Annotated in this window: 52 protein-coding genes (2 of these 52 cut by a window edge); 28 read left to right on the top strand and 24 right to left on the bottom strand. The window is 57.0% G+C overall.

Annotation, left to right across the window (positions count from 1 at the left end; genetic code table 11):
* Positions 1-772, bottom strand: partial view of an MFS transporter gene (locus K5E19_RS08445; protein ID WP_221550795.1) — the 5' portion only. It extends 461 nt beyond the left edge of the window; the window shows 772 of its 1,233 coding nt (coding positions 1-772); the start codon lies at positions 770-772; its stop codon lies off the left edge, out of view.
* A 167-nt stretch (positions 773-939) separates the two neighbouring features.
* Between K5E19_RS08445 and K5E19_RS08440 the strand changes: the two genes are divergently transcribed.
* The 3 genes from K5E19_RS08440 (at position 940) to deoR (ending at position 3,110) form a co-directional block, all read left to right on the top strand.
* Positions 940-1,668 (top strand): phosphatase PAP2 family protein, encoded by a 729-nt coding sequence (locus K5E19_RS08440; protein ID WP_221550794.1) that lies wholly within the window; start codon positions 940-942, stop codon positions 1,666-1,668.
* A 7-nt stretch (positions 1,669-1,675) separates the two neighbouring features.
* On the top strand, positions 1,676-2,284 hold the full coding sequence (gene ybjG / locus K5E19_RS08435) for an undecaprenyl-diphosphate phosphatase (RefSeq protein ID WP_221550793.1): 609 nt from the start codon (positions 1,676-1,678) through the stop codon (positions 2,282-2,284).
* 67 nt (positions 2,285-2,351) lie between these two features.
* The gene (gene deoR / locus K5E19_RS08430) at positions 2,352-3,110 is read left to right on the top strand and encodes a DNA-binding transcriptional repressor DeoR (RefSeq protein ID WP_221550792.1); all 759 of its coding nucleotides are present in this window, start codon (positions 2,352-2,354) and stop codon (positions 3,108-3,110) included.
* A 67-nt stretch (positions 3,111-3,177) separates the two neighbouring features.
* On the opposite strand, the gene dacC is transcribed toward deoR, so the two are convergent.
* Complete coding sequence (gene dacC / locus K5E19_RS08425) at positions 3,178-4,383, bottom strand: serine-type D-Ala-D-Ala carboxypeptidase (RefSeq protein ID WP_221550791.1); 1,206 nt, start codon at positions 4,381-4,383, stop codon at positions 3,178-3,180.
* A 242-nt stretch (positions 4,384-4,625) separates the two neighbouring features.
* On the opposite strand from dacC, the gene K5E19_RS08420 reads away from it, so the two are divergent.
* The gene (locus K5E19_RS08420; protein WP_221550790.1) at positions 4,626-5,252 is read left to right on the top strand and encodes a glutathione S-transferase family protein; all 627 of its coding nucleotides are present in this window, start codon (positions 4,626-4,628) and stop codon (positions 5,250-5,252) included.
* On the opposite strand, the gene K5E19_RS08415 is transcribed toward K5E19_RS08420, so the two are convergent.
* Positions 5,253-6,371, bottom strand: a complete 1,119-nt coding sequence (locus K5E19_RS08415) for a PQQ-dependent sugar dehydrogenase (protein WP_221550789.1) — start codon at positions 6,369-6,371, stop codon at positions 5,253-5,255.
* A gap of 106 nt (positions 6,372-6,477) precedes the next feature.
* Positions 6,478-6,861, bottom strand: coding sequence for a biofilm formation regulator BssR (gene bssR, locus K5E19_RS08410; RefSeq protein WP_108415945.1), 384 nt, complete (start codon positions 6,859-6,861; stop codon positions 6,478-6,480).
* A gap of 216 nt (positions 6,862-7,077) precedes the next feature.
* On the opposite strand from bssR, the gene rimO reads away from it, so the two are divergent.
* The gene (gene rimO, locus K5E19_RS08405) at positions 7,078-8,403 is read left to right on the top strand and encodes a 30S ribosomal protein S12 methylthiotransferase RimO (protein ID WP_042715541.1); all 1,326 of its coding nucleotides are present in this window, start codon (positions 7,078-7,080) and stop codon (positions 8,401-8,403) included.
* A gap of 60 nt (positions 8,404-8,463) precedes the next feature.
* Here the strand turns inward: rimO and gsiD are convergent, their stop codons facing one another.
* Genes gsiD through iaaA form a run of 5 tightly spaced genes read right to left on the bottom strand, consistent with a single transcriptional unit; the run spans position 8,464 to position 14,686 of the window.
* Positions 8,464-9,375 carry a glutathione ABC transporter permease GsiD gene (gene gsiD / locus K5E19_RS08400; protein ID WP_010429000.1) on the bottom strand — a complete coding sequence of 304 codons (912 nt, stop codon included), beginning with the start codon at positions 9,373-9,375 and terminating at the stop codon, positions 8,464-8,466.
* 1 nt (position 9,376) lies between these two features.
* A complete protein-coding gene (gsiC, locus tag K5E19_RS08395; protein WP_221550788.1) occupies positions 9,377-10,297 on the bottom strand; it encodes a glutathione ABC transporter permease GsiC in 921 nt (306 codons plus the stop codon).
* Between the two features lie 5 nt (positions 10,298-10,302).
* Positions 10,303-11,841 carry a glutathione ABC transporter substrate-binding protein GsiB gene (gene gsiB, locus K5E19_RS08390; protein ID WP_221550786.1) on the bottom strand — a complete coding sequence of 513 codons (1,539 nt, stop codon included), beginning with the start codon at positions 11,839-11,841 and terminating at the stop codon, positions 10,303-10,305.
* 23 nt (positions 11,842-11,864) lie between these two features.
* Entirely contained in the window at positions 11,865-13,736 is a 1,872-nt protein-coding gene (gene gsiA, locus K5E19_RS08385) for a glutathione ABC transporter ATP-binding protein GsiA (protein WP_221550785.1), read from the bottom strand.
* An 11-nt stretch (positions 13,737-13,747) separates the two neighbouring features.
* A complete protein-coding gene (iaaA, locus tag K5E19_RS08380; protein ID WP_221550784.1) occupies positions 13,748-14,686 on the bottom strand; it encodes a beta-aspartyl-peptidase in 939 nt (312 codons plus the stop codon).
* A gap of 189 nt (positions 14,687-14,875) precedes the next feature.
* On the opposite strand from iaaA, the gene moeA reads away from it, so the two are divergent.
* Positions 14,876-16,108: a molybdopterin molybdotransferase MoeA gene (moeA, locus tag K5E19_RS08375; RefSeq protein WP_221550783.1), complete on the top strand. Its 1,233-nt coding sequence runs from the start codon at positions 14,876-14,878 to the stop codon at positions 16,106-16,108.
* A 1-nt stretch (position 16,109) separates the two neighbouring features.
* Positions 16,110-16,862 carry a molybdopterin-synthase adenylyltransferase MoeB gene (gene moeB / locus K5E19_RS08370; protein ID WP_221550782.1) on the top strand — a complete coding sequence of 251 codons (753 nt, stop codon included), beginning with the start codon at positions 16,110-16,112 and terminating at the stop codon, positions 16,860-16,862.
* A gap of 86 nt (positions 16,863-16,948) precedes the next feature.
* Here moeB and fsa read toward each other — a convergent pair whose 3' ends face one another.
* A complete protein-coding gene (gene fsa / locus K5E19_RS08365) occupies positions 16,949-17,611 on the bottom strand; it encodes a fructose-6-phosphate aldolase (protein ID WP_010428983.1) in 663 nt (220 codons plus the stop codon).
* Positions 17,612-17,739: 128 nt separating this feature from the next.
* Between fsa and K5E19_RS08360 the strand changes: the two genes are divergently transcribed.
* The 4 genes from K5E19_RS08360 to K5E19_RS08345 all read left to right on the top strand — a co-directional run bounded on the left by K5E19_RS08360 (position 17,740) and on the right by K5E19_RS08345 (position 23,465).
* Entirely contained in the window at positions 17,740-18,639 is a 900-nt protein-coding gene (locus K5E19_RS08360) for a glycyl-radical enzyme activating protein (protein WP_202762049.1), read from the top strand.
* Between the two features lie 4 nt (positions 18,640-18,643).
* Positions 18,644-21,076: a formate C-acetyltransferase/glycerol dehydratase family glycyl radical enzyme gene (locus K5E19_RS08355; RefSeq protein WP_221550781.1), complete on the top strand. Its 2,433-nt coding sequence runs from the start codon at positions 18,644-18,646 to the stop codon at positions 21,074-21,076.
* Between the two features lie 167 nt (positions 21,077-21,243).
* The gene (locus tag K5E19_RS08350; protein ID WP_221550780.1) at positions 21,244-22,059 is read left to right on the top strand and encodes a Cof-type HAD-IIB family hydrolase; all 816 of its coding nucleotides are present in this window, start codon (positions 21,244-21,246) and stop codon (positions 22,057-22,059) included.
* Between the two features lie 149 nt (positions 22,060-22,208).
* A complete protein-coding gene (locus K5E19_RS08345) occupies positions 22,209-23,465 on the top strand; it encodes a DUF1479 domain-containing protein (RefSeq protein WP_221550779.1) in 1,257 nt (418 codons plus the stop codon).
* On the opposite strand, the gene K5E19_RS08340 is transcribed toward K5E19_RS08345, so the two are convergent.
* Positions 23,462-24,535 (bottom strand): LacI family DNA-binding transcriptional regulator, encoded by a 1,074-nt coding sequence (locus K5E19_RS08340; RefSeq protein ID WP_221550777.1) that lies wholly within the window; start codon positions 24,533-24,535, stop codon positions 23,462-23,464. The two genes, K5E19_RS08345 and K5E19_RS08340, sit on opposite strands and share 4 nt — an antisense overlap.
* A 288-nt stretch (positions 24,536-24,823) precedes the next feature.
* Between K5E19_RS08340 and K5E19_RS08335 the strand changes: the two genes are divergently transcribed.
* The gene (locus K5E19_RS08335) at positions 24,824-26,125 is read left to right on the top strand and encodes an MFS transporter (protein WP_023335029.1); all 1,302 of its coding nucleotides are present in this window, start codon (positions 24,824-24,826) and stop codon (positions 26,123-26,125) included.
* Between the two features lie 17 nt (positions 26,126-26,142).
* A complete protein-coding gene (locus K5E19_RS08330) occupies positions 26,143-28,506 on the top strand; it encodes a glycoside hydrolase family 31 protein (RefSeq protein WP_221550776.1) in 2,364 nt (787 codons plus the stop codon).
* A gap of 187 nt (positions 28,507-28,693) precedes the next feature.
* Here the strand turns inward: K5E19_RS08330 and K5E19_RS08325 are convergent, their stop codons facing one another.
* Entirely contained in the window at positions 28,694-30,289 is a 1,596-nt protein-coding gene (locus tag K5E19_RS08325; protein ID WP_010428967.1) for an ABC-F family ATPase, read from the bottom strand.
* 222 nt (positions 30,290-30,511) lie between these two features.
* On the opposite strand from K5E19_RS08325, the gene ldtB reads away from it, so the two are divergent.
* Positions 30,512-31,432 (top strand): L,D-transpeptidase, encoded by a 921-nt coding sequence (gene ldtB / locus K5E19_RS08320; protein ID WP_010428965.1) that lies wholly within the window; start codon positions 30,512-30,514, stop codon positions 31,430-31,432.
* Between the two features lie 43 nt (positions 31,433-31,475).
* On the opposite strand, the gene K5E19_RS08315 is transcribed toward ldtB, so the two are convergent.
* The 9 genes from K5E19_RS08315 to mntR form a co-directional block, all read right to left on the bottom strand.
* Positions 31,476-32,192, bottom strand: a complete 717-nt coding sequence (locus tag K5E19_RS08315) for a GntR family transcriptional regulator (protein WP_010428962.1) — start codon at positions 32,190-32,192, stop codon at positions 31,476-31,478.
* Positions 32,193-32,207: 15 nt separating this feature from the next.
* Positions 32,208-33,530 (bottom strand): PTS sugar transporter subunit IIC, encoded by a 1,323-nt coding sequence (locus K5E19_RS08310; RefSeq protein WP_221550775.1) that lies wholly within the window; start codon positions 33,528-33,530, stop codon positions 32,208-32,210.
* Positions 33,531-33,581: 51 nt separating this feature from the next.
* Positions 33,582-34,958, bottom strand: coding sequence for a glycoside hydrolase family 1 protein (locus tag K5E19_RS08305; protein ID WP_221550774.1), 1,377 nt, complete (start codon positions 34,956-34,958; stop codon positions 33,582-33,584).
* 150 nt (positions 34,959-35,108) lie between these two features.
* Positions 35,109-36,149: an aldo/keto reductase gene (locus tag K5E19_RS08300; RefSeq protein WP_221550773.1), complete on the bottom strand. Its 1,041-nt coding sequence runs from the start codon at positions 36,147-36,149 to the stop codon at positions 35,109-35,111.
* Positions 36,150-36,251: 102 nt separating this feature from the next.
* On the bottom strand, positions 36,252-37,775 hold the full coding sequence (locus tag K5E19_RS08295; RefSeq protein WP_221550772.1) for an efflux transporter outer membrane subunit: 1,524 nt from the start codon (positions 37,773-37,775) through the stop codon (positions 36,252-36,254).
* Positions 37,775-39,346, bottom strand: a complete 1,572-nt coding sequence (locus K5E19_RS08290) for a DHA2 family efflux MFS transporter permease subunit (RefSeq protein ID WP_221550771.1) — start codon at positions 39,344-39,346, stop codon at positions 37,775-37,777. Before K5E19_RS08290 ends, K5E19_RS08295 begins: the two co-directional genes overlap by 1 nt.
* The gene (locus K5E19_RS08285; RefSeq protein ID WP_221550770.1) at positions 39,343-40,437 is read right to left on the bottom strand and encodes an HlyD family secretion protein; all 1,095 of its coding nucleotides are present in this window, start codon (positions 40,435-40,437) and stop codon (positions 39,343-39,345) included. Before K5E19_RS08285 ends, K5E19_RS08290 begins: the two co-directional genes overlap by 4 nt.
* Positions 40,438-40,538: 101 nt before the next feature.
* Positions 40,539-41,648, bottom strand: coding sequence for an anion transporter (locus K5E19_RS08280; RefSeq protein ID WP_221550769.1), 1,110 nt, complete (start codon positions 41,646-41,648; stop codon positions 40,539-40,541).
* Entirely contained in the window at positions 41,645-42,118 is a 474-nt protein-coding gene (mntR, locus tag K5E19_RS08275) for a manganese-binding transcriptional regulator MntR (protein WP_010428939.1), read from the bottom strand. Before mntR ends, K5E19_RS08280 begins: the two co-directional genes overlap by 4 nt.
* 183 nt (positions 42,119-42,301) lie before the next feature.
* Between mntR and mntS the strand changes: the two genes are divergently transcribed.
* On the top strand, positions 42,302-42,430 hold the full coding sequence (gene mntS / locus K5E19_RS08270; protein WP_042718971.1) for a manganase accumulation protein MntS: 129 nt from the start codon (positions 42,302-42,304) through the stop codon (positions 42,428-42,430).
* A gap of 279 nt (positions 42,431-42,709) precedes the next feature.
* Positions 42,710-44,293 carry a phosphoethanolamine transferase gene (locus K5E19_RS08265; protein ID WP_221550768.1) on the top strand — a complete coding sequence of 528 codons (1,584 nt, stop codon included), beginning with the start codon at positions 42,710-42,712 and terminating at the stop codon, positions 44,291-44,293.
* 520 nt (positions 44,294-44,813) lie between these two features.
* Here the strand turns inward: K5E19_RS08265 and ompX are convergent.
* Positions 44,814-45,332: an outer membrane protein OmpX gene (gene ompX, locus K5E19_RS08260; RefSeq protein WP_221550766.1), complete on the bottom strand. Its 519-nt coding sequence runs from the start codon at positions 45,330-45,332 to the stop codon at positions 44,814-44,816.
* Positions 45,333-45,685: 353 nt separating this feature from the next.
* Between ompX and rhtA the strand changes: the two genes are divergently transcribed.
* The 6 genes from rhtA (at position 45,686) to ybiO (ending at position 52,292) form a co-directional block, all read left to right on the top strand.
* Positions 45,686-46,573: a threonine/homoserine exporter RhtA gene (rhtA, locus tag K5E19_RS08255; RefSeq protein WP_221550764.1), complete on the top strand. Its 888-nt coding sequence runs from the start codon at positions 45,686-45,688 to the stop codon at positions 46,571-46,573.
* A gap of 300 nt (positions 46,574-46,873) precedes the next feature.
* On the top strand, positions 46,874-47,377 hold the full coding sequence (gene dps / locus K5E19_RS08250; RefSeq protein WP_010428924.1) for a DNA starvation/stationary phase protection protein Dps: 504 nt from the start codon (positions 46,874-46,876) through the stop codon (positions 47,375-47,377).
* 361 nt (positions 47,378-47,738) lie between these two features.
* Positions 47,739-48,482, top strand: a complete 744-nt coding sequence (gene glnH / locus K5E19_RS08245; protein WP_010428921.1) for a glutamine ABC transporter substrate-binding protein GlnH — start codon at positions 47,739-47,741, stop codon at positions 48,480-48,482.
* Between the two features lie 92 nt (positions 48,483-48,574).
* Entirely contained in the window at positions 48,575-49,234 is a 660-nt protein-coding gene (gene glnP / locus K5E19_RS08240; protein WP_010428919.1) for a glutamine ABC transporter permease GlnP, read from the top strand.
* Positions 49,231-49,953, top strand: coding sequence for a glutamine ABC transporter ATP-binding protein GlnQ (gene glnQ, locus K5E19_RS08235; protein WP_089598967.1), 723 nt, complete (start codon positions 49,231-49,233; stop codon positions 49,951-49,953). The genes glnP and glnQ overlap by 4 nt, the downstream gene beginning before the upstream one ends.
* A 125-nt stretch (positions 49,954-50,078) precedes the next feature.
* Entirely contained in the window at positions 50,079-52,292 is a 2,214-nt protein-coding gene (gene ybiO / locus K5E19_RS08230; RefSeq protein ID WP_221550762.1) for a mechanosensitive channel protein, read from the top strand.
* Between the two features lie 48 nt (positions 52,293-52,340).
* Here ybiO and rlmF read toward each other — a convergent pair whose 3' ends face one another.
* Positions 52,341-53,252, bottom strand: a complete 912-nt coding sequence (rlmF, locus tag K5E19_RS08225) for a 23S rRNA (adenine(1618)-N(6))-methyltransferase RlmF (RefSeq protein ID WP_221550760.1) — start codon at positions 53,250-53,252, stop codon at positions 52,341-52,343.
* Positions 53,253-53,495: 243 nt separating this feature from the next.
* Between rlmF and mcbA the strand changes: the two genes are divergently transcribed.
* From mcbA to ybiJ, 3 genes are all read left to right on the top strand, one after another.
* The gene (gene mcbA, locus K5E19_RS08220; protein WP_010428903.1) at positions 53,496-53,759 is read left to right on the top strand and encodes a DUF1471 family periplasmic protein McbA; all 264 of its coding nucleotides are present in this window, start codon (positions 53,496-53,498) and stop codon (positions 53,757-53,759) included.
* 125 nt (positions 53,760-53,884) lie between these two features.
* Complete coding sequence (locus K5E19_RS08215) at positions 53,885-54,151, top strand: DksA/TraR family C4-type zinc finger protein (protein WP_010428900.1); 267 nt, start codon at positions 53,885-53,887, stop codon at positions 54,149-54,151.
* A gap of 285 nt (positions 54,152-54,436) precedes the next feature.
* On the top strand, positions 54,437-54,697 hold the full coding sequence (gene ybiJ, locus K5E19_RS08210; RefSeq protein WP_029485014.1) for a DUF1471 family protein YbiJ: 261 nt from the start codon (positions 54,437-54,439) through the stop codon (positions 54,695-54,697).
* 114 nt (positions 54,698-54,811) lie between these two features.
* On the opposite strand, the gene ybiB is transcribed toward ybiJ, so the two are convergent.
* Positions 54,812-55,774 (bottom strand): DNA-binding protein YbiB, encoded by a 963-nt coding sequence (gene ybiB / locus K5E19_RS08205; protein WP_221550758.1) that lies wholly within the window; start codon positions 55,772-55,774, stop codon positions 54,812-54,814.
* 257 nt (positions 55,775-56,031) lie between these two features.
* On the opposite strand from ybiB, the gene K5E19_RS08200 reads away from it, so the two are divergent.
* From K5E19_RS08200 to K5E19_RS08190, 3 genes are all read left to right on the top strand, one after another.
* Positions 56,032-56,568, top strand: a complete 537-nt coding sequence (locus K5E19_RS08200) for a fimbrial protein (RefSeq protein ID WP_221550757.1) — start codon at positions 56,032-56,034, stop codon at positions 56,566-56,568.
* Between the two features lie 69 nt (positions 56,569-56,637).
* On the top strand, positions 56,638-57,312 hold the full coding sequence (locus tag K5E19_RS08195) for a molecular chaperone (RefSeq protein WP_221550756.1): 675 nt from the start codon (positions 56,638-56,640) through the stop codon (positions 57,310-57,312).
* Positions 57,313-57,339: 27 nt separating this feature from the next.
* Positions 57,340-57,671: the 5' portion of a fimbria/pilus outer membrane usher protein gene (locus K5E19_RS08190; protein ID WP_221550755.1), read on the top strand. It continues 2,212 nt past the right edge of the window; 332 of the gene's 2,544 nt are visible here — the first part of the coding sequence; the start codon lies at positions 57,340-57,342; the stop codon falls past the right edge of the window.

Genomic DNA, 57,671 nt, shown 5'->3' with positions numbered 1-57,671 from the left:
CGTACTCGTAGCTGCTGAGCTTCTCACCGCTGATGATAATGACCGGCGACTGCGCAATCCACGCCAGCAGCGGCAGGCTGACAAAGCCCGTCGCCAGCGCGCCCGCGACAAAGCGGCCATTTTTCAGTACGTCTTTGTAGTCGCGTCCCAGCTCTTTCAGTGAGAGCTTTTCACCCAGACGCGTAGCCGTTTCCGGCATCGCGCGGTGCAGACCAAAGAAGGAGATGGCAGCAAGGGCGGCGAAGAGGACGAACATCCCCTCCCACGGCGCAACGTGCACCCAGGCGGCGCCCACCAGCGGTCCCAGCAGCGGCGCAATCAGCGCCACGTTCGCCATCAGCGCGGTAATTTTGATACACACCGCCTCTTCAAACGACTCCTGAATAGCGGCATACCCCACGGCACCGATGAAGCACAGGCTCACCCCCTGCAGGAAGCGCAGCAGGGTAAATTGCTCAATGTTTTGCGCCAGCAGCGTGGCAAGACAGGTGACGATAAACCACACCACGCCGGTGAGCATCACCGGACGGCGGCCAATACGGTCCGACAGCGGCCCTAACAGCCACTGTAAAAACATGCCGCCCGCCAGATAGGCGGTCATGGAGGTCGGCACCCACTCGATACCCGCGTTGTACTGTTCTACCACGGCCAGCATGCCGGGCTGGATCATATCGTTGCCGATATAGGTAGAGAATTCGTAGAGCACCAGACACAGAGGGAAAAGTAACGCCTGACGTCCCAGACGATTACCGGAAGAAGAACGGTTTAACATGCAATCTCTTTATGATGAAAAAATCGCGATGAGTGTAATGAATTGCCGCAGCCTGAGATAGCAAATTATCGATAATAAACAGAAATAAAGCACTTATCGTCGTTGTTTAAGGTTTCCTTAAGTTGACAGATTTATGATAGCCCTATTTCACGTCACTGACCCAAATTATGCCATACACCTCCAGCGCTTCAGAATTGTCTAAGTTACCGACAAATAAGACAAAACAACTTTACCGTTTACCCGCACGCTTTTATGGTTATCAGCTTTTCGTGCTGATTGTCCTCGCCGTCCTGTTTACCTGGCTTTCACGCGACGAAACGCTCGACAGATGGATCACCGGTTTCTGGTACGACGCAGCGACGCGCCATTTTCCGTTGCAGCAGAACCCGATGCTGGACCTGCTCAACCATCGGCTGGCGAAGTACGTCTCTGTCGCCCTGGCTGCGGTTGCGCTGATTTACGGTGTGGTCAAGCGCAATGCCCGACTGGTCACGGCCGCGCTGCTGATGGGATTGGGAGCACTGGTTGTCGGCGTGCTGAAAAGCATGAGCCACCATAGCTGTCCGTGGGATCTGGTGGAGTATGGCGGAAAGGCGGTTTCTTACCCCCTGTTTAGCGCGGTACCGGCAGACAGCGGACCGGGTCGTTGCTTCCCGGGCGGCCACTCCTCAAGCGGCTTTATGGTGATGGGACTGTTTTTTGCCTTCTGGCGCGAACGTCCACGTTTGGCCTGGAGTTTTGTTGCGCTGGGCGCGGTATTGGGTCTGGTGATGGGCTACGGCCAGGTCATGCGCGGAGCGCATTTTTTCTCTCACAACCTGTGGGCTGGGTGGTGGGTCTGGTTTTCCCAGGTGGTGGTTTATGGCCTTGTTTCCGCCTGGTTTGCGAAAGAGTGACGACATTATGTTAGAGAATCTGAACTACGGACTGTTTTATTTCATCAACGCCACGCCAGCCTCGCCGGAATGGATGATTGATTTCGCCACCTTTATTGCCAGAGATCTGATCTCGATTGTCCCTGTACTGGCCGTTGTTCTCTGGCTGTGGGGTCCGCGTAAAGAGGTCACTGCACAGCGTCAGCTGGTGATCAAAGTGGCGATGGCCATCGGCGTCAGCGTAGTGACCAGCTATCTGCTGGGACATGCCTTCCCCCACGACCGTCCGTTCGTCGATCACGTTGGCTATAATTTCCTGCACCACGCGCCTGACGACTCTTTCCCAAGCGATCATGGCACCGTGATTTTCACCTTCGCCCTGGCGTTCCTGTTCTGGCATCGCCTGTGGTCTGGCGCAGTGCTGATGGGTATCGCGCTGGCCATCGCCTGGTCCCGCGTTTATCTTGGCGTTCACTGGCCGCTGGATATGGTGGGCGGGTTCCTGGTGGGGCTGATCGGATGCGTGAGCGCGGCGATCCTGTGGAGCCTCTTTGGCCCGGCACTTTACCGCGGGCTGTCTCAGCTGTATCGCGTGCTGTTTGCCCTCCCGATCCGCAAAGGCTGGATACGTGACTAATCCCGTTCCGACAGGTTACACTTGAGCCCCCGCCCTGCGGGGGTTCACTTTTTTATCCTGAGGATCTATGGAAACACGACGCGATGACCGCATTGCTCAGCTGCTCCAGGCGCTGAAGCGCAGCGATAAGCTGCATCTTAAGGAAGCCGCCAACCTCCTCGGCGTCTCTGAGATGACCATTCGTCGGGATCTGAACAGCGACAGCGCCCCCGTTGTGCTGCTGGGCGGATACATCGTCCTCGAGCCGCGTAGCGCCAGCCACTATCTGATCAGCGATCAAAAAACACGTCTGGTGGAAGAGAAGCGCAAAGCGGCACGGCTCGCCGCCTCCCTGGTGCAGCCGCATCAAACACTGTTTTTTGACTGCGGGACCACCACGCCGTGGATCATCGAAGCCATCGACAGCAGCCTCCCGTTTACCGCCGTCTGTTACTCATTGAACACCTTTCTGGCGCTGCAGGAGAAACCCGAGTGCCGGGTGATCCTCTGCGGAGGAGAGTTCCACGCCAGCAACGCCATCTTTAAGCCGCTGAACCTGCAGGATACGCTGAGTAACTTATGCCCGGATATCGCGTTTTATTCTGCGGCGGGCGTGAACGTGCGTCAGGGCGCGACCTGCTTTAACCTGGAAGAGTTACCGGTGAAGCACTGGGCGTTAAATGCCGCGCAGTACCATGTGCTGGTGGTTGACCACAGCAAGTTTGGTAAGGTGCGTCCGGCGAGAATGGGCGAGCTGGCGCAGTTTGATGCCATCGTCAGTGACTGCCGCCCGGACGACGAGATCGTGGCCCATGCAAAGGCGCAGCAGGTGAAGTTGATGTATTGAGAGGGGTGCGGTCTGGTGCCCTCACCCCGGCCCTCTCCCACAGGGAGAGGGAGAAAACCCATAAGGTTTAGCTAAACCAGCTACCAAACCACCCGTGGAACTTCATCAGTACGAAATCCCACATCCGGCTGAAGAACCCACCCTCTTCTACCGCTTCCATCACAATCAGCGGACGCTGTTCAATCGACTTGCCGTTAAGCTGGAAATCAATCGTCCCGACGACCTGGCCTTTTTTCAGCGGAGCCGTAAGCTGCGGGTCGGTCAGGGTGAAACTGGCTTTCAGGTTTTTCAGCTGACCGCGCGGAATGGTCACTGAACCGGCCTCACCCGCGCCCAGATTCACCTCGCTCTTATCGCCAAACCAGACGCGCTGGGTGACGAACGTGGCGTCAGGTTTAATCGGCGTCACGGTTTCAAAGAAGCGGAAGCCCCAGGTCAGCAGTTTTTCTGATTCATTAAAGCGAATTCGATCGGTTTTGGTGCCCAGTACCACCGAAATCAGGCGCATATCGCCCTGGGTGGCGGAAGCAACCAGATTGTATCCCGCGCCCGCCGTGGTGCCGGTCTTCATTCCGTCCACGTTGACGTTGCTGCTCCACAACAGACGGTTGCGGTTCTGCTGACGGATCTTATTGAAGGTAAACTCTTTCTCTTTGTGGATCGCGTATTCGTCCGGCACGTCGTGGATCAGCGCTTTGCCCAACAGCGCCATGTCGCGCGCGGTACTGAACTGACCCGGTGCATCCAGACCGTGGACCGTTTTAAAGGTGGTGTTGGTCAGACCCAATTTTTGCGCATAGCCATTCATCAAACCAATGAACGAATCCTGGCTGCCCGCGACGTAATCGGCCAGCGCGATACATGCATCATTTCCCGACTGAATGATCACACCTTTATTCAGGTCGGAAACGGAGACCTGATCCCCGGGCTTCAGGAACATCACCGACGAGCCACGCAGCGCCGGGTTACCGGTTGCCCAGGCGTCTTTCCCGACGGTGACCATATCATCAAGCTTAATTTTGCCTGCTTTCAGTGCCTGACCCACCACGTAGCTGGTCATGATTTTGGTCAGGCTGGCCGGATCGAGTTTTTCGTCCGCATTCCCTTCCGCCAGCACTTTACCGCTGGCATAGTCCATTAAGATCCAGGCGCGGGCATCCACCGGGGGCGCTTCGGGCGCCGCCTGTTCCGCCGCGTAGAGCGTTGGGGCAAAAAGGAAGAGGAGCGCAGAGCCTGCCGCCAGGCTGCGCAGAGAAGTCATTTTTCGCGTCATAAATGCCACCCGAGTGTCCATTCAAAAAATTACGTCACATCACCGTGTCGCAAGAAGCGATGAGTAATAGCGCACTAAAACGGTTAAAGAAACCCAACCAGGGTAAAGTTATTAAAGTTTATGCAATAACATTCATTTACGCTTTGATTCAGGCGATTTTTTTGTCTTCTGTTGCGTAATTGTTAGGTTTATCTCACCATGGCGAAAAGCTGACTCGGATTCACATCTCATCGGGAGTAAATATGATTACGCTGTGGGGCAGGAACAACTCAACCAACGTGAAGAAAGTGCTCTGGACGCTGGAGGAACTGGATTTACCCTTTAATCAAATCATGGCGGGCATGTCGTTCGGCGTGAACAAAGAGGCCGACTATCTGGCGATGAACCCGAACGGGCTGGTGCCGCTGCTGCGCGACGATGAGACCGATGCCACGCTGTGGGAGTCCAACACCATTGTCCGTTACCTTGCCGCGCAGTACGGTCAGGGCCGTCTGTGGGTGGAGAGCCCGGCCAAGCGTGCTCAGGGTGAAAAGTGGATGGACTGGGCTAACCAGACGCTCTCTCCCACTCACCGCGTGATCCTGATGGGGCTCATCCGCACGCCGGAAGCCGAACGCGACTATCCTGCCATTCATGCCGCTCAGGACGCCTGCGAATCCCTGTTTGCGATGATGGACGACGAGCTGGCGAAGCACAAATGGTTCTCAGGTGACTCGTTCGGCGTGGGCGATATTGCGGTTGCGCCATTCGTCTGGAATCTGACCAATATGGGTCTGAAATGGACGCCGCGCCCTCACCTCGACCGCTGGCTTCAGCAGCTCAGCGAGCGCCCGGCGTACCGTAACGCGGTGATGATCCCGGTAACCTGATTACGTGCCGGACGGGCTGACTTTCAACAGTTGCCCGTCCGTCTCGTCGGTCAGGACATATAAATAGCCGTCAGGCCCAACCCGCACATCGCGAATACGCCGATCTTTATCACCCAGAATACGCCCGTCTTCCGTCACCTTATTGCAGTCGACGCTCAGCATGATGACGTCTTTCTCCTTCAGCGCACCGATAAACAGTTTGTTTTTCCACTGCGGGAAGACGTCGCTGTTATAAAACGCCATGCCGCTCACCGCGGGGGAAACCTTCCAGACAAACAGCGGTTTTTCCGTTCCCTCCGCGTGCTCGCCTTTGGCTTCCGGGATTTTCAGGCCGCTGTAGTTGATGCCGTGGGTCGCCAGCGGCCAACCGTAATTCTTCCCTTTTTCCGGAATGTTGATTTCATCCCCGCCGCGCGGGCCGTGCTCGTTAAGCCACAGCGTGTCGCTCCACGGGTTCATCGCCATCCCCTGTGGGTTACGAATGCCGTAAGACCAGATTTCAGGCCGCGCGCCGGAGGTGTTCACAAACGGGTTATCCGGCGGCACCTTCCCGTCCTCCGTCAGGCGCACCACTTTGCCCTGAAGCTTGTCCAGATCCTGCGCCGTCGGGCGCTGGTTATTCTCGCCAAGGGCAATAAACAGATAGCCTTTGCCGTCGAACGCCAGCCGACCGCCAAAATGGTTCCCGGTGGAGAGTTTCGGCATCTGGCGGAACACCACCTGGAAGGCTTCAATGCGCGACAGATCGTCGCTCAGCCGACCGTAGCCCACCGCCGTTCCCGCTTTCCCGTCATTACCCACTTCGGCATAGCTCAGCCAGATGCGTCGCGATTGTTCAAAATCGGGTGCCAGCACCACGTCCAGCAAACCGCCCTGGCCGTTCGCCCACACTTTGGGCACGCCGACAATCGGGTCAGACAACCCCTTCCCGGCCTGCCAGCGTTTCAGCTGGCCGCCTCTGAGCGTGATGAGCACACCTTTATTGTCCGGCAAAAAGGCCAGTGACCAGGGGTGATCGAGTCGGTTTTGCAACACCTCGACCTTTACCGCGTCAGGGGCAGCGAGAAGAGAAAAAGGGAAAAATAACGCAGGCAGTAAAATCAGCGAGGATCGATGCATAACACGCTCCTTTATCGGCATATGGCATAAAGATTAGCCACAACGTTCGGGCGCGTTACCACTTTTACAAAAGCTTAATCAGAAGGGGGAGTCGCCTCCCCCTGGCTCAGTGCTGGGCAAGCTTCGCATGCTCGTTCAGACACATGATGCAAAGAGAGAGCGTTGTCAGGCAGTTTTCAAGCTTCTCCGCGTTAACAGCGATAAAATTCGGGCAGTCGTGGCGTCCGTTCATCAAACATACCCCTGCAATGGAGAGCACCTCAGCGGCGCGGCGCAGCGCCATCAGCTCGCTTTCGTCGTATTCCGCTTTCAGGGTCGGTGCTTTTTCACGCATGAAATTGCAAAGTTCAAACAGATTATCACGCAGATGTTCGCTTTCGCTGACTGACATATAGCCTTTTGCCTTCCTGAGCTGCAGATAGGCGGCCAGGTCGATTCGGGCGTTGATCAGCTTGTTAAGCAGATCGCGTTTCAGTCTGTCAACGGACATGCTATTTCCTCCTCTGTCAGTCATGTTGCACATTCAGAATAAGGTCATTTTTTGTACAATTTAATGCCTGAGATCAATAATTCTTAACTGATTAACATTCTTTACAATGTTACAACCTCTCCTCACCGCATCCGCCATGCAAAGAGTGTATAAATCCCCCGCGATACGCTGTAAAATCCCGCCCTGATAACTCCATAATTGATGAATTTTTAACCTATGAGCAATGTTACGCACCAGCCGAAAATCGGCTTCGTCTCCCTCGGCTGCCCGAAAAACCTGGTGGATTCCGAACGCATCCTGACCGAACTTCGTACCGAAGGCTATGACGTGGTGCCAAGCTACGATAATGCCGACATGGTGATCGTCAACACCTGCGGCTTTATCGACAGTGCGGTTCAGGAGTCTCTGGAAGCCATCGGGGAAGCCCTGACCGAAAACGGCAAAGTGATTGTCACCGGCTGTCTGGGCGCGAAAGTGGATCAGATCCGCGAAGTGCACCCGAAGGTGCTGGAGATCACCGGTCCGCACAGCTACGAGCAGGTGCTGGAACATGTTCATCACTACGTGCCAAAACCAAAGCACAACCCGTTCCTGAGCCTAGTGCCGGAACAGGGCGTGAAGCTAACGCCGCGCCACTATGCGTACCTGAAAATTTCCGAAGGCTGCAACCATCGCTGCACCTTCTGCATCATCCCGTCCATGCGTGGCGATCTGGTGAGCCGTCCGATCGGTGAAGTGCTGGCGGAAGCCAAACGTCTGGCCGACGCGGGCGTGAAGGAGCTGCTGGTGATTTCCCAGGACACCTCGGCCTACGGCGTGGATGTGAAACACCGCTCCGGTTTCCACAACGGCGAGCCGGTGAAAACCAGCATGGTCGGCCTGTGCGAGCAGCTTGCTAAGCTCGGTATCTGGACGCGTCTGCACTACGTCTACCCGTACCCGCACGTTGACGATGTGATCCCGCTGATGGCGGAAGGCAAAATTCTGCCGTACCTGGATATCCCGCTGCAGCACGCCAGCCCGCGCATCCTGAAGCTGATGAAACGTCCTGGCTCCGTTGACCGCCAGCTGGCGCGCATCAAGCAGTGGCGTGAAATCTGTCCGGATCTAACCCTGCGCTCGACCTTTATCGTCGGCTTCCCGGGTGAAACCGAAGAAGATTTCCAGATGCTGCTCGACTTCCTGAAAGAAGCACGTCTGGACCGCGTAGGCTGCTTCAAATACAGCCCGGTTGAAGGCGCAACCGCCAACGAGCTGGCGGACCAGGTACCGGAAGAAGTGAAAGAAGAGCGCTGGAACCGCTTCATGCAGCTGCAGCAGCAGATCTCTGCCGAGCGTCTGCAGGAGAAAGTGGGCCGCGAGATCATGGTGATCGTTGACGAAGTGGACGAAGAGGGCGCGATTGGCCGTAGCATGGCGGATGCCCCTGAAATCGACGGCGCGGTGTACCTGAACGGCGAAACCAGCGTTAAGCCGGGTGATATTATTCGCGTGAAGGTTGAAAACGCGGATGAATATGACCTGTGGGGTAGCCGGGTTTAATCTCACCCCTCTGTTGTAGGCCGGGTAAGGCGTAGCCGCCACCCGGCACATTTCACTGCACTACCCCTTAATCCTCGGATCCAGCGCGTCGCGCAGCCCGTCCCCCAGCAGGTTAAACGCCAGCACGGTCAGGAAAATCGCCAGACTCGGGAAGATCGCCACGTGCGGCGCAATCACCATATCCGCCCTCGCCTCGTTCAGCATCGCGCCCCACTCCGGCGTTGGAGGCTGCGCCCCTAACCCCAGAAACGACAGGCTGGCCGCCGAGATAATCGACACGCCGATGCGCATGGTGAAATAGACCACGATGGACGACACCGTACCCGGCAGAATATGGCTGAACAGGATCGTGGCGTCACTGGCCCCCATGCTGCGGGCGGATTCGATAAAGGTCTGCTGCTTCAGCACCAGCGTGTTGCCGCGCACCAGACGGGCAAAGGCCGGAATCGAAAAGACCGCGACCGCAATGATGACGTTCGCCATGCCGCTGCCCATGATCGCCACCACGGCAATCGCCAGCAGAATGCCGGGGAAGGCAAACAGCACATCGCAGATACGCATGATGATGCGGTCCCACCAGCCTTCGTAATACCCGGCGACGAGACCCAGCACCGTGCCTATCGCCGCGCCGATCAGCACCGCAAAGACCCCGGCGGCGAGCGAGATCTGCGCCCCCACCAGCACGCGGCTGAAGATATCGCGCCCGAGCGAATCCACGCCAAACCAGTGCATCATCGACGGCCCGTCGTTCAGACGGTCATAGTCAAAATAGTTTTCCGCATCAAACGGCGCGACCCACGGCGCAACGATCGCCACCACAATCAGCAGCAGGACAAACAGCCCCGCCGTCATCGCGACCGGCTGACGACGAAAACGCCGCCAGAATTCAGACCACGGGGTGCGGATGTGCTCCGGCTTTAGCCCCGGCATAGCGTTTAATACGGCCTGACGACGCCAGTTCAACAATCGCATCTTACTTGTACCTGATGGCCGGGTTAATGGCGGCGTAAAGCACGTCAACCACTAAGTTGATAAGAATAAACTCCAGCGAGAAAAGCAGGACTTCCGCCTGAATGACCGGGTAATCGCGCATGTCGACCGAATCGACCAGCAGGCGCCCCAGCCCCGGCCAGTTGAAGACCTTCTCCACCACAATGGAGCCGCCCAGCAGGAAGCCAAACTGCAGCCCCATCATCGTGACCACCGGGATCATCGCGTTGCGAAAACCGTGCTTGAGGATGACCCACTTCTCGCTGACCCCTTTCGCCCGCGCGGTGCGGATGTAGTCTTCGCTCAGCACGTCGACAAATGAGGCGCGGGTAAAGCGCGCCATCACAGCCGCCACGGCTGCACCAAGGGTCATCGATGGGAGAATGTAGTGCTTCCAGGTATCTGCGCCCACGGTCGGCAGCCAGCCCAACTCCACGGAGAAGATCTGCATCAGCAGCATCCCGAGGGCGAATGCCGGGAAGGAGATGCCGGTCACGGCCAGCGCCATACCCAGTTTATCCGGCCACCGGTTGCGCCAGACGGCGGCGACAATCCCCGCACCGAGACCAAACACCACCGCCCAGCCCATGCTGGCAAGGGTTAACCAAAAGGTCGGCATAAAGCGGCTGGCAATCTCTTCCGACACAGGGCGACGCGACACCATGGAGGTGCCAAAATCGCCCTGCAGAACGTTGCCAATATAGTGCAGGAACTGCACATACAACGGCCTGTCGAGGCCAAGCTGCTTGCGCACCAGTTCAATAACGGTCGCATCCGCCTCGGGCCCGGCAATCAGCCGCGCCGGATCCCCCGGCAGCATATGGACAAACAGAAACACCAGCACCGCCACAATCAGCAGCGTCGGGATAAGCCCCAGCAGGCGTTTACAAACATAATTCAGCATGAGTGTTATTTTAAATCCGCGTCGTCAAAGCTAAAGCCCGTATCCGGCATGATATAGAACCCGGTCAGCGCTTTGTTATGGGCGGAGACCAGTTTTTCCACCACCAGCGGCACCCATGGCGACTCTTTCCAGATGATATCCTGCGCGTCTTTGTAGAGGCGCGCTTTCTCTTCCGGTTTGGTGGTTTTCAGCGCGTCAGAGAGGTCTTTATCCACCTGCGGATTGCTGTAGAACGCGGTATTGAACAGGGTTGGCGGCCAGTTCTGCGAGGCAAACAGCGGCGACAGCGCCCAGTCGGCTTCACCGGTCGAGGCCGTCCAGCCGGTATAGAACATCCGCACCCCGCTCTCTTTTTGCCCTTTCCCCTCAACCTCAGCCGCACGCTGTCCGGCATCCATCGCGGTCACCTGCGCCTTGATGCCGACCTGCGCCAGCTGCTGCTGGGTAAACTGCAGCACCTTCTGGGCGGTACTGTGATTATGCGACGACCACAGCGTGGTGCTGAAACCGTTCGGGAAGCCCGCCTCTTTCAGCAGCGCGCGCGCTTTGGCCGGATCGTAAGGCCACGGCTGGTAACTTTGCGCATAGGCGATAGCCGGCGGCAGCACGCCGGTCGCCGGGGTGGCATAGCCCGCAAAGGCGACCTTCACCAGCGCCTGACGATTAATGGCGTAGTTGATGGCCTCACGCACCTTCGGGTTATCGAACGGCTTTTGCGTGACGTTCATGCTGATGTAGCGCTGCATGATCGACGGGCTGGCAACCAGCTCAAGCTTGCTGTTTTTAGCCAGCAGCGCTGCCTGCTCGTAGGGGATCGGGAAGGCAAACTGCGCCTCGCCGGTTTGCAGCATCGCCGCGCGGGTGTTGTTGTCCACCACCGGACGCCAGGTAATGGTGTCCAGCTTCGGCAGCCCCTGCTGCCAGTATCCGGCGAATTTCTTCACCTTCACAAAATCGGTCTGGTTCCAGGTGAGCAGTTCGTAAGGGCCGGTGCCAACAGGGTGGAAGCCGATCTCCTTACCGTATTTTTTCAGCGCGGCGGGAGAAATCATCACCGTCGCCGGATGCGCAAGAATGTTGATAAACGCGGAGAACGGCTCTTTCAGGGTGATCTTCACGGTTGCCGGGTCGACCGCCTCGGTACTGGCGATATTTTTATACAGGTTATAGCGCTTGAGGCTATTTTCCGGATTGCTGGCGCGATCGAGGTTAACCTTCACCGCCTCCGCGTTGAAATCCGTACCGTCCTGGAACTTCACGCCGGAACGCAGCTTGATGGTATACACCAGCCCGTCGTCCGAAACGGTGTAGCTCTCCGCCAGCACGTTTTTGAGCTTCATCTCTTTATCCAGGCCAAACAGCCCCTGGTAGAACGATTTCGCCACCGCCTGCGACAGCGTGTCGTTAGCATCATACGGATCGAGCGTCGTAAAATTAGAGCCGACCGCCACGACCACGTCTTTGGCAGCGAACGCGGGGGCGACGGCCAGCGCCGCCGTCACGCTCGCGGCTAACAGCCATGTCCGAGCAACAAATTTAACCATTGTGTTCTCCTGCCTGGTGTACGTTATAACCGCGAGAATGCATTGTCCTGACGCGGTGGTGCGACAAAATGACCGGGGCCGACTTCCCGAAGCGTAACGCGCTCCAGAGTTTCGCCCCGTTTACGAATATTGCTCGGCATTTCATCCTGCAGCAGCACGCGCTGTGCGTGGTGATGTGCAGGATCGGCAACCGGCACAGCGGCCATCAGCTTGCGGGTGTAGGGATGCTGCGGGTTTTCAAATACCGCCCGCCGCGGGCCAATCTCAACAATTTGCCCCATGTACATCACCGCAACACGATGGCTGATACGCTCCACCACCGCCATATCATGCGAGATAAACAGGAAGGCAATGCCCATATCCCGCTGTAAATCGAGCAGTAAATTGATGATTTGCGCGCGGATAGAGACATCCAGCGCCGAAACGGACTCATCCGCAATCACCACTTTTGGATTCAGCGCCAGCGCGCGGGCGATGCATATACGCTGCCGCTGTCCGCCGGAAAACTCGTGGGGATAACGCCAGGCATGTTCAGGCTTCAGCCCGACGCGCTCCAGCAGCCAGGCCACGCGACGCTGCGCCGCGTCCCCGTCGAGCAGGTTATGCACCCGCAGCGGCTCCATGATCGAATACCCCACCGTATGACGCGGATCGAGAGAGGCATACGGATCCTGGAAAATAAACTGAATATCCCGACGCACGGCCTGCAGCCTGCTGTCTGGCAGGGTGTCGATACGTTCGCCGTTAAAGGTAATGGTCCCGGCCTGGGTCTCCACCAGCCTGAGCAGCGCGCGTCCGGTCGTGGATTTACCGCAGCCCGACTCTCCCACCAACGCCAGCGTTTCGCCCGGCCAAAGATCAAAACTGACGTTTTCCACCGCATGGACTTCGCGCTTCACGCGATTGAACACCCCGCTGCGCAGCGGAAAACGCGTGACCAGATCGCGAACTTCGAGAATGGGCCTGCCCGGCACCACCGTATCTTGCTCGGTTTCGGCTGTCTGCACGCCCGCCTCGCCCTGAGCCATCAAAGGAAAACGGCGCGGTAAATCGCTGCCGTTCATCGCCCCAAGACGCGGCACCGCCGCCAGCAGCGCTTTGGTGTAAGGATGAACAGGCGCATGAAAGATCTGCTCAACCGTGCCCGTCTCCACGGCGTGCCCCTGGTGCATCACCAGTACGCGATCGGCGATATCCGCCACCACGCCCATGTCGTGGGTGATAAAAATCACCCCCATCTCCATCTCCTGCTGCAGCACTTTGATCAGCTGCAGGATCTGCGCCTGAATCGTCACGTCCAGCGCCGTCGTCGGCTCGTCGGCGATCAGCACCGCCGGACGGCACGAGAGCGCCATCGCAATCATGACGCGCTGACGCATCCCCCCGGAAAGCTGATGCGGGTAGCGCCCGAGAATGGCCTGCGCTTCAGGAATGCGCACCCTCTCCAGCATCCGCTTCGCTTCAAGCAGCGCTTCATCGCCGCTTAACCCCTGATGCAGGCGGATGGACTCGGCAATCTGCTCGCCCACCGGAAAAACCGGGTTCAGCGAGGTCATCGGCTCCTGGAAAATCATGGCGATATCCGCCCCGCGCACGCCCTGCATCTGGGAGCCACTCAGTTCATTTAAATCAATGACCTGACGGTTACGGCGGCGCAGGAGCATTTTCTCGCTGCCGATCTGCCCGCCCGTTTGCTCCAGCAGGCGCATCAATGCCAGTGCGGTAACCGACTTACCGGAACCAGACTCACCGACGATGGCCAGCGTTTCGCCGCGATGCAGCGAAAACGATAAATTCTGTACTGCGGGGATGAACTGCCGCTCCTCCTGAAACGCAATATTCAGCTGATGGACAGCCAGTACCTGGCGGTTGTCCAGCTCTTCACTGTGCGGCACGTTTTGCCCCCTTATTCACGATAGATCCCCGTACTGGGCTCATCACCGGCATAGCCCCAGGCGCGGTACATCCCTTCGCTGTTAAACGGCAGGGCCACGTTGCCCTCACGATCCACCGCAATCAACCCGCCGACGCCGCCAAGCGCCGGGAGTTTTTCCATCACCACGCGCTCGCAGGCTTCGCTGAGGCTTAAACCGCCGTAATCCATCAGCGCGGTAATGTCATACGCCGCGAGTGCGCGGATAAACACTTCCCCGGTTCCGGTACACGACACCGCCGCCGTGGCGTTGTTGGCATAGCACCCTGCGCCCGGCAGCGGGCTATCGCCGACGCGTCCAGGCAGCTTGTTGGTCATCCCGCCCGTTGACGTCGCCGCCGCGAGGTTTCCGGCCTTATCGAGCGCCACCGCGCCGACCGTGCCCATTTTGGTGGTTTCATCCAGCGGCGCACTGTGGTCAAGCTGCGTCATGCCCGCCGAACGGGCTTCCAGCAGCTGCTGATAGCGCTCCTCCGTGGAAAACAGATCCGGCGATACCGGCTCCATCCCGTGTTCGAAGGCAAACTTCTCCGCGCCTTCGCCCGTCAGCAGGACGTGCGGACTCTCTTCCATCACCAGTCGCGCTGCCAGCACAGGGTTGCGCAGACGGCTGACGCTTGCCACGGCGCCCGCTTTCAGGGTAATACCGTCCATCACGCAGGCATCCAGCTCGTGGGTTTCATCCCGGGTAAAGACCGAGCCGATCCCCGCGTTAAACAACGGGCACTCTTCCAGCAGACGCACCGCCTCGGTGACCACATCCAGCGCGCTCTCGCCCGCCTCCAGCATCCGCTGGCCTGTTTCCACAATGGCGTACAGCGCGTCAATGTAGCGCTTTTCCTGCTCGGGACTGAGCTGTGCACGGGTGATTGCCCCGGCGCCACCATGAATTGCGATTACCGCATTAACCATTTCGCATCACCCGTTAGCCTGATTTGCGGCTTTTTCTATAAATATCATTATCGTCGATGAAACTTCAGATGATTTTTGAATATAGAAAGACGCAACTGTGATGTAAAGCGTACACCTATCGGGTCATACAGTTAGCCGCACTTTTCTGCCATAATGAGCGCTTTCGTTGTTACTCCGCAGGAGCCCACCATGGATTTTACCGCCGGACTGATGCCGCTTGAGACGGCACTCACGCAGATGCTTGACCGAGTTTCCCCGCTGCATGACGTTGAGACGCTGCCGCTCGTGCGCTGTTTTGGCCGTATTGCCGCGCGCGATATCGTCTCTCCGCTTAACGTGCCGGGGTTTGATAATTCCGCGATGGACGGTTACGCGGTACGCCTGGCGGATCTCCAGACGGGTAACGCCCTGCCGGTGGCGGGTAAAGCCTTTGCGGGTCAGCCGTTTAGCGGTGAATGGCCTGCGGGCACCTGCGTGCGCATCATGACCGGCGCGCCGATTCCGGCCGGCACCGACGCCGTGGTGATGCAGGAAGAGACCGAACAGACCGACGACGGCGTGCGTTTTACCGCGAACGTTAAAGCGGGCCAGAACATCCGCCGCACGGGCGAAGATATCACGCTTGGCGCAACGGTCTTTGCCGCCGGACAGAAGCTGACGGTAGGTGAACTGCCGGTGCTGGCCTCGCTCGGCGTTGCTGAAATCGACGTGATCCGTAAAGTGCGCGTCGCCGTTTTCTCCACCGGAGACGAGCTGCAGCTTCCAGGCCAGCCGCTGCAGGACGGCCAGATTTACGATACCAACCGTCTGGCGGTACACCTGATGCTGGAGCAGCTGGGCTGCGAGGTGATTAACCTCGGCATCATTCCTGACGATCCGGAAAAACTGCGCGCCGCGTTTATCGAGGCAGATAACGCTGCCGACGTGGTCATCAGCTCCGGCGGCGTCTCCGTGGGCGAAGCGGATTACACCAAAACCATCCTTGAAGAGCTGGGCGAAATCGCCTTCTGGAAGCTGGCGATCAAGCCGGGCAAACCCTTCGCGTTTGGCAAGCTCACGCACAGCTGGTTCTGCGGCCTGCCGGGTAATCCGGTCTCGGCGGCACTCACCTTCTACCAGCTGGTGATCCCGCTGCTGGCGAAGCTTTCCGGCAACAAGGCTAACCCACTGCCTGAACGCCAGCGCGTGCGCGCCGCCACGCGCCTGAAAAAATCGCCGGGCCGCCTCGATTTCCAGCGCGGCATTCTGGCGCGCAACGCGGACGGAGAATTGGAAGTGAGCACCACCGGGCACCAGGGCTCACACATTTTCAGCTCCTTCAGCCAGGGCAACTGCTTTATCGTGCTGGAGCGCGAGCGCGGCAGCGTGGAGCCGGGCGAGTGGGTTGAGGTTGAGCGCTTCAACCACCTGTTCGGAGGCTGACATGACGGTGGAGCTGAGCGACCAGGAGATGATGCGCTACAACCGCCAGATTGTGCTGCGCGGGTTTGACTTCGAGGGTCAGGAGGCGCTCAAGGCAGCAAGCGTGCTGGTTGTCGGCCTGGGCGGTCTGGGCTGCGCCGCCGCGCAGTATCTTGCGGCGGCGGGCGTGGGCAGGATGACGCTGCTGGATTTCGATACCGTATCGGTGTCTAACCTGCAGCGCCAGACGCTGCACAGCGACGCGACGGTTGGTCAGCCGAAAGTGGACTCTGCCCGCACGGCGCTGGCGCGCATCAACCCCAACGTTCAGTTCACCCTGATTGACGCGATGCTGGATGACGACGCCTTGTCCGCGCAGATTGCGCAACACGACCTGGTGCTGGACTGCACCGACAACGTCGCCGTCCGTAACCAGTTAAACGCAGGCTGTTTTGCCCACAAAATCCCGCTGGTCTCCGGCGCGGCGATCCGCATGGAGGGGCAAATCACTGTCTTTACCTACGCTGAGGGTGAACCCTGCTACCGCTGCCTGAGCCGCCTGTTCGGCGAGAACGCGCTGACCTGCGTTGAGGCGGGCGTAATGGCCCCGCTGGTCGGCGTGATTGGCTCCCTGCAGGCGATGGAAGCGATCAAAGTCCTGGCGCACTACGGCACGCCTGCCGCGGGAAAAATCGTAATGTATGACGCGATAACCTGCCAGTTCCGCGAGATGAAGCTGATGCGCAACCCGGGGTGTGAGGTTTGTAGTCAGTAAAAAAGTCGGGTGGCGGCTCCGCCTTACCCGACCTACAACGGCTCGAACGTAGGCCGGGTAAGCGCCAGCGCCACCCGGCAACAGCATTAGATAGACGTCCGTCCAAACGCCCCCTGCCAGTCCTGCTCAAACTTCACAATCGCCGCATCCACGGCCGGAGAGGTAATAAACTGCTGCGCCACGTCCAGCGGCAGCGTGATGGACTCGCACCCTGCCAGCAGGCAGTCCAGCGCCTGACGCGGCGTTTTAAAGCTCGCGGCCAGCACCTTTGACTGCGGTGCGTGCAGCGTCAGCAGCTGTTGCAGTTCAACCACGGTCTGGATCCCGTCCCCGCCCTGCGCGTCCACGCGGTTAACGTAAGGCGCCACATACTCCGCTCCCGCCAGCGCGGAGAGCATCCCCTGCGCGGCGCCGTACACCGCCGTGCCCAGCGTCGGGATCCCTTCGGCTTTCAGCATCTTGATCGCCGCCAGCCCTTCCGCGGTCACCGGCACTTTCACCACCAGATCGTTAATGATGGCTCGCAGCTTACGCGCGTCCTCCACCATCCCTTCGGCGGTGGTCGCCATCACCTGGGCGAACAGACGGCCTTTGCCGCCCAGCGCGTCGTGCAGCTCTGGCAGCAACACGTCCAGCGGCGTTTTACCTGCCGCCACAATGCTTGGATTGGTGGTCACGCCCGCCAGCGGGAAGATACGCGCCAGCTTTTTGACTGCCGCAACGTCAGATGTGTCGAGATAAAGTTCCATGATGTCACCCTCAAAATTAGCCTGCACTTACCCTATCACGACAAAACCTGCTCAGTAGTTGACCTGCATCAAGATAACTTTCATTCGAAAGTCATTTAATCTTCATATGCAAGATGAGAGGCGAAATCATGATCTTCAATATTCAGCGTTACTCTACCCACGACGGCCCCGGTATTCGAACCGTGGTGTTCCTGAAAGGCTGCTCGCTGGGCTGTCGCTGGTGCCAGAACCCGGAAAGCCGCTCCCGCAGCCGGGACGTGCTGTTTGATGCGCGCCTGTGCCTTGACGGCTGCGACCTGTGCCAGCAGGCGGCGCCGGGCTGCATCGAACGCGCGCTGAACGGGCTGGTCATCCACCGCGAAAAGCTTGATGACGCCACGCTCAACGCCCTTACCGACTGCTGCCCGACGCAGGCGCTGACCGTCTGCGGTGAAGAACAGCAGGTCGAGGAGATCATGGCGACCGTACTGCGCGACAAACCCTTCTACGACCGCAGCGGCGGCGGGATCACCCTCTCCGGCGGAGAGCCGTTTATGAACCCTGAACTGGCGCACGCCCTGTTTAAAGCCAGCCACGAACAGGGGATCCACACCGCCGTCGAAACCTGCCTTCACGTGCCCTGGCACTATATCGAGCCGTCATTACCCTATGTCGATCTGTTCCTCGCCGACCTGAAGCACGTCGACGGTGACGTGTTCAAACAGTGGACGGACGGTTCGGCCAAGCGGATCCTGGATAACCTGAAACGCCTTGCCGCCGCCGGGAAAAAAATCACCATCCGCGTGCCGCTGATCCAGGGCTTTAACGCCGATGAAGCCTCCATAACCGCCATTACCAACTTCGCCGCCGACGAGCTTGGCGTCGAGGATATTCATTTTCTGCCGTATCACACGCTGGGCATGAACAAATACACCCTGCTCGGCCAACCCTACTCTGCCCCTGACAAACCGCTGGATAATCCTGCCCTGCTGGACTTCGCGCAGCAGTACGCCTGCCAGAAAGGGTTAACCGCGACCTTACGAGGATAAACCTATGACAACCCTGAATCTCAATACCCTCAGCGAACGTATTAAAGCGCACAAAATGGCGCTGGTGCATATCGTCAAGCCGCCGGTCTGTACCGAGCGCGCGCAGCATTACACCGAAATGTATCAGCAGCACATGGACAAGCCGATTCCGGTGCGTCGCGCCCTGGCGCTGGCGCATCATCTGGCGGAACGCACCATCTGGATCAAACACGACGAGCTGATTATCGGTAACCAGGCAAGCGAAGTGCGCGCCGCGCCGATTTTCCCGGAATATACCGTCTCCTGGATTGAGAAAGAGATCGACGATCTGGCGGACCGCCCGGGCGCGGGCTTTGCGGTGAGCGAAGAGAACAAGCGCGTGCTGCATGAGATCTGCCCGTGGTGGCGCGGCCAGACGGTGCAGGATCGCTGCTACGGCATGTTCACCGACGAGCAGAAAGGCCTGCTGGAAACCGGCATTATCAAAGCCGAAGGCAACATGACCTCCGGCGACGCGCACCTGGCCGTTAACTTCCCGCTGGTGCTGGAGAAAGGCCTCGACGGCCTGCGCGCCAAAGTGGCCGAGCGCCGCTCGCGCATCAATCTGACGGTGCTGGAAGACCTGCACGGCGACCAGTTCCTGAAGGCGATTGATATCGTGCTGGAAGCGGTGAGCCTGCACATTAAACGCTTTGCCGATCTGGCGCGTGAAATGGCGTCTACCGAAACCCGCGAAAGCCGCCGCGACGAGCTGCTGGCGATGGCGGAAAACTGCGACGTGATTGCTCACGAGCCGCCAAAAACCTTCTGGCAGGCGCTGCAGCTGTGCTACTTCATTCAGCTGATCCTGCAGATTGAGTCCAATGGTCACTCCGTCTCCTTCGCGCGTATGGACCAGTATCTCTATCCGTACTACCGTCGCGACGTGGAACTGAACCAGAGCCTGGATCGCGAACACGCCATCGAGCTGCTGCACAGCTGCTGGCTGAAGCTGCTGGAAGTAAACAAGATCCGCTCCGGCTCTCACTCCAAGGCTTCCGCCGGTAGCCCGCTGTACCAGAACGTCACCATCGGCGGCCAGAAGCTGGTAAACGGTGAGCCGATGGACGCGGTGAACCCGCTCTCCTACGCGATTCTGGAATCCTGCGGTCGCCTGCGCTCCACCCAGCCGAACCTGAGCGTGCGCTACCACGCGGGCATGAGCAACGACTTCCTCGACGCCTGCGTGCAGGTGATCCGCTGCGGCTTCGGCATGCCCGCATTCAACAACGATGAAATCGTGATCCCGGAATTCATCAAGCTCGGCGTTGAACGAGATGATGCCTACGACTACGCGGCCATCGGCTGTATCGAAACCGCGGTGGGCGGCAAGTGGGGCTATCGCTGCACCGGCATGAGCTTTATCAACTTCGCCCGCGTCATGCTGGCCGCACTGGAAGGTGGGCGCGATGCCACCAGCGGCAAGGTGTTCCTGCCGCAGGAGAAAGCGCTCTCTGCCGGTAACTTCGACAACTTCGACGAAGTGATGGCGGCATGGGACAGCCAGATCCGCTACTACACCCGCAAATCCATCGAAATTGAGTACGTGGTGGACACCATGCTGGAAGAGAACGTCCACGATATTCTCTGCTCGGCGCTGGTGGACGACTGCATCGAGCGCGCGAAAAGCATCAAGCAGGGCGGCGCGAAGTATGACTGGGTCTCCGGCCTGCAGGTGGGCATCGCCAACCTCGGCAACAGCCTGGCAGCGGTGAAAAAGCTGGTGTTCGAGCAGGGCACTATCGGTCAGCAGCAGCTGGCGGCCGCCCTGGAGGATGACTTCGACGGGCTGACCCACGAGCAGCTGCGCCAGCGCCTGATCAACGGCGCGCCGAAGTACGGCAACGATGACGACAGCGTGGACATGCTGCTGACGCGCGCCTACCAGACCTACATTGAAGAGCTGAAGCAGTACCACAACCCGCGCTACGGCCGCGGCCCGATTGGCGGTAACTACTACGCAGGCACCTCCTCGATTTCCGCAAACGTGCCGTTTGGCGCGGCGACAATGGCCACCCCGGACGGACGTAAGGCGCACACCCCGCTGGCGGAAGGGGCAAGCCCGGCTTCCGGTACGGACCACCTCGGCCCGACGGCGGTAATTGGCTCAGTCGGTAAACTGCCTACCGAGGCGATTCTCGGCGGCGTGCTGCTGAACCAGAAGCTGAACCCGTCGACGCTGGAAAACGACAGCGATCGCCAGAAGCTGATGGTGCTGCTGCGCACCTTCTTCGAGGTGCATAAGGGCTGGCATATTCAGTACAACATCGTCTCGCGCGAAACGCTGCTGGAAGCGAAGAAACATCCTGACCAGTATCGTGATCTCGTGGTGCGCGTGGCGGGCTACTCGGCGTTCTTCACTGCCCTGTCGCCGGATGCGCAGGACGATATTATCGCTCGTACTGAGCATACGCTGTAAAAAAACGCCCGGTGGCGCTTCGCTTACCGGGCCTACATTATCTCCCCCGTAGGCCGGGTAAGGCGAAGCCGCCACCCGGCTTTCTGACTTTCATTCGAAATTAAATTTGTGCTCCCCGTCACCTTGTTATTAGAATGTTTCAAAACGCAGTGACCCAGGAGCACAGTATGACCGTTAAAGTTATCGTCACCGATATGGACGGAACTTTCCTTGATGATGCCAAGCAGTACGATCGTGACCGCTTCCAGGCACAGTTTGAACAGCTTAAAGCCCGCGACATTGAATTTGTTGTCGCCAGCGGCAACCAGTATTACCAGCTCATCTCCTTCTTTCCGGAGCTGAAAGACAGGATCTCCTTCGTGGCGGAAAACGGCGCGCTGGTGTTCGATCGCGGGGAACAGATTTTCCACGGCGAGTTGACGCGTCATGAATCGCAGATCGTGATTGGCGAACTGCTGAAAGACAAAGGGCTGAACTTCGTGGCCTGCGGGCTGGAGAGCGCCTACGTCAGCGACCAGGCCCCTGAAGAATTCGTCGCACTGATGTCAAAGCACTATCATCGCTTAAAGCGCATCAGCGATTACCGCGAAATCGACGACGTGCTGTTTAAGTTCTCCCTGAACCTGCCGGACAGCGATATCCCTAATCTGGTGGATAAACTTCACGTCTCCCTGGACGGCATCATGAAGCCGGTCACCAGCGGCTTTGGCTTTGTGGATTTAATTATCCCCGGCCTGCACAAAGCCAACGGCATCAGCCGCCTGCTGAAACGCTGGAAAATCTCCCCGCAGGATTGCGTGGCCATTGGCGACAGCGGCAACGATGCCGAGATGCTGAAGCTGGTGAAATATTCCTTTGCGATGGGCAACGCGGCGCAGAGCATCAAAGAAATCAGCCGCTACAGCACCGACGACAACAACCATCAGGGCGCGCTGAACGTCATTCAGGCCGTGCTCGACAACCATTCCCCGTTCGACGCCTGATCCTCTCCTCGCCGGAGCCTCGCTCCGGCCTCTCACTCTTTTTCCGTCCTGTGGCTTGCGTCAAGTTTTTAAACTTGCATTAACTTATTTTTAACTTAAAGTATCACTTGTAGATATTTTTACTTTCGAATGAAAGATGCGAGGCAGTTATGACCTTTACCAGTGAAACTTTGCCAGCGGATCACAAAGCGGCAATCCGTCAGTTGAAACGTGAGCTGCGCGCGCAGATCGGCGACGTGCAGGCGGTGTTTAATAAGCTCAGCGACAAAATTGCCACCCGCGTGGCGGAGATCAACGCCCTTAAGAACAAAGGCGAATCCGTCTGGCCGGAGATCCCGTTTGCGGATGTGAAAAACGGCACCATTACCGACGCACAGCGCGAGGCGGTAAAACGCCGCGGCTGCGCGGTGATTAAAGGTCATTTCCCGCGCGAGCAGGCGCTGGCGTGGGATCGGTCGATGCTCGACTATCTCGATCTGAACAAATTTGACGACGTATACAAAGGGCCAGGCGATAACTTCTTCGGCACCTTAACGGCCTCCCGCCCGGAGATTTACCCGATTTACTGGTCGCAGGCGCAGATGCAGGCGCGCCAGAGCGAAGAGATGACGCAAGTGCAGTCGTTCCTGAACCGTTTATGGACTTTCGAGAGCAACGGCAAGCAGTGGTTCAACCCGGACGTGAGCGTGATTTACCCGGACCGCATCCGCCGCCGTCCGCCGGGAACCACCTCGAAAGGACTGGGCGCGCATACCGACTCCGGCGCGCTGGAGCGATGGCTGCTTCCGGCCTATCAGCAGGTGTTCGCCCGCGTGTTTGACGGCAACGTCGACAAGTACGATCCGTGGAACGCCGCACACCGTACCGAAGTGGAAGAGTACACCGTCGATAACACCACCAAATGCTCGGTGTTCCGCACCTTCCAGGGCTGGACGGCGCTGTCGGACATGATCCCCGGACAGGGCTTGCTGCACGTGGTGCCGATCCCAGAAGCGATGGCCTATATCCTGCTGCGCCCGCTGCTGGACGACGTGCCGGAGGACGAGCTTTGCGGCGTGGCGCCGGGGCGCGTGCTGCCGGTTTCCGAGAAGTGGCACCCGCTGCTCATCGAGGCATTAAGCAGCATTCCGGCACTCGAGGCGGGCGATTCCGTGTGGTGGCACTGCGATGTGATCCACTCCGTCGCGCCGGTGGAAAATCAGCAGGGCTGGGGCAACGTGATGTACATCCCTGCCGCGCCAATGTGCGAGAAAAACCTCGCCTACGCGAAAAAGGTCAAGGAAGCACTGGAAACCGGCGCGTCGCCGGGAGACTTCCCGCGCGAGGATTATGAAAAGAGCTGGCAGGACCGCTTTACCGTGAACGATCTCAACATCCACGGCAAGCGCGCCCTGGGCATGATCTAGCTGTCGTACAGCCCTTCCCGCTCTACGGCGGTGCGTCGTTTCCCCTGACGTATCCGCCGTACCGATTCCCGTACGGTCAGCGTGCCGTTAAGCAACAAGGTTCCCACCGGCGCGTCCGGGCGCATCAGCCGCTGCTGGAGCATATATACCGCTTCAGTTCCCAGCTCATCGCGCGGAACGTGCACGGCCGTTAAGGGAACATCCTGAATCGCCGCCAGGTTAAAGCCGTCAATACTCATCACCGAGACGTCCTGCGGCACGCGCAGGCCGTGGTTTTGTAATGCGCTAATGGTGCCCGCCGCCATAAAGTCGCCGCCGACCAGGAACGCCGTCGGCAGGTCTTTGCCCTTCTGCTGGTTAAGCCACTCGCTGACCATCTGTTCCGTTTCACGCGCGCTGAAGCTGGGCACCACCAGCAGATCGCGTTTATCGTTGAACTTCAGGTTGTGGGACAGCCACGCATTGCGGATCCCCGACAGGCGCAGCTCCATGGTGTAGCGGCGCAGGCACAGCACGTTCATCACCTCGCGGTGCCCCATCTCGAACAGGTACTCCGCAGCCCGCTCGCCAATGGCGCGATGATCCGGCGCGACAGCAGGCAGACGCATGTGGCGGTCCCGGCAGTTAATCAGCATGCAGGGCTTCCCCACGTCCACCGCCAGATCGTGAATGTGGGGATCGTCGATGCCAAGAAGGATTGCCGCCTGGGTGTCCGCTTCATTCATGCGCGCCAGAAAAAGCTGGGCGTCGCTGTCGTTCTCTTCCAGCGCGCAGTAGCGAAGGCGCACGTCGTGGGATGCCAGGCCTTTACTCACGCTCTGGATCACGCGGTAGTAAAAGATGTCGGACCGCTCGTCGAAGGCGCGCTGGGGGGCAAAAACCACCAGGCTATTGAGCAGCAACCGCCCCGCTGCCATGCCGTCCATTACCCCCAGCTCCCGCGCGCACGCCAGCACCTTCGCGCGCGCTTTTTCACTGGTATTCGCTTTTCCCGCCAGCACCCGCGACACGGTGCTGATCGAGAGCTGCGTCCGGGCGGCGATTTCGGTGATTTTTAGCCTTTTGTCCATTTTGTGATCTGGCTCCATTTGCGAAATGAAAAAATTTTCATAGCGTATCCGTCAGGCAATAACTGACATAAATACCATCATGCCAGAGGCTTTTCGTCAGTTATGAGAAATTTTGCACAAAATCCACTATTGCCTGCTCATTTTCTCCCTTAAGGTGAACTTGTCACACAACTTCCATACTAGTTGTATACCAACTTAAGCATTTTAAACGGGTAGAAATCAAAGGCATAAAAATCTGTGTGACACCTGAACCTCCGTCCCCTTACCGTCCGTCTTGTGGAGAGTAAAATGAGTCAGGACATCAATAACACCGTTGCGACAAGCAAAACCCGTCGCGTCATCAAGAACCTGCGCTGGTATGTGCTGGTGCTGTTCTTACTTGGCGTCACCGTTAACTACATCACCCGAAACTCGCTCGGGATCCTCGCCCCGGAACTGAAAGAGAGCCTCGGGATCACCACCGAGCAATACTCCTGGATCGTCGGCGCTTTCCAGATCGCCTACACCATTTTCCAGCCCCTGTGCGGCTGGCTGATTGACGTCATTGGCCTGAAGATTGGCTTTATGGTCTGCGCCGGGATCTGGGCGCTGATGTGTATTTTCCACGCGGGCGCCGGAAGCTGGCTGCACCTGGCGATTCTGCGCTTCTTCATGGGTGCCTCTGAGGCCGCCGCCACCCCGGCGAACGCCAAAACCATCGGCGAATGGTTCCCGAAATCAGAGCGCCCCGTTGCCGCTGGCTGGGCGGGCGTGGGCTTCTCCATCGGCGCGATGCTGGCTCCGCCTATCATCTATTTTGCTCACGCGTCGTTCGGCTGGCAGGGCGCGTTTATGTTTACCGGCGTGCTGGCACTGCTGTGGGTGATCCTGTGGTGGGCGTTCTACCACAACCCGGAGCAGCACCCGAATCTGAGCAAGGACGAGCTGGCGTTCATCAAGCAGGACAACGAACCGCCTGCGGTGAGACTGCCCTTCCTGACCGCGCTGAAAACCGTCTCGAAAAACAAACGCTTCTACGGTATCGCCATCCCGGCCTTTATGGCGGAACCGGCCTGGGCGGTGCTGAGTTTCTGGGTGCCGCTGTACCTCGCCAAAGAGCACGGCATGGATCTGAAGCAGATTGCGATGTTTGCCTGGCTGCCGTTCCTCGCCGCCGACCTCGGCAGCGTGGCGAGCGGCTACCTGACGCGTCTGTACACCCGCCTGTTCGGCTGCTCCCGCGTTAACTCGGTCGTTGCCAGCTCCGTGACGGGCGCGTTCCTGATGATCTCGCTGGGTATCGTGGCCATTACCCGCGACCCGTATATCACCATCGTGCTGATCTCCATCGGCGGCTTCGGGCATCAGATCATCTCCTGCATGCTGAGCGCCCTGGTCGTGGAGTCGTTCGACAAAGGCCAGATGGCGACCGTCAACGGCATGCGCGGCTCGGCGGCGTGGATCGCCAGCTTCCTGTTCTCGCTGTTAATCGGCGTGACCGCCGACAAAATCGGCTTTAACCCACTCTTTATTGCCATGGGCTTCTTTGACCTGATTGGCGCTGTCTTCCTGGTAGCATTTATTGCTGAACGCCGCGCCAAGCGCGCCTGATAGTGGATGTATTGCATATGAAAACCCTGAAAAACTGGACCGTAGATAAGCAGTCGGCAAACCATCTGGAACTGCTGGTCGATAACCAGCACCGCCTGTGCCTGTATGTGCTGGAAGAGAACCTGTTCCGCGTGCTGATTAAGCGCAAAGGCGAGCTGGCGCTGGACCGCACCTGGAGCATCGCGCCGGAAAAAGACGTGCCCTGGGAAGGCCGCCGTCGTGACGACACAAGCGGCTTCTCCTGCCCGGCCTGGACCCTGACGCAGCAGGATGAGACGCTCACCGTGGCAACCGAACAGCTGCGCGTGACGGTCCACCAGCCGCTGTGGCTGGAGTGGCACTACCGCAATGAGGCGGGCGAGTGGCAGCCGCTGGTCAACGACCGTCCAACCAGCGCCTACCTGCTGAACGCCCACGGCGACGGCGTAGCGCACTATCTGAGCCGTCGTAAGGACGAACGTTTTTACGGCCTGGGCGAGAAAGCGGGCGATCTGCAGCGCAACGGCAAACGCTATGAGATGCGCAACCTCGACGCAATGGGGTACAACGCGGCCAGCACCGACCCGCTCTACAAGCACATCCCGTTCACTATCGCCCGCCGCGACGATGTCAGCTACGGCCTGTTCTACGACAACCTGAGCAGCTGCTGGCTGGATCTGGGCAACGAAATCGACAATTACCACACCGCCTACCGTCGCTGGCAGGCGGAAGCGGGCGATATCGATTACTACATTTTTACCGGCAAGCGCGTGCTGGACGTCACCAAAGCCTTCGTGCGCCTGACCGGGAAAACGCTGTTCGGACCGAAGTGGAGCCTGGGCTACAGCGGCTCGACCATGCACTACACCGACGCGCCGGACGCGCAAAACCAGCTGATGAACTTCATCCGCCTTTGCGAAGAGCACGCCATTCCGTGCGACTCGTTCCAGCTCTCCTCCGGCTATACCTCCATCAACGGCAAGCGCTACGTCTTTAACTGGAACTACGACAAGGTGCCGCAGCCGAAGGTGATGAGCCAGGCGTTCCACGACGCAGGGCTCAAGCTTGCGGCCAACATCAAGCCGTGCCTGCTACAGGACCATCCGCGCTATAGCGAAGTGGCGGAGAGCGGCCTGTTCATTCGCGATTCAGAAACCGATGCACCGGAACGTTCCAGCTTCTGGGATGACGAAGGCTCGCACCTCGACTTTACCAACCCGCAGACGGTGCAGTGGTGGCAGAACGGCGTCACCACGCAACTGCTGGAGATGGGCATCGACTCCACCTGGAACGATAACAACGAATATGAAGTGTGGGACGGAGAAGCGCGCTGCTTTGGCTTCGGCAAGGAGATCGCCATCAAGCACATTCGCCCGGTGATGCCGCTGCTGATGATGCGCGCCTCGCTGGAAGCGCAGCAGCGTTTCGCGCCGGAAAAGCGCCCGTATCTCATCTCCCGCTCCGGCTGCGCCGGGATGCAGCGCTACGTCCAGACCTGGAGCGGCGACAACCGCACCAACTGGGATACCCTGCGCTATAACATCCGCATGGGGCTGGGCATGAGCCTGTCCGGGCTGTTCAACGTCGGTCACGACGTCGGCGGTTTCTCCGGCGATAAGCCGGACGCCGAGCTGTTCGTGCGCTGGGTGCAGAACGGCGTGATACATCCGCGCTTTACCATTCACTCGTGGAATGATGACCACACCGTGAACGAGCCGTGGATGTACCCGGGCGTCACGCCAGCCATTCGAGGTGCGGTTGAGCTGCGCTACCGCCTGCTGCCGTACCTCTACACCCTGCTCTGGCAGGCGCACGCCGACGACGAGCCGATGCTGCGCCCGACCTTCCTCGATCACGAGCACGATGCGCAGACGTTTGAAGAGTGCGATGACTTCCTGCTGGGCCGCGATCTGCTGGTCGCCAGCGTCGTCGAAGCCGGGCAGCGCGAGCGCCGCGTCTGGCTGCCGGATAATGCCACCGGCTGGTACGATTTTTACACCCACGCATGGTATGCGGGCGGCCAGTCGATCGTTCTCGACGCGCCGCTGGAAAAACTGCCGCTGCTGGTGCGCGCCGGTGCCGGTCTGCCGCTGAGCGAACGCATTACTCACGTGTCCGCTGAAAAAGACGACACCCGCGAGCTGAAGCTGTTCCCGGTGAAGGGCGTCGGGACGACCTCGGGCATGCTGTTCGAAGATGACGGCGAAAGCTGGGGCTACCAGAACGGCAATGCGCTGTGGGTGGAGTGGGAAATGGTGTGCGATGGCGCAACCATCAACCTGAAGGTCAACGCGCGCGGGGATTATCGTCCGTCGTGGAAAGCGCTGAAGGTGTCGTTACCGGTAGGGGAAAAACGTACGCTGCTGGTGAACGGGGTTGAAGGGAGTGAGTGGGTGGTGTAGTGCGGCCTGATGCCCTCACCCTAACCCTCTCCCACAGGGAGAGGGAATAAAGGCACCAGGTCTTTACCTAAGTATTTCGCGCTGCAGGAAGGCGGCAAACCTGTGAATCCCCGGGAGCTTACATAAGTAAGTGACCGGGGTGAACAGGTGAAGCCAACGCACCTGCAGCGTGAAAGGCGACGGGAAATTAGCCGTCGATACCTTTACTGCGCAGGTAGTCTTCGTAATTACCGGTGAAGTCCACCACGCGCTCTGGCGTAATTTCGATTACGCGGGTCGCCAGCGAGCTGACGAACTCACGGTCGTGAGAGACGAAGATCAGGGTACCCTGATACATCTCCAGCGCCATGTTCAGGGATTCGATAGATTCCATGTCCAGGTGGTTAGTCGGTTCGTCCATCACCAGGATATTCGGTTTTTCCATCATCAGCTTGCCGAACAGCATGCGGCCTTTTTCACCACCGGAGAGCACTTTAGCCGGCTTTTTGATGTCGTCCTGGCTGAACAGCAGACGACCCAGAATGCTGCGCACCGCCTGCTCGTCGTCGCCTTCCTGCTTCCACTGGCTCATCCAGTCGAAGACGGTGAGGTCATTTTCGAATTCGTATTCATGGTCCTGCGCGTAGTAGCCAATCTGCGCGTTTTCAGACCACTTCACGGTACCGTTGTCCGGCTGCAGTTCGCCCACCAGGGTTTTCAGCATGGTGGATTTACCCACGCCGTTGGCGCCGAGGATGGCAATCTTCTCGCCCACTTCCAGCAGCAGGTTGAATTTTTTAAACAGTGGACCGTTCTCAAAGCCTTTTGCCAGGGCTTCCACTTCCAGCGCGTTACGGAACAGCTTCTTGTCCTGCTCGAAGCGGATGAACGGGTTCTGACGGCTGGAGGCTTTGACTTCGTCCAGCTTGATTTTGTCGATCTGACGGGCACGCGAGGTCGCCTGACGCGACTTAGAGGCGTTGGCGCTAAAGCGGCTGACGAAGGACTGCAGGTCAGCAATCTGCGCTTTCTTCTTGGCGTTATCCGCCAGCAGACGTTCGCGCGCCTGGGTGGCCGCCGTCATGTATTCGTCGTAGTTGCCCGGATAAACGCGCAGCTCGCCGTAGTCCAGATCCGCCATATGCGTACAGACCATGTTCAGGAAGTGACGGTCGTGCGAGATGATGATCATGGTGCTGTCGCGATCGTTCAGCGTCTGCTCCAGCCAGCGGATGGTGTCGATGTCCAGGTTGTTCGTCGGTTCGTCGAGCAGCAGGATGTCCGGGTTAGAGAACAGCGCCTGTGCCAGCAGCACACGCAGCTTCCAGCCTGGCGCAACTTCGCTCATCGGGCCGTAATGCTGTTCAACAGGAATACCTACGCCCAGCAGCAACTCGCCCGCGCGCGCTTCCGCAGAGTAGCCGTCCATCTCGCCGTACTGCGTTTCCAGATCGGCCACTTTATAGCCGTCTTCTTCGCTCATTTCGGCCAGCGCGTAAATGCGATCGCGCTCCTGCTTCACTTCCCACAGCTCCGCGTGCCCCATGATCACGGTGTCGAGCACGGTGAACTCTTCGAAGGCGAACTGATCCTGACGCAGCTTACCGATACGCTCGTTAGGGTCGAGCGATACGTTGCCAAGCGTCGGCTCCAGGTCACCGCCGAGGATCTTCATAAAGGTGGATTTTCCGCTACCGTTGGCACCAATCAGGCCGTAACGGTTGCCGCCGCCAAATTTGACGGAAATGTTTTCGAACAGCGGCTTACTGCCAAACTGCATAGTGACGTTGCTGGTAACTAACACGGGGAGATTCCTGCGAAAAGTGTGATAAACACGGCATTATGCCACAATTCCGAATTGAGATCCCGTGTTGCGGCAATCCACTAAACTTTAACAAAATCGAAAAAAATGTGATTTCGTACACATCTGAATTCCCTGTTAGCGGGAATGCACATATAATGCGCTCCCATCACAGATTCAGACTTATCAACTCATCGCCTGAATGGCTTAGATACCTCGCACAACATGAACATGAAATTGACAACGCTTTTTGCGGCAGCGTTAGCCGTAGTAGGTTTTTGCAAGACCGCTTCTGCGGTGACGTATCCCCTGCCGACAGACGGTAGCCGTCTGGTTGGGCAAAACCAGGTGGTGATTGTGCCGGAAGGCAACGCTCAGCCGCTGGAATATTTTGCCGCTGAATACCAGCTCGGTCTGTCTAACATGCTGGAAGCAAACCCGGGCGTTGACCCGTATCTGCCAAAAGCAGGTACCGTGCTGAACATTCCTCAGCAGCTGATCCTGCCGGATACCGTTCATGAAGGTATCGTAATCAACAGCGCCGAAATGCGTCTGTATTACTACCCGAAAGGCACTAACACCGTTATCGTTCTGCCAATCGGTATCGGCCAGCTGGGTAAAGATACCCCGCTGAACTGGACCACCAAAGTTGAGCGTAAGAAAGCGGGTCCAACCTGGACCCCAACGGCGAAAATGCACGCGGAATACATTGCTGCGGGCGAACCGCTGCCAGCCGTTGTGCCGGCAGGCCCGGATAACCCAATGGGTCTGTACGCGCTGTACATTGGCCGTCTGTACGCTATCCACGGTACCAACGCCAACTTCGGCATCGGCCTGCGCGTAAGCCACGGCTGCGTGCGTCTGCGTAACGACGACATCAAGTTCCTGTTCGAAAACGTGCCGGTCGGTACCCGCGTGCAGTTCATCAACGAACCGGTGAAAGCGACCTCTGAGCCAGATGGCAGCCGTTACATCGAAGTGCACAACCCGCTGTCCACCAGCGAAGATCAGATCAACAACAACGAAATCGTACCAATCAACCTGACCAGCGCGGTGCAGTCCGTGACCTCTCAGGCTGACGTGGAAACGACCGTGGTTGACCAGGCGATCCAGAACCGTTCTGGTATGCCAGTGCGTCTGAACTGATCGCAACGCGAATAAAAAAGCGGGCCTCGTTGCCCGCTTTTTTTTATCCGTTATTCACGATCACAATCCCGCCGTGGTCGTAGCGATAGTGGCAGTGGGCGTACTCCAGCGGCGTGCCATCCTCCAGATAAATTACCTGCTCCACCTCCAGCACCGGGTCCGTCTGTTCACAAATTAAGTGCTGCATATCCAGCGCATTTGGCTTTAACGCGCGCACGACGCGATACGAGCCCATTATCTTCAGCCCCAGCGTCTCCTGCACGTAACGGAACACCGAGCTTTCAAGATGGCTTTTGTTCAGGCCGGGCACCAGATTCAGCGGCATCACCGTGGAATCCAGCGACATCGGCTCGCCGTTCAACAGGCGCAGACGAATAAAGTCATAGATCGGCGCATCGGCGTTAATCATCAGCGACGCCTGCTCTTTTTCGTTCGGGAAGCGCAGTTCGAAGTGCACCACCTGACTGGTCACCGTCCCCAGATGTTCCCAGGTTTTGGTCGCGCCAAAGTAGTCGCTGCCGGAGAGATCCCACTGCGAGAGCTGGAGGAAATTCTTGCGGATGAACGTTCCCTGCCCCTGACGGGTATAGACCAGCCCTTCGACAATCAGCTGGCGCATGGCCTGCTGAATGGTCATCCGACTGGTGCTGAACTCCGCCGCCAGCGCAAACTGGTCCGGCAGCGGTTCATTGGCGGCATACTGCTGGCTGATAATGCGTTTCTTAATTTCCCGCGCTATGGTGATGTACTTCGCCGCCATCGTCCTTCCTTTCAGTTAGTTTTCTATCCCGCTGTTTTTCAACGCCACTCTCTCGGCAATCTTGAGGAAAGGCAGGTAGAAGAATACACCAAATACAATGATTGCCAACTGCACCACCACCGCCCGCCAGTCCCCCGCCGTCGCCAGCCAGGCGCTGAGAATTGGCGGCGTGGTCCAGGGGATCATCACCACGCAGCGCGACATTAACCCCAGCGTGGTACAGAGCCAGGCGAAGTAAATGCCGATGGCGGGCAGCAGCACAAACGGGATCATCAGCGGCAGGTTAAACACAATCGGCAGGCCGAAGATCACCGGCTCGTTGATATTGAATAAACCGGGCGCCAGCGACAGACGCGCCACCTGCTTCGCCGATTTTTGTCGCGAGAAGATAAAGATGGCGATCAGCAGCGAGATCGTGCTGCCCGTGCCGCCCACCATGCCAAACGTCGGCACGAAGATGTTATTGATGATATGCGGGATGGGCTGGCCATTGGCGAAGGCCAGCATGTTCTCGTTGGTGTTGATCAGCAGGAACGGCTCCAGCACCACGCTGTTGACGACGGACTGATGAATACCGAGTGTGAACAGGAAGTTGCCGAAGCTGTAGATGAAAATCGTCCCCGGCAGGCTGGTGTTGATCAGCCTCAGCGGCTGCTGGATAAAGGTCGTAATAAGATGGATCAGATCCGTGTGCAGCACGTTTGCCAGCACGGCCGCCAGCACCGCAAACAGGGAGAGCGTGAGGATGGTCGGGATCAGCGCGGTAAAGGATTTGCTCACTGCCGGAGGCACGTTTTCCCCGAGGGAAATGTGCAGCGCCTTCAGCCGCGAGATGGCGATAAACACTTCCGTTGAAAGCAGCCCGATCAGCACCCCGGCGAAAATCCCGGTTGAGCCAATATTGGCGAACGTCAGCACCTGAGTGACGTTCACCGCGGCGTCGCCGCCGACGGGCGTAATCTGTAAGCGCATCGGCATCATGATGATGAAGCTGCTGACGGCGATAACCACTGCCGAGACCGGATTGTCGAAATCTTTGTTGCGCGCCAGCGACCAGGCAATCATCGGGGCCAGCAGCAACGCGGCGATGTTCAGCGTGCCGTTGATAATCGCCTCGCCCCACACCTTAAACTGCGCGAGCGTGTCGCCGTGTAAAATCCACGGAAACACCACGTTGTTCACCAGCACCGCCAGACCGGCGAGGATGAAAATCGGCATCACCGTGGCGAAGGCGTCGCGCAGGGAGCGCAGGTGTACCTGGTTTGCCAGGCGCGCCGAGAACTCAACAAATTTATCGACAAAAGACTGCATGTGCGGTGTTATTTTTGTTTCAGACATAGCGGATAGTTCCCATCAATCAGTCACAAAAACGGCCCGGCAGCGTACGGCTTACATCTCGCGTCCGTTGGTATGGATAACCTGTTTTAACCACGCGTAGCTTTTCTTCGGCACGCGCTTCAGGTCTTTCAGGTCATGGTTTTCCCGGTTGACATAGACCACGCCATAGCGCTTACGCATGTCGCCCTGGGAACTCAGAATGTCGATTAAGCCCCAGCCAAGGTAGCCAATGACCTCCGCTCCGTCCTCGAACATCGCCTCCTTCATGGCCTCGATATGCGCCCGGTGGTAGTCGATGCGGTAGGTGTCATCAATCGGGTTCACGCCGTCCCAGGACTCAATCACCCCAATGCCGTTCTCGATCGGGAAGACCGGCATCCGCCAGTCGTTGGCGTAGCGGGTGATGATGGTGCGAAAGCCCAGCGGATCGATCTGCCAGTTCCACTCGGTGGCCTTCAGGAATGGGTTGTTTTTCTCGCCGTGCAGCAGGTAATAGTTCACCGGCGTGCCTTCCGGGATCGCATCGCTGTCCAGCGTTTTGCTGGCATAGTAGCTGAAGGCCATATAGTCGTTTCTGGTGCGCGCCAGCAGCGCTAAATCCTCGGCGCGATAGATATCACCAAAGCCCTCCTGCTCCACCACCGCCATCACCGCCGGGCTGTAGCCCTGCCCGGCGAAGACGCGCAGCAGATTCTGGTTGAGGAATTCGTCGTACTGCTGAGCGCAGAAAATATCGCGCGGTTTGCAGGTGGCCGGGTAGATGAGCTGGTGTGCCAGCATGCCGCCCATCAGCTGGCCCGGTTTGGTCTGGTGTAGATACTCGGTCAGCGCCATGTGCGCCACCATCGTATGGTGCTGCAGCTCGTACAGCTCGCGCAGGGTTTGCTCGCCTTTCATATAGCCCGAAATACGAAACGCTTCCGGCATATGGAAAATGTTCTGCTCGTTGAAGGTCAGCCAGTATTTCACGCGGTCGCCAAAGCAGTCGATCATCTTTTTACCGTAGCGGATAAAGGCGTCCATTACGCGTCGGTCGTTGAAGCCGTTGTACTCCTGCGCCAGCGCCAGCGGCATATCGAAGTGGTACAGGCAGACCATCGGCTCGATGCCGCGGGCTATCAGATCGTCGATAAAACGGTCGTAAAACGCGATGCCCTCGTCGTTAAAATCGCCGTCGCCCTGCGGGCAGACGCGGCTCCATGAAATCTGGAAGCGGTAGCAGTTCATGCCCAGATCCTGCATCAGATCGAAATCTTCCCGGTAGCGGTGGTAAGAGTCGGTCGCCACTTTCCAGTCGGAGATGTTTTCCCCGGCTTCGCGAATGTCATACACCGACATCCCTTTCCCGCCCTCGTTCCAGGCCCCTTCCGTCTGCATGCTGGACACCGAGTTGCCCCATAAAAAGTTGGCTGGCAGTGATTTGTTCATGGTCCCTCCCTATATGACTAGTCATTTAAAATTTCATGACTAGTCATATAGGCGAAGATTAAATTTGGATCAAAGAGGAGGATCGGTTTTTGTGAGCAATGCGGAAAAAAAAAGCCCCGGCAAGCGAAGCGCCGCCGGGGAAAAGGAAGGTTACTGCTGTGCGAGCTGGTTACGGCGATATTCTCCCTGGCGCTCCAGCATCCAGCCCGGATACTCGCGCGGCAGCGCGCTCACCGCATCCAGCTGTTTAAGCTCGTCTTCGCTCAGTCGGATCCCTGTTGCGGCAATGTTGTCGTCCAGTTGATCGACGCGTTTCGCGCCAATAATTACGCTGGTTACCGCTTTCTGGTGCAGCAGCCACGCCAGCGCGATTTGCGCGACGGAGACGCCCTTGCTTTCGGCAATCACACGCATCACGTCTACGCAGTCGAAAGCGCGATCTTTATCCACCGGCGGGAAGTCGAACTCCAGACGGCGGCCGCCGGTTTCGCTCGTCCCGTCGCGGCCATATTTTCCGCTCAGCAGGCCGCCCGCCAGAGGGCTCCAGACCATCAGCCCAACGCCTTCGCTCTGCATCATCGGCACCAGTTCGCGCTCCAGATCGCGCCCGGCGATGGTGTAGTACGCCTGCAATGATGCAAAACGCGCCAGCCCCAGACGCTCCGAAATGCCCAACGCTTTGGCAATCTGCCACGCCGCCCAGTTGGAAACGCCGATGTAACGCACGTGGCCGTGCTGCACCAGGTTATCCAGCGCGTAGAGCGTCTCTTCAATCGGTGTTGCGGGGTCAAAGCCGTGAAGCTGGTAGAGATCGATATGATCGAGCTGCAGGCGGCGCAGGCTCTCCTTCACGCTGCTGATGATGTGATAGCGCGAGCTGCCGCGCGAGTTCACCCCGGCGGTGCCCGTTTCGCCAAACACCTTGGTGGCAACCACCACATTTTCGCGCGGGACGTTAAGGTTTTTCAGCGCCTGCCCGAGGATCGTCTCGGAGCGCCCTTCCGAATAGACGTCGGCGGTATCGATGAAGTTGATGCCCGCGTCCAGCGCGCGGCCCACCAGTTGCTCGGCTTCGTTTTGCTTAAGCTGGCCAATCTTGCCCCACATGCCGTCTTCACCGCCGAAGGTCATGGTGCCGAGGCACAGTTCAGAAACAAACAGTCCGGTGTTGCCCAGTTTTTGATAACGCATCAGTTATTCCTCGCATGTCGATTGGGTACCCGATAGTTATACCCGCCCCTCAGCCATCGCGAATGTGGCGTTCCTGTCCGTTTCTTGCCCAATCCTCTGAATTTATCCGCGCGGGGCGTCGCCAAAGACGCTGTAGTCCGGTAATTGCACCTGCTGATACGGCTCCCAGCCGCCGCCCAGAGCTTTGTAGAGCGCCACAAGATCGAGCGCGCTCTGCACCTGCGCCTGTGCGCGCTGCTGCTGGGCCTGCGCCAACTGACGCTGGGCGTCCAGCACGTCGATAAAGCTGGCGATCCCCTGTCGGTAGCTGTCGCTTGCCAGGTCGAACGCGTTTTGCAGCGCGTCGATGGTCTTCGCGAGGCCCGCTTCACGCTGCTGGTCGGTGCGATAGCTCACCAGCGCGTTTTCCACATCCCCGAGCGCGGTCAGCACCGTCTGGCGATAGTCCAGCACCGCTGCGCCCTGCTGCGCTCGCGCCACCTTGACGCTGGAGACCAGTCGACCGCCCTGAAATATGGGAATGGAGACCTGCGGACCGAAGCTGTAGAAGTGGCTGCTCCAGTCGGTCAGCCAGTTAGTTTCGCTGTTGCGCAGGCCAAACTGCCCGGAGAGCGTAAAGCTCGGGAACAGCTCCGCCACCGAGACGCCGATTTGCGCCGTGGCGGCGTGAAGGTTCGCCTCCGCTTCGCGCACGTCCGGGCGGCGTCGCGCCAGCGTGGACGCAATCCCCGTTTGGACAATATCCGGCAAGGCAGGCATCGGCTGCACGCTTTGCAGTTCCGCATCCAGCGCGCCCGGCGGCTTGCCGAGCAGGATCGCCAGGCCGTTCATCGCCTGCCGCTCCTGCGCCTGATATTGCGGCAGCTGCGCTTCAAGATTCCCCAACTGCGCCCGGGCGTTTTCCACATCCATCTGCGGAGACAGCCCGCCGCGCTGGCGGCTTTCGGTCAGATCCAGCGTCTGCTGCGCGCTTTTAATCTGGGTGTTCAGCGTGGCGATAATGCTCTGCGCCCCGCGCAGCTGGAGCCACGCTCGGGCCACTTCGGCCTCCAGCGACACCAGCGCGTCGTTACGCTGCTCGATAGCCGCTTTCTGCTGCGCTTCGGCGGCCTCCACCTGACGACGTACCTTGCCCCACAGGTCGATCTCCCACTGGGCGTCGAAGCTGCCCTGGTAGAGGTTAATCGGCTGCGTCAGCGGCCCCAGCGCGCCTCGGAGTTCAGGATCGACGTTATCCAGCTGGTCGTAGACGCCGTGGGATTTTAGCTCTCCTTCCAGCCCGAGCTGCTGGCGCGTCGCCTGCAGATTACCGTTCACCGACGGATAAAACGCGCCGCCCGCCTGGTTAATCTGTTCACGCGCCCCGGCGATGCGCAGCACCGTTTGCTGCAGCGTCAGGTTTCCCGCGATGGCGCGTTCAACCAGACTGTCGAGCTGCGGCGAGCCGAAGGTCTTCCACCAGCGTGGATTGGTCGCGGCGGAGGTGGTTTGCGATTTCACCGCGCTGTCGCCCTTATCGTTCCAGTGCGTAACGGCAGGGGGTGCGGGCTGCTGATAGTCCGGCCCGACGGCGCAGCCCGCCAGCAGCATCATTATCATCAGGGGGTGTAAACGTCTGTGTATCATCAATGTGCTCCTGCACTCCCCTCGCTCTTAACCGGCGAGAGCAACAAACAAAACGGAATCAGTAAAAAGGCCACCGCGCTCAGAATGGTGAAGACGTCGATGTAGGCTAAAAAGCGCGACTGCTCAATCATCGTCTGGTACATGCGCCCGGTGGCGATGCCGGTGGGGTCGCCCACCTGGGTGGTGAAGTTCTGGATCGCCTGTGCGCTCTCGCGTATCGCCAGCTGGAACTGCTCGTTAAACGGCGAAGCATGGTACGCCAGATGCGCGCTGTGCGCCTGCGCGCGCTCGGTGATGGCGGCCGTCGAGAGCGATATCCCAATCGAACCCGCCACATTGCGGAACATGGTGAACAGCGCCGCCGCATCGGCGTTCAGCCGCCTCGGAATCGAGATAAAGGCGATGGTGGTCAGCGGCACAAACAGGAACCCCAGCCCAATCGACTGGGCGCTGCGGAACAGCACCAGCGTTTCGAAGTCGATATCCGGCGTCAGGGTGCGCGACCAGAAGAACGACACCGCGAGACAGATAAAACCAAAGGCGATGATCCAGCGCGTCTGCACCACCGGCATCAGCTTCAGCACCAGCGGGATGGTTAACACAATCAGCACCGCGCCGGGCGACAGCACCAGCCCGGACCAGGTGGCGGTATAGCCCAGATCCTGCTGCGCCAGCTGCGGGATCACCACCGAGCTGCCGTACAAAATCATCGCCATTCCCGCCATCAGCAGGCTGGAGATGGCAAAGTTGCGGTCCTTCATGCAGTGCAGATCCACCACCGGCTTTTTGACATACAGCAGCCAGTAGATGGCGCCGATAATGCCGATAAGCGTCAGCACCGCGAAGGTGCGGATAAAGTTCGAGTAGAACCAGTCGTCATCCTCGCCCCGGTCGAGCATCACCTGCAGGCAACCGAGGCCGAGGGCGATCAGGCCGATCCCCGTCCAGTCGACGGTCAGCTTCTCTTTTGACTTACTCTCCCACGGCGGATCTTCCAGCAGCTGGTAGATCGCCAGCACCGTGACAATCCCCACCGGAATATTGATAAAGAACACCCAGCGCCAGGAGTAGTTGTCGGTGATCCAGCCGCCCAGCGTCGGGCCAAGCACCGGCGCAACGATGATGGCGATGGAGGACAGGCCAAAGGCTTTACCCCTGTCCTCCGGTTTGAAGTAGTCGAGCAGCACCGACTGCTGCGTGGGCTGCAGCCCGCCGCCAAAGAAGCCCTGCATCACGCGGAACAGGATGATCTGCCACAGCTCGGTGGCAATGCCGCACAGAAACGAGCAGATGGTGAACATCACGATGCAGATTAAGAAGAACTGCTTGCGGCCAAACAGGCGACTGAGGAAGGCAGAGATAGGCAGCACGATGCCGTTCGCCACCAGGTAGCTGGTCAGTACCCAGGTGGATTCGTCATAGCTGGCCGAGAGCGACCCCGCCACGTGCGGCAGCGCCACGTTGACGATGGTGGTATCCAGTATTTCCATAAACACCGCGAGGGTGACAACAATTGCCACCGCCCACGGGTTGCTGGCGGGCTTCCAGCTATCGTGGCTGTGGTCCGTCATTCGACCGTCACCTTCGGTTCAACCGACAGCCCCAGCGGCAGCGGCCTGTTCGGATCCAGTCCTTTATCAATCACGATTTTCACCGGCACGCGCTGGACGATTTTGACAAAGTTACCGGTGGCGTTTTCCGACGGGAACGCGGAGAAGCGCGAGCCGCTGCCCTGCTGGATGCTGTCAATGTGGCCTTCAAGTTCCATATCCGGCCAGGCATCGACGGAGACGCTGACCTTGTCGCCGGGCTTCATGCGCTCCAGCTGCGACTCTTTGAAGTTCGCCACCACCCACACGTTCGGGGAGACCAGCGAGAACAGCGCCGTACCCGCCTGCACCAGCGTGCCGGGCTGTACGTTGCGTTTGGTGACGAAGCCGTCGAACGGGGCGCGGACTTCGGTGTAAGAGAGGTTCAGGTTCGCGGTTTCCAGCTGCGCTTTGGCCTGATCGACCTGACGCTCGCGGGCTTCAACGTTGGTCTCCTGCTGGCGGATTTGCAGTTGTACCTGCTCCGCCACTTCCAGCTGCGCCTGGGCGCTGGCCAGTCCGGCCTGTGCGCTGCGCAGCTGTGCGTTTGCAGAATCGATACTTTGCTGGGTGGTCGCGCGCGGGTCGACGCCGCGCTGACGGCGGTACTCTGCCTGGGCGTTCGCCAGATCGGCCTGCGCTTTTAGCACCTGCGCTTTGGCTTCGTCACGCTGGGCGGGATATTGCACCTTCGAGAGCGCCAGCTGTGCCTGCGCCTGATGGAGCTGAGCAAGCGCCAGCCCAAGCTGGGCCTGAGCCTGATCGCGCTGGGCCGTGGTATCGCGAGGATCGATGACCACCAGCAGATCCCCTTTCTTCACGCGCTGGTTATCGCGCACGCGAAGCTCGGTAACGTATCCCGCCGTTTTGGGGGCAATGGTCACCACGTCGCCGTCGGTAAAGGCGTCGTCGGTCGTCTCTTCGTTACGGGTTAAAAACCACCAGACCAGCGCCACGACGACCATTACCACCACGACAACGCCGAGGATAATTAACGGTTTTTTGCCCGGGCGCTTGCGCGCATTATTGTTTTTTTCCTGCTCGTCAGCAGGCGGGTTTTGATCTTCAGCCATAGTTCAGCAACGGTCCTGTCAGTGAGCGGCATCACACTATGCCGTTCACTAAAGCTAGGACGTTGCTATACGTTTGCCAGGAAAAACTGACAAATTGCGCACTATATGAGAAGGAATATTCCGAAACCGATCGTCGCAGCCCACACCAGCATCGGCACTGACCATAAATGGAAGCGCCACCAGATACGGCGGTCGTTGGCCATGCGCAGGGCAATCAGGTTGGCAAGGGAACCGGGCAGCAGCCCAAACCCGCCGATGTTTACCGCCCAGGCCAGAAGGGTATCAGGCGGAACATAGTTGAGCAGCAGAATGGTCGACGGTACGTTGCTGATAAACTGCGACAGGCCAATCGCCGTCAGCCACAGGCCCGGCTGCGACAGACCGCTGACGCCGTGAAGCACGTTTTGCAGTGCGGGAAGCTGGATGAGCAGATACACATCGATAAACATCGCCATGAACACCAGCAGCAGCGTCCAGTCCACGCTCACCAGCACCCGCCGCGCCAGCACTAAAAACCCGGCGGCAACCAGCAGCACGCCCGCCAGCTCAACCTTCATCTCCAGCGCGACCAAAAAGACGATATACAACGCCAGACAGCTCCACACCAGACGCGGCTGCCACTGCGGACCCGTCGTGCCGCTGTGGTACTGCAGTTTTTTATCAGGAAACGCAAACCAGCACACCGCCAGCAGAGACAGCATCATCACCAGCGCCAGCGGGGCCATCTGCCAGGTAAAGGCGGCAAACGACAGTCCTGAACGGCCCCAGAGCAGGATATTTTGTGGGTTGCCGATGGGCGTTAACAGCGAGCCAGCGTTCACGGCCAGCGCTTCAAAGATAATCAGACGGCTGACTGGAATTTCACAGAGCTTACGCAGCGTGAGCGTGAGCGGCACGATGATAAACAGCGCGACATCGTTGGTCAGAAACGTCGACAGCACCGCGGCGGAAAAGACCATGAACAGAGACAGCCGACGCTCGGTGGCAAAACGGCGCACCATTTTGCGTCCCAGCACATCAAAGTAGCCGCTTAGCTCTACCCCTTTGGTGAGCATCATTAAGCCACTCAGGGTAATAATCGTGCGCCAGTCAATCGCCGCAGGCCAGGCGTGAGGGGTAAAAGGGACAAAAAGGCTTAATCCTGCACCAATAATCAGTAAGAGATGAAAGAAACGGTCACGCGTCAGGGCATGCAGTCCGGGGATGTTCATTCAGCAGAAGAACCATATTTGAGTGTAAATTCACGGAACTTCACCAGCGTTTCTTCACTGACGTGGTGCTCCATCCCTTCCGCATCCCGGCGGGCAATTTCCGGGCTGACGCCCAGCACCAGTAAAAAGTTCTCCACGATCTGATGACGCTCGCGGCTCTCCTGCGCCAGCTTTTCGCCTTCCGCCGTCAGAAAGACGCCGCGCCATGGGATCATCTCGATCAAGCCCACCGACGCCAGACGTTTTAACATTTTGGCAACCGTTGGCTGGGAAACCCCCAGCCGCGCGGCCATATCGACCTGGCGTGCTTCGCCTACCTCACGAATCAAATCGGAGATCAGCTCCACATAGTCATCAATCAGCTCCCGGCGATGCGCTTCACGCACCTGACGGAACCCTTCTACGTGCTCTTCAACATTCACCAGTTGCGTCGTTTTTTTTGTAGTTGGCTTACCTGCGCGACGGTTCATTGTGCTTCCTCAATGGGGGTGACGCTTCCAGCGCCCTGTAACGGAGCGCACATTGTAAACCATAGCTCTACAAGCACAAAAATTTAACGAATTAGCCATAGCTATACAATATAGCCTGTGCTATATCTGTATGTAATGCAGTCACCCTTCACGGATCGAAGGGATCAGAAATCAGGAGGTCACATGAATGAATTCAAGAGGTGTATGAACGTGTTTACCCACTCTCCTTTTAAAGTGCGCTTAATGCTGTTGAACATGCTGTGCGATATGTTTAACAACAAACCGCAGCAGGATGACAAATCTTCTCACTAAGCGGCGTCGCGGTACGCCGCTTCATTTTTCCGTCACAAACCCCATGTAAACTGGCCTCTGGCCGCCTTAATCCCGATCTTTTTTGCGGATTTGCAGTCTCCCTCGCAAAACATCTGTTTAGCAACTGTTGACCTTATTTCACGCTCGCACTATCTTCTTGCAGCCCTGCACTATTTGCGGCTCGCTGAAGCGGACCCTCATTCCCTCTCCACGCACTGTCAGGCAGGCTTTGACCCTTGGCGCCAGGGTGAGCACATGGCGTTTTCATGATAGTGATCTATGAACTTAACCCTGAAAGAAACACTTGTTACCCGCAGCCGGGCCTTAAGCCCGTGGACGGGATTCTACTTTCTGCAATCGCTGCTGATTAACTTTGCGCTTGGCTACCCGTTTAGCCTGCTCTACGCCGTGGCGTTTACCTGCGTACTCCACGTGTTGTGGCGGAGTGCGCCGCGCGTGCAGAAAGCATTGGTCGGGGTCTGTTCGCTGGTTGCTGCGATGTATTTCCCGTTTGGCCAGGCCTACGGATCGCCAAACTTCAATACCCTGCTGGCGCTGCATTCCACCAATATGGAAGAGTCGACGGAGATCCTGACGATCTTCCCGTGGTACAGCTATGTGGTCGGGCTCTTTATCTTCGCTTTGGGTGTTATCGCCATCCGCCGTCAGTCAGGCGAGAAAAAATCCTGGGGTAAGATCGAAATACTCTGTCTGGTGTTCAGCATTGCCGTGGCGTTTGTCGCCCCCATCCAGAATATTCCCTGGGACGGTAAGCTAAGGCTCACCAATATCGGCTATCCGGTTTTCCGCTTCGTGAAAGACGTCGTGGTAAATAATAAAGAGGTTCTCGACGAGCAGGCGCGCATGGCTGAACTTTCCACCATGAAAGACACCTGGAACGTGCTGGCCGTGAAGCCTAAGTACCATACCTACGTGGTGGTGATTGGCGAAAGTGCGCGCCGCGATGCGCTCGGCGCTTTTGGCGGCCACTGGGATAACACGCCGTTTGCCAGTTCGGTCAACGGTGCCCTGTTTACCGATTACGTCGCGGCCAGCGGCTCGACGCAGAAATCACTCGGCCTGACCCTGAACCGTGTGGTCGACGGCAAACCGCAGTATCAGGATAACTTTGTCACGCTGGCAAACCGCGCGGGGTTCCAGACATGGTGGTTCTCCAACCAGGGGCAAATTGGCGAATACGATACCGCCATCGCCAGTATTGCGAAGCGTGCCGATGAGGTTCAGTTCCTCAAAAACGGTGATTTTGAAGCCGACAAAAACACGAAAGATGAAGCGTTGCTGAAAATGACCGCGCAGGTCTTTGCCACTCAGCGCACCCAGCCACAGCTGATTGTTCTGCACCTGATGGGGTCACATCCTCAGGCGTGCGATCGTACAGACGGGAAGTACACCGAGTTTGTGCAGTCCAAAGAGACATCATGTTATCTCTACACCATGACGCAAACCGACGACCTGCTGAGCAAGCTCTATGCCCAGCTGCGCAATACGGGCGACAGCTTCTCGATGGTCTATTTCTCCGATCACGGGCTGGCGTTTAAAGAGCGCGGTAAAGAGGTGCAGTATCTGGCGCACGACGATGCATTTCAGCAGAATTTCCAGGTGCCCTTTATGGTGCTGTCGAGTGACGACAAAAAGCATCGCATCATCAAAGCGCGTCGTTCGGCAAATGATTTCCTGGCTTTCTTTTCACAATGGACGGGGATTGCAGCAGAGCAGATAAAAATTTCTTACCCGTTTGTCTCAAACAAGAAGGGTCCCCCAGTGTACGTTACCAACTTCAAGTTACAGAAAGTTGACTATAACCATCTGGGTACAGACATTTTTGATATTAAGAGTAAGTAGCGGTCTGATGCCCTCTCCCACCGGGCTGAGGGTTCTCCAGTAATGATTAAACAGAAGCAATAACGTTGTTTCAGAAAGATTGAAGAGTTACAGCGACGCCCTGGTCCGGCTGTAAATCGCTGAGGCGTTTCCGTAAGGCCGGGGCGAGGCGCAGGGATGCGCCGAGAGGGCGGGCTTTACAGGGACGTTACCTCCGCCCGTACCCGATAAGCCGGAAGGAATAAGCCGAGGGCACCGCGAAGCGGCGATTTACCGCCGGGAGCCCGGGTCGCCAGGGTGGTGGCGACTGAGCCACCCTGGCACGTTCACCGGTCATGTCGTTACAGAGTAGCAAGGAACATAAAGTGAACGGAATGACCACCAGAGCCGTATGTTCCCCCTCACCCCAGCCCTCTCCCTCAAGGGAGAGGGGGGCGTCCGTGCAGGCATTATTTGTGGGGAACCCTCAGTGGGAGAGGGAACAAACCCCAAAAAAAAATCCGCCATAATGGGCGGATTTTTTACTGGCTCACCGAAGTGATTAGAAGCGGTAACCTACGCCCGCGATCCAGGTGCCAACGTCAACGTTGCGGATACGGCTCTGCTCATAGGAGAAGTCCAGAGCAACGTTTTCGATTGGGTTGAACTGCATACCCGCGCCATAGGAGAAGCCGTAGTCGCTGTTGCTTGCAGTGCGGTTCAGACCCTGGTTTTCGGTCTGCTGGAATTTACCGTAACCAACACCTACAACACCGTAGATGCTAGCCCAGTCGTTCAGGCGGTAAGCAGGACCAGCGGTGATACCGTAGTACTGACCTTTGTTATAGGTGCCGTTTTCAGTGCGATCTTTCTCGGTGTAAGTGAAAGAACCGATCACGCCCAGCGGGTTGTTGTCTTGCTCGTAACGATACTTCAGGTTGAAACCGTTAGTTTTGTTCATCACGCCCTGCATATCGCTCTGAGCGTAACCACCGGTAACGGTAGAAGTAGCAGCTACAGCAGTACCTGCGGAAACAGCCAGAACTGCGGCCAGTGCTGAAAGACATGCAATTTTTTTCATAACCACCTCAAATGTGTTCAAGTAAGTCCGTAAGTTTTAAATATATCAAAAAATTTTGCGAAACTCTTTGTGATTCGTAATGTCTAACGAGGTCTTTCCTGTAACAGAACGTTTCCGGAATCAGCTATCTCATTCAAATTACGTTAAATTTTCGCCGCAAAATAGTCATAGTGCGCGCCATCGCCGTTACATTCATCCAGATTATTCCTAATCTGACAGGCGATAAAACCAGCAACGCTTATCTATTTTACGGATTTTCCCTGGTTTTTTTTCAACAGTAGCTCAACCGTGAGCGCATATTTCCATTACACTGCGGCTTTTACCCTCTTTGACATAAATTGACAGGAGAAAGGATGCCAGGGTTATCCCGCACGTCATCGGTCTGGATGCCGGTCGCTGTGATACTGATCGCCATGTTGTCGATTCAGAGTGGCGCGTCGCTTGCTAAATCACTCTTTCCACTGGTGGGAGCGCCGGGCGTCACGGCTCTGCGTATTGCATTAGGGACGCTGATCCTCGTGGTCATCTTTAAACCCTGGCGTCTACGTTTCAAAAAAGAGCAGCGGCTGCCGCTTCTTTTTTACGGTCTGGCGCTGGGTGCGATGAACTACATGTTCTACCTCTCTATTCAGACCATCCCGCTGGGGATTGCCGTCGCGCTTGAATTTACGGGGCCGCTGGCGGTTGCCCTCTTCTCTTCACGTCGCCCGGTGGACTTCATCTGGGTCGTGTTAGCCGTTCTGGGCCTCTGGTTCCTGCTTCCGCTGGGTCAGAGCGTCGCGCAGATTGATCTAACGGGTGCCGCGCTGGCACTGGGCGCGGGTGCATGCTGGGCGGTCTATATCCTCACCGGTCAACGCGCCGGGGAGGAGCACGGCCCGGCCACGGTTGCGCTGGGCTCGCTGATTGCCGCCATCATCTTTGTCCCCCTCGGTATGGCACAAGCCACCGAATCCATATGGCAATGGTCCATTCTGCCCGTGGGGCTGGCGGTCGCTATTCTTTCTACGGCACTCCCCTATTCTCTGGAGATGATTGCCCTGACGCGTTTGCCAACGCGCATTTTCGGTACGTTGATGAGCATGGAGCCTGCGCTGGCGGCTATCTCGGGAATGGTGTTCCTCGGAGAAACGCTGACGTTCACCCAGACGCTGGCGCTGTGCTCCATTATCGCGGCCTCTATGGGATCAACGCTGACAATGCGCCCTGAACCCAAAGTGAAGAAAGTCGACATCAATTAATGCGCTATATTCTGCATGGCTTTCACGCCATGCAGAATATAGGCTCCTTCCACGCTCAACATATTTCGTTACACTGTTTGTCATCGTCACGAAATAATCCACAGGGTAGCGCACCCTACGCACAGAATTAAGATTGATCCTTATCACCCTCATAAAAACCTTTAATTTTCAAACCCATACAAACTCAACATCCTTCTTGCTATTAAACCGATAGGCAGAGCCAAACCGCAGGGAAAAAATCCGGTGCTATACTTAGTTCCGTAATTACCTGGGACACACACATCAAGAGGATATGAGATTATGAGTACCGCTAAACTGGTGAAAACGAAAGCGTCTAATCTGCTTTATACCCGTAACGATGTATCGGATAGCGACAAAAAAGCGACCATTGAGTTGCTGAATCGCCAGGTGATCCAGTTCATCGATCTTTCGCTGATCACCAAACAAGCCCACTGGAATATGCGCGGTGCAAACTTTATTGCCGTTCATGAAATGCTGGATGGCTTCCGCACAGCACTGGTTACCCACCTCGATACGATGGCCGAACGTGCCGTTCAGTTAGGCGGTGTGGCGCTGGGGACCACGCAGGTGATTAACAGCAAAACGCCACTGAAAAGCTATCCGCTGGATATCCATACCGTTCAGGATCACCTGAAAGAGCTTGCGGATCGTTATGCCATCGTCGCAAACGACGTGCGTAAAGCCATCGGCGAAGCGAAAGACGAAGACACGGCCGATATCTTCACCGCCGCCTCTCGCGACCTGGATCAATTCCTGTGGTTTATCGAATCCAACATCGAATAAGCCATACGAATTACCAATAACACCCTCGCCCCTGGCGGGGGTTTTGCACATTTATGGTGCACACTTTTGCACTGCATCCCTGCAAAAGTGAACGAAATGTAATAATCACCTCACACAACCGTTAACGGAAGATTGTTTTTCCGTCAGAATCTGCGCTAAATATCACCTCGTCAGATACGCCAAATGAGGCGCACCAAAACGGTGCCTCACGCTGGTGCAACACGACATCATTGCTCCATTTTTTGTGCAATGCGTGACATCATCCCCTTTGCAAAACAAGAACTTGTAAAGTTGGCACGATTTTTTCATAGTGCCTGTCGTTCTCGCAGGGGATCGCCCCGTGGTTATAAAAGGAAATGCTATGAAGTCTGTATTAAAAGTTTCACTGGCTGCACTTACCCTGGCATTTGCAGTGTCCTCTCAGGCTGCCGACAAACTCGTTGTGGCGACCGACACGGCGTTCGTTCCGTTTGAATTCAAGCAGGGTGACAAATACGTTGGTTTTGACGTGGATCTGTGGGCTGCGGTCGCAAAAGAACTCAAACTGGACTACACCCTGAAACCGATGGACTTCAGCGGCATCATCCCTGCGCTGCAGACCAAAAACGTCGACCTGGCACTAGCGGGTATCACGATTACCGAAGAGCGTAAAAAAGCGATCGACTTCTCCGACGGCTACTACAAAAGCGGCCTGCTGGTGATGGTGAAAGCCGACAATAACGACGTAAAAAGCGTAAAAGATCTCGACGGTAAAGTCGTGGCAGTGAAGAGCGGTACCGGTTCCGTTGATTACGCGAAAGCGAATATCAAAACCAAAGATCTGCGTCAGTTCCCGAACATCGACAATGCCTACATGGAACTGGGTACCAACCGTGCTGACGCCGTTCTGCACGACACGCCTAACATCCTGTATTTCATCAAAACCGCGGGCAACGGCAAGTTCAAAGCGGTCGGCGATTCTCTGGAAGCACAGCAGTACGGTATCGCGTTCCCGAAAGGCAGCGACGACCTGCGCACGAAAGTTAACGGCGCGCTGAAAACCCTGAAAGAGAACGGCACCTATAACGAAATCTACAAAAAATGGTTCGGTACCGAGCCTAAATAATTTACCTGAATTCAGGTTTGTAACGCCCGGTGGCGCTCACGCTTACCGGGCCTACGTTTTTCGTTTTTTACCACGGTATACAGGAATACATCATGCAGTTTGACTGGAGCGCCATCTGGCCTGCCATTCCTCTCTTGCTTGAAGGCGCTAAAATGACCCTGTGGATTTCGGTCCTGGGTCTGGTTGGCGGGTTGATTATCGGTCTTGTCGCCGGTTTCGCCCGCACCTACGGCGGCTGGATTGCAAACCACATCGCACTGGTTTTCATCGAAGTGATCCGCGGCACCCCGATTGTCGTGCAGGTCATGTTTATTTACTTCGCCCTGCCAATGGCTTTCAACGATCTGCGCATTGACCCGTTCAGCGCCGCCGTCGTGACCATTATGATCAACTCAGGCGCCTACATCGCGGAAATCACCCGCGGCGCGGTGCTGTCGATTCATAAAGGTTTCAGTGAAGCGGGTCTGGCACTGGGACTGTCCCGTCGCGAAACGATCCGCCACGTGATTCTGCCGCTGGCGCTGCGCCGTATGCTGCCGCCACTGGGTAACCAGTGGATTATCAGCATCAAAGATACGTCGCTGTTCATTGTCATCGGCGTGGCTGAACTGACCCGTCAGGGGCAGGAGATCATTGCGGGCAACTTCCGCGCGCTGGAAATCTGGAGTGCGGTAGCCGTTGTCTATCTGATCATTACTCTGGTTCTGAGCTTCGTTCTGCGTCGTCTTGAAAGAAGGATGAAAATCCTGTGATTGAATTTAAAAATGTTTCCAAGCACTTTGGCCCAACCCAGGTGCTGCACAATATCGATTTGAGCATCAAACAGGGTGAAGTAGTGGTCATTATCGGGCCGTCCGGCTCCGGTAAATCGACCCTGCTGCGCTGCATCAACAAGCTGGAAGAGATCACCAGTGGCGATCTGATCGTCGACGGCCTGAAGGTCAACGACCCGAAAGTGGATGAGCGTCTGATCCGTCAGGAAGCGGGCATGGTGTTCCAGCAGTTCTACCTGTTCCCGCATCTCACGGCGCTGGAAAACGTGATGTTTGGCCCGCTGCGCGTGCGCGGGGCCAGCAAAGCGGCAGCGGAAGCGCAGGCAAAAGATCTGCTGGCGAAGGTTGGCCTGGCCGAACGTGCGCACCACTACCCTTCCGAGCTGTCCGGCGGCCAGCAGCAGCGCGTGGCGATTGCACGCGCGCTGGCGGTGAAACCGAAGATGATGCTTTTTGATGAGCCGACTTCCGCGCTCGACCCGGAGCTGCGCCACGAGGTGCTGAAAGTCATGCAGGATCTGGCCGAAGAAGGGATGACGATGGTGATCGTGACCCACGAAATCGGCTTTGCTGAGAAAGTAGCGTCCCGCCTGATCTTTATTGATAAAGGCCGTATTGCTCAGGACGGTAACCCGCAGGAGCTTATCGCTAACCCGCCAGGGCAGCGTTTGCAGGAGTTCCTCCAGCACGTCTCATAATCGTTAGCGTCACACCGAGCCGGGCCCTGCCCGGCTTTTTTACGCCAGATTGTTCCCAAAAATCCCCCTCCGCGCCTCGACTTCTATACTTATCATTTTGTTCGACATTTTCACCGGAGGGCGCCGTGCCGTGGATCCTGTTGCTGTTGATTAGCCTGTTTAGCGCGCCATCGTTCGCCGTCGCAATCCCCGGCGTCACCACCGGAACCACCGTGACGAAGGAAAGTGCGCCGCCACCGGAGCCCGATGTCGAAAAGAAAAAAGCCGCCTACAGCGCCCTTGCCGATGTGCTGGAAAACGACGCCGCCCGGCAAGAGTTAATCGGTGAGCTTCGTAAAGTTGCCGCCACGCCATCCCAGGAGGCCGTTCCGGCCATCACGCCGCCCCAGGTTGAGGAGCAAAAAACAGTGCTTGAAAACGTCACCGACGTGAGCCGCCACTATGGGGATGCCCTCTCCTCTCGTTTTGCTCAGCTTTACCGAAACCTGATTGGCTCTCCGCATAAGGCCTTTAATCCCCAGACCTTTTCTGCTGCCGTAACGCAGTTTTTAATGCTGGCCGCCGGTGTGTTTATTTTTTACTGGCTGGTGCGCCTGTGTGCCTGGCCGCTGTACCGCAAGATGGGCCACTGGGGGCGAAAAAAGAACCAGCATAAAAGCAGCTGGCTGCATCTTCCCGCGATGATCGCCGGGGCGTTTATCATCGATTTACTGCTGCTGGCACTGACGCTGTTTGCCGGTCAGGTACTGGCCGATCGCCTCAATACGGGCAACAAAACCATTGCCTTCCAGCAGGCGCTCTTCCTCAATGCATTTGCGCTAATCGAATTTTTTAAAGCGGTGCTGCGCGTCATCTTCTGCCCGCGCGTGCCTGAGCTTCGCCCTTTTAATATTAAGGATCAGAGCGCGAAATATTGGGCCGTGCGGTTAAGCGTGCTCAGCGGCCTGATTGGCTACGGCCTGCTGGTGGCCGTGCCGATTATCTCCAATCAGGTCAACGTCCAGTTTGGTGCACTGGCGAACGTGCTGATTATGCTCTGTATTACCGTCTGGTCGCTGTACCTGATCTTTCACAATAAAAAGGCGATCACCGAAAGCCTGCTGCATCTGGCCGACCGCTCCCTCTCCTTCTTCAGCCTGTTTATCCGCGCCTTCGCGCTGGTGTGGCACTGGCTGGCGAGCGCCTACTTTATTGTGCTGTGTTTCTTCTCGCTGTTTGACCCGGGCAATAGCCTGAAATTTATGATGGGGGCGACGTTCAAAAGCCTGGCGATTATCGGCGTTGCGGCCTTTGTGTCGGGGCTATTGTCGCGCTGGATCTCGAAAACCATCACCCTCTCACCGCAGGTGCAGCGAAACTATCCTGAACTGCAAAAGCGCGTGAACGGCTGGATGTCGGTATCACTGAAGGTGGCGCGGATTTTGACCGTCTGCGTGGCGATTATGCTGCTGCTGAACGCCTGGGGACTGTTTGATTTCTGGAACTGGCTGCACAACGGCGCGGGTGAAAAAACGGTCGATATTCTGATTCGTATCGCGTTGATCCTGTTCTTCTCCGCCGTCGGCTGGACGCTGCTGGCGAGCCTTATCGAAAACCGTCTGGTGTCCGATATTCACGGCAGACCCCTACCCAGCGCGCGGGCAAGAACGCTGTTAACGTTGTTCCGCAACGCGCTGGCGGTGATCATCAGCACCATCACCATCATGATTGTGCTCTCGGAGATCGGCGTGAATATCGCACCGCTGCTGGCGGGTGCCGGGGCGCTGGGGCTGGCGATCTCCTTCGGCTCACAAACGCTGGTGAAGGATATTATTACCGGTATCTTTATTCAGTTTGAGAACGGGATGAACACGGGCGATCTGGTGACCATCGGGCCGCTAACCGGCACCGTTGAGCGAATGTCCATCCGCTCCGTCGGCGTGCGTCAGGACACCGGCGCGTATCACATCATTCCGTGGTCATCGATTACCACCTTCGCCAACTTCGTGCGCGGGATTGGTTCAGTCGTAGCGAACTACGATGTGGATCGCCACGAGGATGCGGACAAAGCGAAGCAGGCGCTGCGGGATGCGGTAGAAGAGCTGATGCAAATGGAAGATATTCGCGGGCTGGTGATCGGCGAGCCGTCGTTTGCCGGGATTGTCGGGCTGACGAATACCGCATTCACCCTGCGCGTGTCGTTCACCACCCAGCCGCTGAAGCAGTGGACGGTGCGTTTTGCGCTCGACAGCATGGTGAAAAAGCACTTTGATCTGGCGGATGTGCGGATGCCGGTGCAGACGTATCAGGTATTGCCGCCGCCCGCATCGCCGCTGCCACCGCAGGAGCCGACGCTGTAACCTGGTTGCCGGGTGGCGGCTTCGCCTTACCCGGCCTATGACGGGGTACTATTTGCGACGTTTGTTATTTTCCATAAACGTCCAGGCAATAAAGCGGCTCTGTTTCTGGCCTTGCGACATCTCTTTCTTCACCACTTTCACCGCACCGGCTTCGGTCAAGGCGCGGTAGAGCGGCGGCAGGTTATCGCCACGCGAAACCAGCGTCGTAAACCACTTCACCTGACGGCCGAACGGTTTGCTTTCTGCAATCATGCGCAGGATAAACGCGACTTCGCCCCCTTCGCACCAGAGCTCCTGCTGCTGGCCGCCAAAGTTCAGTGCGGCATCTTCCGCCTGCCCCAGGTTACGGCGCTTACGCTCGCTGCCCGCTCGTGCTGTCGCTGCAGAATCATGGAACGGTGGGTTGCACATCGTGGCATCGTACTGTTCGTTCTTATGAATGATGCCGTTGAAGATGCACTTGTCATCTTTCTGACGACGTAAACGGATTGCCCGGGTTAAACCTGGGTTCGCGTTAATAATCGCCTGCGCACTGGCGAATGCCTCAGTGCCAATTTCACTGCCGGTAAAACGCCATTGATATTCATGCGCGCCAATGAGCGGGTAAATCAGGTTAGCCCCGGTGCCAATATCCAGGATTGTCGCCTGCTGCGGAACGACGCCATCATTCCCTTCCGCCAGAAGATCGGCGAGGTGATGGACGTAATCTGCGCGGCCAGGCACGGGTGGGCAGAGAAAGCCTTCGGGAATATCCCAGTGCGTCACGCCATAAAAATGGGCCAGCAACGCTTTGTTCAGCATTTTGACCGCCTGAGGATCGGCAAAGTTGACCGAGGGTTCACCCGATGGCGTCTGTACAATAAAGTCCTGCAACTGAGGGCAGCTCAGGCACAGCGCTTTCATGTCATAGCGGCTGTTATGGCGGTTACGCGGGTGCAATCCCGGCTTTTGGGCAGTCATGGCATTCTCCTTTCAACAGCGGCGTAAGATACCCTTTGCAGACCCAACGGTAAATAAATCTCTGCCCGATGCAAAAACACACCGGAAATCAGTCACCTTTATGTCTATGATCTGTCAGCTGATTGTCAATTTATATCGTTCAAAAAATAAGCAGATCATCATCAAATTTTTGCGCTAAATCACACTCGTCGGGCTTCTAAACTTAAAGGGAATCACCTGTTGTTTCCCCCTGAGGATGTGATTATGAAAAGATATATGACCCTTGTTGTTGCGGGTGCACTGGCAGCCGCCTCTTTCTCCGCCTGGTCCGTTCAGTCGCTGAATGAAAGCACAGATACCAGCCAGCTGCGGGCTGCCGGTACCGTCTCCGTCAGTCGCGCGAGTAACCTTGACGATCTCCAGGATAAGCTGGCTGAGAAAGCACGTCAGGAAGGTGCCAAAGGCTTCGTGGTGAATTCCGCTGGCGGCGATAACCACATGTATGGCACAGCAACCATCTACAAATAACCGTTCACCTTCCTCCCGACTGCATCTGCCCCAACAGATGCAGTTTCTTTATTCCTCTCTTGACTGTACGATTTTTAACCCCACATTAGCGTTATGGGTTTTATAAAACCAAACAGGAGAACGCCATGGCTTCCGGTTGGGCAAATGACGACGCCGTAAACGAACAGATCAACAGTACGATTGAAGATGCTGTAGCCCGCGCTCGCGGTGAATTACCGCGCGGTGAAAGCCTGCAGGAATGTGAGGAGTGCGGCGACCCTATTCCCGAGGCGCGGCAAAAAGCCATCCCTGGGGTAAGGTTATGCATTACCTGCCAGCAGGAGAAAGATTCAAAAAATACTTCACATTCGGGATATAATCGCAGAGGATCTAAAGATAGCCAGTTACGTTGACTTTCCTTTACCTAAGTCAACGGAGCAAGCAAATACGTTTACGCTCACGAATTTTCCTGTGCCGCGTAGCAAAATGTGCCCTTCATCTTCTCTCTGTAAAGCGCATCGATAAGAACTGTAAAGCGTCGTTCTGAATTTATTAATATTCAATAACTTATTTGTCATTCAATTTTTTTGATTGACCACGTCAATTCTCTTCGATTTTATCTCTTAAGAAAAACCGTGATACTTATCACATCGACGGAATATCGTCCCTTTATCAGAATAACCTGCGAGAGATTAATTATGAAAACCATCAAATATGCTGTAGCTGCTGTTGCCCTGTCTGCTCTGTCTTTCGGCGCTTTCGCTGTTGAGCCAGTGTCTTCTACCCAGGCACAGAACATGAATAAAGTGGGTGTGGTAAGTGCTGAAGGCGCGACCACGCTGGACGGTCTTGAAGCCAAACTGGCTGAGAAAGCAGCCGCTGCAGGCGCAAGCGGATACACCATCACCTCCGCTAACGGCAATAACAAACTGAGCGGTACTGCGGTTATCTACAAATAATCGAACGAATTATGCTCCACCCTCACCCGTACCCTCTGGTGAGATGCTCCACCCTCATTGACCCTGTTGTTACCCTTTGTTTGCCCGTCCGCCACTGGACGGGCTTTTTTTTGCCTAAAACGACTGCGCGACGCGCTGCAGTCCGGCATCCACTGAGTCCACCTCACCTGTCGCCAGCAAACAACAGGCCATTTGCAACCTGATGGCGTGCGGAACGGGGACATTGCCCGCCAGACACTGAACGATCCAGTGCGCGGTGGTATGCGGATCTTTTGCCTGTGGCAGGGCCACATCCCGGTTCTCTTCCCCGCGTTCAAGCACTGCACGCGAGCCAGCAGAATCAATCAACATGATTTGCGGGCAGCGCAATGGGTTGGCATACACCTCCCCTTCCGTTCCGTGCATCAATAACGCCCGTCCGCCAATCTCCTCGAAGAACTTGCCAACACGCGTCACGTACTCCGGGTGCGATACGCTGGAAAGACGCAGGGCGGCGTCTTCACTAAATGGCGTAGCCAGTTTCGCCAGCGTGTGGGCACTGTTGCGCACCCCCATACGCCAGCGCATTTCAAGCTGTTTTTCCAGCGGCGGGCAGAGCGCGCGTACCGGAATATAGACCGGCTGATGCCCGTCCAGCTTCGCCTGCGCCTGACCCGCATGCAGGGTCGGTTCAATACCCAGCAGCGCAAAGATCGTTTCCGTCAGCACGCGCGTCGGATCGTCGCTGACGCCGTGTACGACAACCGGGAACCCAAGCTTGTTAAGCAAAATAGCCAGCAGTGGCGTCAGGTTAGCCTGCTTACGTGCCCCGTTATAGCTGGGAATAACAATCGGCATCGGCTTCGTAACGGGCGGCGTTAAGCGCATCGTTTTCGCCTGCATCGCGTCATAAAAACCGCGCATCTCGGCTTCACCTTCACCTTTGATACGCAGCGCGATCAGGATGCCGCCCAGCTCAAGTTCTGGCACGTCGCCATTCAGCATATGGGTGTACAGCGCATGGGCCGTTTCCTGGTCAAGGTCGCGGGCGTGATTTTTTCCTCGCCCTACCTCTTTGATAATTTTGCGATAATCCACGACTTCTCTCCTGACAGCATCATCTTGTTAACAATATAGCCCTGAAGAACGCCTTGCCGTTAGTCTTTTATCTGTTCAATCAACCTGCTGTTTTTATGATGAAAAAATAAACTCAAGCATTTTTTAAATTATTTGTGATGTCTATAGAAGAATCTTATCCATATATTTTTTGATTAAATATCCATCGGAAAGTCATTAAAGGTCAACGGTGAAAACGTCCAGGCAACGTTCGCACCAGAAACATACCAGGATTCATTATGAACAAGGTTGCTTTAGGTTTATTGATCGCCGCCGCGGTGGGATGTTCCGCATCCTCATTTGCGGCAACAAATGGTGAAGGGCAGATTAACTTCACCGGTGAAATTATTGATTCGGCTTGTCAGGTCGTTAATGGGTTAAGTAACCCGTTAAATGTTCAGCTGGGCAAAGTGTCTAAAACGGTATTTACCGGGACAGGCTCCACCAGCACATTAACCAAGTTTGATATTCAGTTAACTAATTGCCCGGAAACGGTCACCTCCGCAGCGATTAACTTCGGCGGTACCCCGGATTCAAATAACAATGCTGCGCTGGCATTAACCCCTGATGTCGATGCGGCAACGGGTGTGGCTATTCAGCTGGTTGACTCTTCTGAACAACCGGTCAGCTTGTATACCCCGTCTCAGCAATATCCATTAACCTCCGGTACGGCGGTTAACGATCTGGAGTTTGGTGCACGCTATATTCAAACAGGATCCGCGATCACCGCAGGCCCGGCTAACTCTGTATCGACCTTCACCGTTATTTATAACTGATCTTATCAATCCTGAGATATTAATGCTTTTGCGAGCATTAATATCTCATCTATTTATTGAGAAATCTTTATGCGCCATGGTTATTTACTGAGCACACTTTTACTGGTAGCCGCCACTGCACATGCAGGTGTCATTATTAATGGCACACGACTGGTTTACCAGGGAGATAAAAAGGAATCCTCTCTTGGTCTTTCAAATCCAGATGCGACGGATTATCTGGTGCAGTCCTGGGTTGATTCCGGCGGTAAAAACCTGGCAAAAGCCCCGTTCCTGATTACCCCACCGCTGTTCCGCCTTGATGCAAAAGAAGATAACGTGCTGCGCGTAGTGCGCACCGGCGGTAATTTACCGGAAGATCGTGAATCTTTGTACTGGCTGAATATCAAAGCCATTCCTTCCTCAAAACACGTTGAAGGAATCAACACGCTACAAATTGCGATTAATACTCGGATTAAATTGCTGTATCGCCCGTCAGGGGTTAAAGGCAAACCTGAAGAGTTCGCTGATAAGCTTGAATGGCATCGTGAAGGCAACGATCTGGTCGTCAATAACCCAACGCCTTTTTATATGAATTTCCAGAAGGTGACGCTGAACGGCCATAAAGTTGAAAAAGCCACCTGGGCCGTCCCTAACACTGAAACGCACTTTGCTTTACCCGGCAATGTGAGTGGTTCTACCGTCGCATATTCCATTATTACGGATTACGGCAGCATCAGCCAGACCGTGTCAAAAGCAGTTAATTAATCACCCGTTCAGGTAAAAGAAATAATCATGTACAGCCATAAAAAGCCGTTCACCTGTCGATTGTCTTCGTTGCTGGTCATTTTATGTGGCCTGGCAATGGCGATTTTTGCGCAGCAGGTTATGGCTGATGATTATTTCAACCCCGCACTGCTGGATATTGATAATCCGCAGCAGGGTAAGACGGATCTCTCTGTATATGAAAAAGGGCCAGGGCAAGCACCGGGTAAATATCAGGTCGCTATTTTTATTAATAACAATAAAATTGATACCCGCGATGTCACCTTTACATTAGAAAAGGACGCTCACGGGGATAATTCACTCCAGCCCTGTTTCTCGCTTGAGGATTTAAAAAGCCTCGG

Source organism: Enterobacter sp. RIT637 (assembly GCF_019718755.1).
Classification (GTDB): Bacteria; Pseudomonadota; Gammaproteobacteria; order Enterobacterales; family Enterobacteriaceae; genus Enterobacter.
Note: the sequence above shows the minus strand (reverse complement) of the source record. Positions and strands in the feature narration are given on the sequence as shown.

Bases quoted from the DNA above. Each gene is read 5' to 3' on its own strand.
- K5E19_RS08440 (WP_221550794.1), top strand. From the start codon at position 940: ATGCCATACACCTCCAGCGCTTCAGAATTGTCTAAGTTACCGACAAAT.
- ybjG (WP_221550793.1), top strand. From the start codon at position 1,676: ATGTTAGAGAATCTGAACTACGGACTGTTTTATTTCATCAACGCCACG.
- deoR (WP_221550792.1), top strand. From the start codon at position 2,352: ATGGAAACACGACGCGATGACCGCATTGCTCAGCTGCTCCAGGCGCTG.
- dacC (WP_221550791.1), bottom strand. From the start codon at position 4,383: ATGACGCGAAAAATGACTTCTCTGCGCAGCCTGGCGGCAGGCTCTGCG.
- K5E19_RS08420 (WP_221550790.1), top strand. From the start codon at position 4,626: ATGATTACGCTGTGGGGCAGGAACAACTCAACCAACGTGAAGAAAGTG.
- K5E19_RS08415 (WP_221550789.1), bottom strand. From the start codon at position 6,371: ATGCATCGATCCTCGCTGATTTTACTGCCTGCGTTATTTTTCCCTTTT.
- bssR (WP_108415945.1), bottom strand. From the start codon at position 6,861: ATGTCCGTTGACAGACTGAAACGCGATCTGCTTAACAAGCTGATCAAC.
- rimO (WP_042715541.1), top strand. From the start codon at position 7,078: ATGAGCAATGTTACGCACCAGCCGAAAATCGGCTTCGTCTCCCTCGGC.
- gsiD (WP_010429000.1), bottom strand. From the start codon at position 9,375: ATGCGATTGTTGAACTGGCGTCGTCAGGCCGTATTAAACGCTATGCCG.
- gsiC (WP_221550788.1), bottom strand. From the start codon at position 10,297: ATGCTGAATTATGTTTGTAAACGCCTGCTGGGGCTTATCCCGACGCTG.
- gsiB (WP_221550786.1), bottom strand. From the start codon at position 11,841: ATGGTTAAATTTGTTGCTCGGACATGGCTGTTAGCCGCGAGCGTGACG.
- iaaA (WP_221550784.1), bottom strand. From the start codon at position 14,686: ATGGTTAATGCGGTAATCGCAATTCATGGTGGCGCCGGGGCAATCACC.
- moeA (WP_221550783.1), top strand. From the start codon at position 14,876: ATGGATTTTACCGCCGGACTGATGCCGCTTGAGACGGCACTCACGCAG.
- moeB (WP_221550782.1), top strand. From the start codon at position 16,110: ATGACGGTGGAGCTGAGCGACCAGGAGATGATGCGCTACAACCGCCAG.
- fsa (WP_010428983.1), bottom strand. From the start codon at position 17,611: ATGGAACTTTATCTCGACACATCTGACGTTGCGGCAGTCAAAAAGCTG.
- K5E19_RS08360 (WP_202762049.1), top strand. From the start codon at position 17,740: ATGATCTTCAATATTCAGCGTTACTCTACCCACGACGGCCCCGGTATT.
- K5E19_RS08355 (WP_221550781.1), top strand. From the start codon at position 18,644: ATGACAACCCTGAATCTCAATACCCTCAGCGAACGTATTAAAGCGCAC.
- K5E19_RS08350 (WP_221550780.1), top strand. From the start codon at position 21,244: ATGACCGTTAAAGTTATCGTCACCGATATGGACGGAACTTTCCTTGAT.
- K5E19_RS08345 (WP_221550779.1), top strand. From the start codon at position 22,209: ATGACCTTTACCAGTGAAACTTTGCCAGCGGATCACAAAGCGGCAATC.
- K5E19_RS08340 (WP_221550777.1), bottom strand. From the start codon at position 24,535: ATGGACAAAAGGCTAAAAATCACCGAAATCGCCGCCCGGACGCAGCTC.
- K5E19_RS08335 (WP_023335029.1), top strand. From the start codon at position 24,824: ATGAGTCAGGACATCAATAACACCGTTGCGACAAGCAAAACCCGTCGC.
- K5E19_RS08330 (WP_221550776.1), top strand. From the start codon at position 26,143: ATGAAAACCCTGAAAAACTGGACCGTAGATAAGCAGTCGGCAAACCAT.
- ldtB (WP_010428965.1), top strand. From the start codon at position 30,512: ATGAACATGAAATTGACAACGCTTTTTGCGGCAGCGTTAGCCGTAGTA.
- K5E19_RS08315 (WP_010428962.1), bottom strand. From the start codon at position 32,192: ATGGCGGCGAAGTACATCACCATAGCGCGGGAAATTAAGAAACGCATT.
- K5E19_RS08310 (WP_221550775.1), bottom strand. From the start codon at position 33,530: ATGTCTGAAACAAAAATAACACCGCACATGCAGTCTTTTGTCGATAAA.
- K5E19_RS08305 (WP_221550774.1), bottom strand. From the start codon at position 34,958: ATGAACAAATCACTGCCAGCCAACTTTTTATGGGGCAACTCGGTGTCC.
- K5E19_RS08300 (WP_221550773.1), bottom strand. From the start codon at position 36,149: ATGCGTTATCAAAAACTGGGCAACACCGGACTGTTTGTTTCTGAACTG.
- K5E19_RS08295 (WP_221550772.1), bottom strand. From the start codon at position 37,775: ATGATACACAGACGTTTACACCCCCTGATGATAATGATGCTGCTGGCG.
- K5E19_RS08290 (WP_221550771.1), bottom strand. From the start codon at position 39,346: ATGACGGACCACAGCCACGATAGCTGGAAGCCCGCCAGCAACCCGTGG.
- K5E19_RS08285 (WP_221550770.1), bottom strand. From the start codon at position 40,437: ATGGCTGAAGATCAAAACCCGCCTGCTGACGAGCAGGAAAAAAACAAT.
- K5E19_RS08280 (WP_221550769.1), bottom strand. From the start codon at position 41,648: ATGAACATCCCCGGACTGCATGCCCTGACGCGTGACCGTTTCTTTCAT.
- mntR (WP_010428939.1), bottom strand. From the start codon at position 42,118: ATGAACCGTCGCGCAGGTAAGCCAACTACAAAAAAAACGACGCAACTG.
- mntS (WP_042718971.1), top strand. From the start codon at position 42,302: ATGAATGAATTCAAGAGGTGTATGAACGTGTTTACCCACTCTCCTTTT.
- K5E19_RS08265 (WP_221550768.1), top strand. From the start codon at position 42,710: ATGAACTTAACCCTGAAAGAAACACTTGTTACCCGCAGCCGGGCCTTA.
- ompX (WP_221550766.1), bottom strand. From the start codon at position 45,332: ATGAAAAAAATTGCATGTCTTTCAGCACTGGCCGCAGTTCTGGCTGTT.
- rhtA (WP_221550764.1), top strand. From the start codon at position 45,686: ATGCCAGGGTTATCCCGCACGTCATCGGTCTGGATGCCGGTCGCTGTG.
- dps (WP_010428924.1), top strand. From the start codon at position 46,874: ATGAGTACCGCTAAACTGGTGAAAACGAAAGCGTCTAATCTGCTTTAT.
- glnH (WP_010428921.1), top strand. From the start codon at position 47,739: ATGAAGTCTGTATTAAAAGTTTCACTGGCTGCACTTACCCTGGCATTT.
- glnP (WP_010428919.1), top strand. From the start codon at position 48,575: ATGCAGTTTGACTGGAGCGCCATCTGGCCTGCCATTCCTCTCTTGCTT.
- rlmF (WP_221550760.1), bottom strand. From the start codon at position 53,252: ATGACTGCCCAAAAGCCGGGATTGCACCCGCGTAACCGCCATAACAGC.
- mcbA (WP_010428903.1), top strand. From the start codon at position 53,496: ATGAAAAGATATATGACCCTTGTTGTTGCGGGTGCACTGGCAGCCGCC.
- K5E19_RS08215 (WP_010428900.1), top strand. From the start codon at position 53,885: ATGGCTTCCGGTTGGGCAAATGACGACGCCGTAAACGAACAGATCAAC.
- ybiJ (WP_029485014.1), top strand. From the start codon at position 54,437: ATGAAAACCATCAAATATGCTGTAGCTGCTGTTGCCCTGTCTGCTCTG.
- K5E19_RS08200 (WP_221550757.1), top strand. From the start codon at position 56,032: ATGAACAAGGTTGCTTTAGGTTTATTGATCGCCGCCGCGGTGGGATGT.
- K5E19_RS08195 (WP_221550756.1), top strand. From the start codon at position 56,638: ATGCGCCATGGTTATTTACTGAGCACACTTTTACTGGTAGCCGCCACT.